At 42.7% G+C, this 57,671-nt stretch carries 42 protein-coding genes, 2 tRNA genes, 3 rRNA genes and 2 pseudogenes (1 of these 49 cut by a window edge); 27 read left to right on the top strand and 22 right to left on the bottom strand.

The window, feature by feature from the left end; all coding sequences use genetic code 11:
* The first annotated feature begins 224 nt into the window (after nt 1–224).
* From CJF29_RS14790 to CJF29_RS14725, 14 genes are all read left to right on the top strand, one after another.
* Nucleotides 225–1,749: ribosomal RNA gene (locus tag CJF29_RS14790) — 16S ribosomal RNA — on the top strand.
* A gap of 184 nt (nt 1,750–1,933) precedes the next feature.
* A tRNA-Ile gene (locus tag CJF29_RS14785) sits at nt 1,934–2,010 on the top strand.
* Between the two features lie 58 nt (nt 2,011–2,068).
* Nucleotides 2,069–2,145: transfer RNA gene (locus CJF29_RS14780), tRNA-Ala, on the top strand.
* Between the two features lie 156 nt (nt 2,146–2,301).
* A 23S ribosomal RNA gene (locus tag CJF29_RS14775) occupies nt 2,302–5,181 on the top strand.
* Nucleotides 5,182–5,258: 77 nt separating this feature from the next.
* Nucleotides 5,259–5,369 (top strand): 5S ribosomal RNA (gene rrf, locus CJF29_RS14770).
* The 16S, 23S and 5S rRNA genes sit together here with 2 tRNA genes alongside, the layout of an rRNA operon.
* A gap of 452 nt (nt 5,370–5,821) precedes the next feature.
* Nucleotides 5,822–6,412 (top strand): V-type ATP synthase subunit E family protein, encoded by a 591-nt coding sequence (locus tag CJF29_RS14765; protein ID WP_008999644.1) that lies wholly within the window; start codon nt 5,822–5,824, stop codon nt 6,410–6,412.
* Nucleotides 6,413–6,423: 11 nt separating this feature from the next.
* Nucleotides 6,424–7,266 (top strand): DUF2764 domain-containing protein, encoded by an 843-nt coding sequence (locus tag CJF29_RS14760; protein ID WP_004297637.1) that lies wholly within the window; start codon nt 6,424–6,426, stop codon nt 7,264–7,266.
* Between the two features lie 17 nt (nt 7,267–7,283).
* Nucleotides 7,284–9,044 carry a V-type ATP synthase subunit A gene (locus CJF29_RS14755; RefSeq protein ID WP_004303858.1) on the top strand — a complete coding sequence of 587 codons (1,761 nt, stop codon included), beginning with the start codon at nt 7,284–7,286 and terminating at the stop codon, nt 9,042–9,044.
* A 29-nt stretch (nt 9,045–9,073) separates the two neighbouring features.
* The gene (locus CJF29_RS14750) at nt 9,074–10,402 is read left to right on the top strand and encodes a V-type ATP synthase subunit B (protein ID WP_099147241.1); all 1,329 of its coding nucleotides are present in this window, start codon (nt 9,074–9,076) and stop codon (nt 10,400–10,402) included.
* A gap of 107 nt (nt 10,403–10,509) precedes the next feature.
* Entirely contained in the window at nt 10,510–11,115 is a 606-nt protein-coding gene (locus CJF29_RS14745) for a V-type ATP synthase subunit D (RefSeq protein ID WP_099147242.1), read from the top strand.
* Nucleotides 11,112–12,929 (top strand): V-type ATP synthase subunit I, encoded by a 1,818-nt coding sequence (locus tag CJF29_RS14740; protein ID WP_099147243.1) that lies wholly within the window; start codon nt 11,112–11,114, stop codon nt 12,927–12,929. The genes CJF29_RS14745 and CJF29_RS14740 overlap by 4 nt, the downstream gene beginning before the upstream one ends.
* Before the next feature lie 74 nt (nt 12,930–13,003).
* Nucleotides 13,004–13,468 carry a V-type ATP synthase subunit K gene (locus CJF29_RS14735; RefSeq protein ID WP_004297644.1) on the top strand — a complete coding sequence of 155 codons (465 nt, stop codon included), beginning with the start codon at nt 13,004–13,006 and terminating at the stop codon, nt 13,466–13,468.
* 202 nt (nt 13,469–13,670) lie between these two features.
* Nucleotides 13,671–15,332 (top strand): glycogen/starch synthase, encoded by a 1,662-nt coding sequence (locus CJF29_RS14730; RefSeq protein WP_099147244.1) that lies wholly within the window; start codon nt 13,671–13,673, stop codon nt 15,330–15,332.
* A 37-nt stretch (nt 15,333–15,369) separates the two neighbouring features.
* Nucleotides 15,370–17,934: a glycosyltransferase family 1 protein gene (locus CJF29_RS14725; protein ID WP_074559276.1), complete on the top strand. Its 2,565-nt coding sequence runs from the start codon at nt 15,370–15,372 to the stop codon at nt 17,932–17,934.
* 210 nt (nt 17,935–18,144) lie between these two features.
* On the opposite strand, the gene CJF29_RS14720 is transcribed toward CJF29_RS14725, so the two are convergent.
* Nucleotides 18,145–19,245, bottom strand: coding sequence for a TlpA disulfide reductase family protein (locus tag CJF29_RS14720; RefSeq protein ID WP_074559277.1), 1,101 nt, complete (start codon nt 19,243–19,245; stop codon nt 18,145–18,147).
* 138 nt (nt 19,246–19,383) lie between these two features.
* Between CJF29_RS14720 and potA the strand changes: the two genes are divergently transcribed.
* Genes potA through CJF29_RS14700 form a run of 4 tightly spaced genes read left to right on the top strand, consistent with a single transcriptional unit; the run spans nt 19,384 to nt 23,739 of the window.
* Entirely contained in the window at nt 19,384–20,775 is a 1,392-nt protein-coding gene (gene potA / locus CJF29_RS14715; RefSeq protein WP_099147245.1) for a polyamine ABC transporter ATP-binding protein, read from the top strand.
* An 11-nt stretch (nt 20,776–20,786) separates the two neighbouring features.
* Entirely contained in the window at nt 20,787–21,587 is an 801-nt protein-coding gene (locus CJF29_RS14710; RefSeq protein ID WP_004308090.1) for an ABC transporter permease, read from the top strand.
* Nucleotides 21,581–22,375: an ABC transporter permease gene (locus CJF29_RS14705; protein WP_004297655.1), complete on the top strand. Its 795-nt coding sequence runs from the start codon at nt 21,581–21,583 to the stop codon at nt 22,373–22,375. Before CJF29_RS14710 ends, CJF29_RS14705 begins: the two co-directional genes overlap by 7 nt.
* Before the next feature lie 32 nt (nt 22,376–22,407).
* Nucleotides 22,408–23,739 (top strand): ABC transporter substrate-binding protein, encoded by a 1,332-nt coding sequence (locus CJF29_RS14700; protein ID WP_008776543.1) that lies wholly within the window; start codon nt 22,408–22,410, stop codon nt 23,737–23,739.
* Nucleotides 23,740–23,860: 121 nt separating this feature from the next.
* Here the strand turns inward: CJF29_RS14700 and CJF29_RS14695 are convergent, their stop codons facing one another.
* The 19 genes and pseudogenes from CJF29_RS14695 to CJF29_RS14605 form a co-directional block, all read right to left on the bottom strand.
* The gene (locus tag CJF29_RS14695; RefSeq protein ID WP_176553166.1) at nt 23,861–24,553 is read right to left on the bottom strand and encodes a DNA alkylation repair protein; all 693 of its coding nucleotides are present in this window, start codon (nt 24,551–24,553) and stop codon (nt 23,861–23,863) included.
* A 124-nt stretch (nt 24,554–24,677) separates the two neighbouring features.
* Nucleotides 24,678–25,337 (bottom strand): DUF4840 domain-containing protein, encoded by a 660-nt coding sequence (locus CJF29_RS14690; protein ID WP_074559278.1) that lies wholly within the window; start codon nt 25,335–25,337, stop codon nt 24,678–24,680.
* A gap of 174 nt (nt 25,338–25,511) precedes the next feature.
* Nucleotides 25,512–27,209, bottom strand: a pseudogene (locus CJF29_RS14685) (helix-turn-helix domain-containing protein).
* Between the two features lie 685 nt (nt 27,210–27,894).
* Nucleotides 27,895–29,448 carry a BT_3987 domain-containing protein gene (locus CJF29_RS14680; protein ID WP_255299412.1) on the bottom strand — a complete coding sequence of 518 codons (1,554 nt, stop codon included), beginning with the start codon at nt 29,446–29,448 and terminating at the stop codon, nt 27,895–27,897.
* A gap of 27 nt (nt 29,449–29,475) precedes the next feature.
* Complete coding sequence (locus tag CJF29_RS14675) at nt 29,476–30,711, bottom strand: DUF1735 and LamG domain-containing protein (RefSeq protein ID WP_099147249.1); 1,236 nt, start codon at nt 30,709–30,711, stop codon at nt 29,476–29,478.
* 14 nt (nt 30,712–30,725) lie between these two features.
* A complete protein-coding gene (locus CJF29_RS14670) occupies nt 30,726–31,760 on the bottom strand; it encodes a glycoside hydrolase family 18 (RefSeq protein WP_032852978.1) in 1,035 nt (344 codons plus the stop codon).
* A gap of 24 nt (nt 31,761–31,784) precedes the next feature.
* A complete protein-coding gene (locus CJF29_RS14665; RefSeq protein ID WP_032846870.1) occupies nt 31,785–33,368 on the bottom strand; it encodes a RagB/SusD family nutrient uptake outer membrane protein in 1,584 nt (527 codons plus the stop codon).
* 16 nt (nt 33,369–33,384) lie between these two features.
* A complete protein-coding gene (locus CJF29_RS14660; RefSeq protein ID WP_074559280.1) occupies nt 33,385–36,669 on the bottom strand; it encodes a TonB-dependent receptor in 3,285 nt (1,094 codons plus the stop codon).
* Nucleotides 36,670–36,859: 190 nt separating this feature from the next.
* Entirely contained in the window at nt 36,860–37,846 is a 987-nt protein-coding gene (locus CJF29_RS14655) for a FecR family protein (RefSeq protein WP_074559281.1), read from the bottom strand.
* A gap of 56 nt (nt 37,847–37,902) precedes the next feature.
* Nucleotides 37,903–38,454, bottom strand: a complete 552-nt coding sequence (locus CJF29_RS14650) for an RNA polymerase sigma-70 factor (RefSeq protein WP_074559282.1) — start codon at nt 38,452–38,454, stop codon at nt 37,903–37,905.
* 242 nt (nt 38,455–38,696) lie between these two features.
* Nucleotides 38,697–40,007 (bottom strand): L-fucose:H+ symporter permease, encoded by a 1,311-nt coding sequence (gene fucP, locus CJF29_RS14645; protein WP_074559283.1) that lies wholly within the window; start codon nt 40,005–40,007, stop codon nt 38,697–38,699.
* 19 nt (nt 40,008–40,026) lie between these two features.
* Nucleotides 40,027–40,419 (bottom strand): L-rhamnose mutarotase, encoded by a 393-nt coding sequence (locus CJF29_RS14640; protein WP_074559284.1) that lies wholly within the window; start codon nt 40,417–40,419, stop codon nt 40,027–40,029.
* A gap of 6 nt (nt 40,420–40,425) precedes the next feature.
* The gene (locus CJF29_RS14635) at nt 40,426–41,856 is read right to left on the bottom strand and encodes a rhamnulokinase (protein WP_074559285.1); all 1,431 of its coding nucleotides are present in this window, start codon (nt 41,854–41,856) and stop codon (nt 40,426–40,428) included.
* 17 nt (nt 41,857–41,873) lie between these two features.
* Nucleotides 41,874–42,512, bottom strand: coding sequence for a class II aldolase/adducin family protein (locus CJF29_RS14630; RefSeq protein WP_004308079.1), 639 nt, complete (start codon nt 42,510–42,512; stop codon nt 41,874–41,876).
* A gap of 130 nt (nt 42,513–42,642) precedes the next feature.
* A complete protein-coding gene (gene fucI, locus CJF29_RS14625; protein ID WP_074638203.1) occupies nt 42,643–44,418 on the bottom strand; it encodes an L-fucose isomerase in 1,776 nt (591 codons plus the stop codon).
* A gap of 67 nt (nt 44,419–44,485) precedes the next feature.
* Nucleotides 44,486–45,481, bottom strand: a complete 996-nt coding sequence (locus CJF29_RS14620) for a GntR family transcriptional regulator (protein WP_099147248.1) — start codon at nt 45,479–45,481, stop codon at nt 44,486–44,488.
* Nucleotides 45,482–45,657: 176 nt separating this feature from the next.
* Nucleotides 45,658–46,188, bottom strand: coding sequence for a 30S ribosomal protein S16 (locus tag CJF29_RS14615; RefSeq protein ID WP_074638201.1), 531 nt, complete (start codon nt 46,186–46,188; stop codon nt 45,658–45,660).
* 106 nt (nt 46,189–46,294) lie between these two features.
* Nucleotides 46,295–47,596, bottom strand: a complete 1,302-nt coding sequence (locus CJF29_RS14610; RefSeq protein ID WP_074638200.1) for a Na+/H+ antiporter NhaC family protein — start codon at nt 47,594–47,596, stop codon at nt 46,295–46,297.
* Nucleotides 47,597–47,815: 219 nt separating this feature from the next.
* Nucleotides 47,816–49,447, bottom strand: coding sequence for a sensor histidine kinase (locus tag CJF29_RS14605; RefSeq protein ID WP_074638198.1), 1,632 nt, complete (start codon nt 49,445–49,447; stop codon nt 47,816–47,818).
* Nucleotides 49,448–49,948: 501 nt separating this feature from the next.
* On the opposite strand from CJF29_RS14605, the gene CJF29_RS14600 reads away from it, so the two are divergent.
* Together CJF29_RS14600 and CJF29_RS14595 are read left to right on the top strand one after the other, a co-directional pair.
* A complete protein-coding gene (locus CJF29_RS14600) occupies nt 49,949–50,851 on the top strand; it encodes a tyrosine-type recombinase/integrase (RefSeq protein WP_413544495.1) in 903 nt (300 codons plus the stop codon).
* The gene (locus CJF29_RS14595; protein ID WP_413544494.1) at nt 50,848–51,996 is read left to right on the top strand and encodes an IS91 family transposase; all 1,149 of its coding nucleotides are present in this window, start codon (nt 50,848–50,850) and stop codon (nt 51,994–51,996) included. The genes CJF29_RS14600 and CJF29_RS14595 overlap by 4 nt, the downstream gene beginning before the upstream one ends.
* A gap of 368 nt (nt 51,997–52,364) precedes the next feature.
* On the opposite strand, the gene CJF29_RS14590 is transcribed toward CJF29_RS14595, so the two are convergent.
* Entirely contained in the window at nt 52,365–52,892 is a 528-nt protein-coding gene (locus CJF29_RS14590) for a DJ-1/PfpI family protein (RefSeq protein ID WP_074638490.1), read from the bottom strand.
* Nucleotides 52,893–53,058: 166 nt separating this feature from the next.
* Here CJF29_RS14590 and CJF29_RS14585 point away from each other — a divergent pair, with 166 nt between their 5' ends.
* On the top strand, nt 53,059–53,409 hold the full coding sequence (locus CJF29_RS14585; RefSeq protein WP_074638469.1) for a winged helix-turn-helix transcriptional regulator: 351 nt from the start codon (nt 53,059–53,061) through the stop codon (nt 53,407–53,409).
* 59 nt (nt 53,410–53,468) lie between these two features.
* The gene (locus tag CJF29_RS14580; protein ID WP_074638471.1) at nt 53,469–53,912 is read left to right on the top strand and encodes a GNAT family N-acetyltransferase; all 444 of its coding nucleotides are present in this window, start codon (nt 53,469–53,471) and stop codon (nt 53,910–53,912) included.
* A 454-nt stretch (nt 53,913–54,366) separates the two neighbouring features.
* Here the strand turns inward: CJF29_RS14580 and CJF29_RS14575 are convergent.
* Nucleotides 54,367–54,645: pseudogene (locus CJF29_RS14575) on the bottom strand (inner membrane CreD family protein); the annotation flags it as partial.
* 76 nt (nt 54,646–54,721) lie between these two features.
* Here CJF29_RS14575 and CJF29_RS14570 point away from each other — a divergent pair.
* The 5 genes from CJF29_RS14570 to ltrA all read left to right on the top strand — a co-directional run.
* Entirely contained in the window at nt 54,722–55,090 is a 369-nt protein-coding gene (locus CJF29_RS14570) for a hypothetical protein (protein WP_176817105.1), read from the top strand.
* Nucleotide 55,091: 1 nt separating this feature from the next.
* Nucleotides 55,092–55,436, top strand: coding sequence for an IS66 family insertion sequence element accessory protein TnpB (gene tnpB, locus CJF29_RS14565; protein WP_004297053.1), 345 nt, complete (start codon nt 55,092–55,094; stop codon nt 55,434–55,436).
* An 87-nt stretch (nt 55,437–55,523) separates the two neighbouring features.
* Nucleotides 55,524–56,150, top strand: a complete 627-nt coding sequence (locus CJF29_RS14560) for a hypothetical protein (RefSeq protein WP_413544493.1) — start codon at nt 55,524–55,526, stop codon at nt 56,148–56,150.
* Nucleotides 56,150–56,503, top strand: coding sequence for a hypothetical protein (locus CJF29_RS14555; RefSeq protein WP_141561043.1), 354 nt, complete (start codon nt 56,150–56,152; stop codon nt 56,501–56,503). The genes CJF29_RS14560 and CJF29_RS14555 overlap by 1 nt, the downstream gene beginning before the upstream one ends.
* A 10-nt stretch (nt 56,504–56,513) precedes the next feature.
* A protein-coding gene (gene ltrA, locus CJF29_RS14550; protein ID WP_099147667.1) for a group II intron reverse transcriptase/maturase crosses the window boundary here: on the top strand, nt 56,514–57,671 show its 5' portion. It continues 108 nt past the right edge of the window; only the first 1,158 of its 1,266 coding nucleotides appear in the window; its start codon is at nt 56,514–56,516; its stop codon lies beyond the right edge, outside the window.

The raw sequence follows: 57,671 nt of genomic DNA, 5'->3' as shown, positions 1-57,671 counted from the left end.
ACCCGCTTTCGCAAAGAAAGCAGAAGCGGCGGAAGCCACGTTAGTTCTTTGAAATATTGATAAACAATACAAGTAGTACAAGTAAAAAAAATAGAACCGTCAATACTTGTCTTATGCAGTAGTGATACACTTAAGACTGATAGGTATTTGAATAAGGTCAATAAATTTACGGCGTCCTGAACAGAGCAAAAAAGTCATCTTAACCGATGATAAAAAATACTTTTACAATGAAGAGTTTGATCCTGGCTCAGGATGAACGCTAGCTACAGGCTTAACACATGCAAGTCGAGGGGCAGCATTTTTCTAGCAATAGAAGAGATGGCGACCGGCGCACGGGTGAGTAACACGTATCCAACCTGCCGATAACTCCGGGATAGCCTTTCGAAAGAAAGATTAATACCGGATAGTATACGAATATCGCATGATATTTTTATTAAAGAATTTCGGTTATCGATGGGGATGCGTTCCATTAGTTTGTTGGCGGGGTAACGGCCCACCAAGACTACGATGGATAGGGGTTCTGAGAGGAAGGTCCCCCACATTGGAACTGAGACACGGTCCAAACTCCTACGGGAGGCAGCAGTGAGGAATATTGGTCAATGGGCGAGAGCCTGAACCAGCCAAGTAGCGTGAAGGATGAAGGCTCTATGGGTCGTAAACTTCTTTTATATGGGAATAAAGTTTTCCACGTGTGGAATTTTGTATGTACCATATGAATAAGGATCGGCTAACTCCGTGCCAGCAGCCGCGGTAATACGGAGGATCCGAGCGTTATCCGGATTTATTGGGTTTAAAGGGAGCGTAGGTGGATTGTTAAGTCAGTTGTGAAAGTTTGCGGCTCAACCGTAAAATTGCAGTTGAAACTGGCAGTCTTGAGTACAGTAGAGGTGGGCGGAATTCGTGGTGTAGCGGTGAAATGCTTAGATATCACGAAGAACTCCGATTGCGAAGGCAGCTCACTAGACTGTCACTGACACTGATGCTCGAAAGTGTGGGTATCAAACAGGATTAGATACCCTGGTAGTCCACACAGTAAACGATGAATACTCGCTGTTTGCGATATACAGTAAGCGGCCAAGCGAAAGCATTAAGTATTCCACCTGGGGAGTACGCCGGCAACGGTGAAACTCAAAGGAATTGACGGGGGCCCGCACAAGCGGAGGAACATGTGGTTTAATTCGATGATACGCGAGGAACCTTACCCGGGCTTAAATTGCAAATGAATATTTTGGAAACAGAATAGCCGCAAGGCATTTGTGAAGGTGCTGCATGGTTGTCGTCAGCTCGTGCCGTGAGGTGTCGGCTTAAGTGCCATAACGAGCGCAACCCTTATCTTTAGTTACTAACAGGTGATGCTGAGGACTCTAGAGAGACTGCCGTCGTAAGATGTGAGGAAGGTGGGGATGACGTCAAATCAGCACGGCCCTTACGTCCGGGGCTACACACGTGTTACAATGGGGGGTACAGAAGGCAGCTACACGGCGACGTGATGCTAATCCCAAAAACCTCTCTCAGTTCGGATCGAAGTCTGCAACCCGACTTCGTGAAGCTGGATTCGCTAGTAATCGCGCATCAGCCATGGCGCGGTGAATACGTTCCCGGGCCTTGTACACACCGCCCGTCAAGCCATGAAAGCCGGGGGTACCTGAAGTACGTAACCGCAAGGAGCGTCCTAGGGTAAAACTGGTAATTGGGGCTAAGTCGTAACAAGGTAGCCGTACCGGAAGGTGCGGCTGGAACACCTCCTTTCTGGAGCGATGTCGTAACTGTCACAAACGTGACAGCCACTTATAGACTTTAAAGGTTCTGTTTTTTGTACTACTGGTACTTGTTTATTTATAACATATAGATCAACCATCTATAGAAGTATAGATAGAGATAAACAAGAGAAAAAAGAAGCCGAGTCTAACATACAGGTAGACAAGGTTGAACTAGTCCTATAGCTCAGTTGGTTAGAGCGCTACACTGATAATGTAGAGGTCGGCAGTTCAACTCTGCCTGGGACTACCAAGCTCAAGAACGAAGGAATGACGCGTCAGCGGAATGAAGCAATTCTTGATAACCTCTTGGGGGATTAGCTCAGCTGGCTAGAGCATCTGCCTTGCACGCAGAGGGTCAACGGTTCGAATCCGTTATTCTCCACCATCTCTGAAAAGAGAAACGATCTTTGACATGATGTACAAAAAGTAAAATTTTAGTAAGAGCTAAAAGTATATATCAAACCGTACGTGTTCGAGTATGCAATATTGATAAAAGGAAGCAATTCCCATACCAATACCAGTATAAGAATAAAACGTTTGAAAGAAAGTAAGCAAGGGCGCATGGCGGATGCCTTGGCTCTCGGAGGCGATGAAGGACGTGATAAGCTGCGATAAGCTTCGGGAAGGTGCAAATAACCTTTGATCCGAAGATTTCCGAATGGGACAACCCGTCATTCTGAAGGAATGACATCTTGCATAGCAAGAGGCTAACACAGGGAACTGAAACATCTTAGTACCTGTAGGAAAAGAAAATAATAATGATTCCCCTAGTAGTGGCGAGCGAACGGGGATTAGCCCAAACCAATGTTGTTACGGCAATATTGGGGTTGTAGGACCACGATATCGCAAGAACTTTAGTGAGAAGAACCCTTTGGAAAATGGGACCATAGACGGTGATAGTCCGGTATTCGAAGCTAAACGAAGCGTAGTGGTATCCTGAGTAGCGCGGGACACGAGGAATCTTGCGTGAATCTGCCGGGACCATCCGGTAAGGCTAAATACTCCCGAGAGACCGATAGCGAACCAGTACTGTGAAGGAAAGGTGAAAAGCACTTCGAATAGAAGAGTGAAATAGTCCCTGAAACCGTGCGCCTACAAGCGGTCGGAGCAACTTCGGTTGTGACGGCGTGCCTTTTGCATAATGAACCTACGAGTTACTTTTTCCGGCAAGGTTAAGTGTCTCAAGACATGAAGCCGAAGCGAAAGCGAGTCTGAACAGGGCGATTAGTCGGAAGGAGTAGACGCGAAACCAAGTGATCTACCCTTGGTCAGGTTGAAGGTTAGGTAACACTAACTGGAGGACCGAACCGATAAGCGTTGAAAAGCTTCCGGATGAACTGAGGGTGGGGGTGAAAGGCTAATCAAACTTGGAGATAGCTCGTACTCCCCGAAATGCATTTAGGTGCAGCCTTGGGAATTACTACTGTGAGGTAGAGCGACTGATAAGATGCGAGGGCTTCACCGCCTATCAAGTCTTGATAAACTCCGAATGCGCAGTAGTTCGATCCCAGGAGTGAGGGCATGGGTGCTAAGGTCCATGTCCTAAAGGAGAAGAATCCAGACCATCAGCTAAGGTCCCGAAATAATTGCTAAGTTGAACTAACGAAGTCAGATTGCTAAGACAGCTAGGATGTTGGCTTGGAAGCAGCCATTCATTTAAAGAGTGCGTAACAGCTCACTAGTCGAGGAGTTTGGCGTGGATAATAATCGGGCATCAAGCAATTTACCGAAGCTATGGGATCCGTAAGGATCGGTAGGGGAGCATTCCACTCTGCGTCGAAGGTGAAGCGTGAGCTTTGCTGGAGCGTGTGGAAAAGCAAATGTAGGTATAAGTAACGATAAAGGGGGTGAGAAACCCCCTCGCCGAAAGACTAAGGTTTCCTGATCAACGCTAATCGGATCAGGGTTAGTCGGGTCCTAAGGCTCAGCCGAACGGTGAGGCCGATGGCAGAACAGGTTAATATTCCTGTACTACCTTAAAGAGTGACGTGGAGACGGAGGAGTGACAGCGCCGCGGACTGACGGAATAGTCCGTTGAAGGGTGTAGATGTTGATTATCCCAGGCAAATCCAGGATAAGAGTCGAACCTGATAGTATACCAAATTCTTCGGAATAAGGTAATAGTGCGTGTAAGCATACTCCCAAGAAAATCCGCTAAACTTAATCTTTAAGGTACCCGTACCGCAAACGGACACACGTAGTCGGGTTGAATATACTAAGGCGCTTGAGTGATTCACGGTTAAGGAACTAGGCAAATTGACCCTGTAACTTCGGGATAAAGGGTCCCAACGAGAGTTGGGCGCAGAGAATAGGTCCAGGCAACTGTTTAACAAAAACACAGGGCTGTGCCAAATTGAAAGATTACGTATACAGCCTGACACCTGCCCGGTGCTGGAAGGTTAAGAGGAGATGTCATCGCAAGAGAAGCATTGAATTGAAGCCCCAGTAAACGGCGGCCGTAACTATAACGGTCCTAAGGTAGCGAAATTCCTTGTCGGGTAAGTTCCGACCTGCACGAATGGTGTAATGATCTGGACACTGTCTCAACCGTGAGCTCAGTGAAATTGTAGTATCGGTGAAGATGCCGATTACCCGCGATGGGACGAAAAGACCCCGTGAACCTTTACTATAGCTTAACATTGAATTTGGGTAATTGATGTGTAGGATAGGCCGGAGACTTTGAATCAGGTACGCCAGTATTTGTGGAGTCGCTGTTGAAATACGGCCCTTTGATTATTTGAGTTCTAACTCGTAGATACGAGGACACTGTTTGGTGGGTAGTTTGACTGGGGTGGTCGCCTCCAAAAGTGTAACGGAGGCTTCTAAAGGTGCCCTCAGGACGATTGGTAACCGTCCGTAGAGTGTAATGGCATAAGGGCGCTTGACTGGGAGACAGACAAGTCGATCAGGTAGGAAACTAGAGCATAGTGATCCGGTGTTTCCGTATGGAAGGGACATCGCTCAAAGGATAAAAGGTACTCCGGGGATAACAGGCTGATCCCTCCCAAGAGCTCATATCGACGGAGGGGTTTGGCACCTCGATGTCGGCTCGTCACATCCTGGGGCTGGAGAAGGTCCCAAGGGTTGGGCTGTTCGCCCATTAAAGTGGCACGCGAGCTGGGTTCAGAACGTCGTGAGACAGTTCGGTCTCTATCTATCGTGGGCGTATGAAATTTGCGTGGCTCTGACACTAGTACGAGAGGACCGTGTTGGACTGACCGCTGGTTTACCAGTTGTGCCGCCAGGTGCATTGCTGGGTATCTAAGTCGGGATTGGATAAGTGCTGAAAGCATCTAAGTACGAAGCCAGCCACAAGATTAGATTTCTTAGGGTCGTCAAAGACGATGACGTTGATAGGATGCAGGTGTAAAGGTGGTAACATCAAAGCCGAGCATTACTAATTGCCCGTTCACTTTCTTTCGGACATGTACCGGTTGGGTATATACGTTTAGCTTTCTAGACACTAGGATTTTACTTTTCATCATGTCATAACCTTATTCAGGTGGTTATAGCACGAGGGTTCCACCTCTTCCCATTCCGAACAGAGAAGTTAAGCCTCGTCACGCCGATGGTACTGCGTAACAGTGGGAGAGTAGGTAGCCGCCGTTTTTAAGAAGCCCCTTGATTCATTTTGAGTCAAGGGGCTTCTGTTATTTGGTACTTTGCGAAAATTATCAATCTTCAGTCTTCCGGTAAGTCATTGTCGAATAGATCTCCCCGAAGTTTTAGTTTTCTATGAATTTGGTGAAATACCGATAGCTTTTGTTATTTAATCTTGTATTAGTATCCTGTTTGTCGTTTTAAGTATATACATATTTCCAAATGTCTTTTAGATTCCTTATATTTGTTTACCGGCTTGAAAGATTCGGTAAATGTGTCATTTAGTAATAAAAAAGGGGAAAAAGCGGAATAAAATAGGTGTAGGACTGTGATTTTTTTGCAAACAAATCTTTTTCTTTTCTTCTTTCTCTTTTTTATCAAATTGATTTTTGTAAATTTGGCGAGAATCTGACAAAGGACACATAGTTAATATAGTAATAATACTAAATACTCCTGTTAATATGGAAAACAAAATTCAAGAGTTGACCGATAAGATTTATCGTGAAGGCGTGGAAAAAGGAAACGAAGAAGCGCAGAGACTTATCGCGAATGCTCAGGAAGAAGCTAAGAAAATCATTGAGGATGCCCGCAAGGAGGCAGAATCAATTGTAAACTCCTCTCGTAAATCTGCTGATGAGTTGGCAGAGAATACTAAATCAGAGTTAAAACTATTTGCCGGTCAGGCTGTGAATGCACTCAAATCTGAGGTGGCTACAATGGTAACTGACAAGTTGATAACCGCTTCCGTGAAAGATTTCGCCCAGGATAAAGATTATCTGAATGCGTTTATCGTAGCATTGGCATCCAAATGGAGTGTAGACGAACCTATCGTTATCTCAACAGCCGATGCGGAATCACTGAAAAAGTATTTTGCAGCTCATGCAAAAGCCTTATTAGACAAGGGAGTGACTATCCAGCAAGTAAATGGTATCAAAACTCTGTTCACTGTTTCTCCGGCGGACGGTTCGTATAAGGTGAACTTCGGAGAAGAAGAATTCATGAATTACTTCAAAGCGTTCTTGCGTCCTCAATTAGTAGAAATGCTATTTTAAAAGAAGCGACTATGAGTAGTAAGTACTATTACTTGGTAGCAGGTTTGCCGGAACTTTCGCTGGAAGACAGCAAACTGAGCTATACAGTAGCCGATTTTAAAACTGAAATCTACGATGGATTGTCTGCTTCAGACCAGAAGTTGATTGACTTGTTTTATCTGAAGTTTGATAATGCAAATGTGCTGAAACTTCTCAAAGATAAAGAAGCGGAAATCGACAAACGGGGAAACTACTCTGCTGACGAACTCTCTGAATATATTTCTATTCTGAGAGAAGGCGGAGAAATCAGTCCTAAAGAATTTCCGGTCTATCTATCCACTTTTATTACTGATTATCTGAATACTCCGGCTGAAAGTACGGTTTTACACGAGGATCATCTGGCTGCTCTATATTATGAGTATGCGATGAACTGTGGGAATAAGTTCGTTTCTGCCTGGTTTGAATTCAACCTGAACATCAATAATATTCTTGTTGCATTTACTAGCCGTAAATTCAAATGGGATATTGCTTCCAACGTTGTGGGAAATACGGAAGTATGCGAAGCATTGCGTACATCGAGTGCCCGCGATTTCGGATTGTCCGGTGAGGTGGATGTGTTTGAATCGTTAGTGAAAATCAGTGAGATTACAGAACTGGTGGAGCGTGAGAAGAAGTTGGATGCTTTGCGGTGGAATTGGATGGAGGATGCTATTTTCTTCGACTATTTCACTATCGAACGTATTTTCGCTTTCCTGCTGAAGCTGGAAATGATTGAACGGTGGATTTCACTGGATAAGGAAAGAGGTAATCAGTTGTTCAGAAGCATTATCGAATCGCTGAAGAACGAAGTGCAGATTCCTGCAGAATTCAGATAATAAAATAAAAAAAATATATGGCAACAAAAGGAACTGTTAGTGGCGTTATTGCCAACATGGTGACCCTCGTCGTTGACGGACCGGTAGCTCAGAATGAGATTTGTTATATCTCGACCGGTGGTGATAAGTTGATGGCGGAGGTGATTAAGGTTGTAGGTTCACATGTATATGTCCAGGTGTTTGAAAGCACACGTGGACTGAAAGTGGGCGCCGAAGCCGAATTTACAGGACACATGCTTGAGGTGACATTAGGCCCGGGTATGCTATCGAAAAACTATGATGGTCTGCAAAATGACCTCGACAAGATGGATGGAGTTTTCTTGAAAAGAGGACAATATACATATCCGTTGGATAAAGAACGTGTATGGCACTTCGTACCCTTAGCGAATGTAGGTGACAAAGTGCAGGCTTCTGCATGGTTGGGACAGGTGGATGAAAACTTCCAGCCGCTGAAAATTATGGCCCCGTTCACTATGAAAGGAACGGCTACCGTAAAAACAATCATGCCGGAAGGTGATTATAAGATAGAAGATACAATTGCCATCCTGACAGACGAAGAAGGAAATGATATTCCTGTGACTATGATTCAGAGATGGCCCGTGAAACGTGCGATGACGAATTATAAGGAGAAACCGCGTCCTTTCAAATTATTGGAGACTGGTGTACGTGTGATTGATACGCTGAATCCGATTGTAGAAGGTGGTACGGGATTTATCCCCGGTCCGTTCGGTACTGGTAAAACAGTGCTTCAGCACGCTATCTCTAAACAGGCGGAAGCGGATATCGTTATCATTGCGGCTTGTGGTGAACGTGCCAATGAGGTGGTGGAAATCTTTACCGAGTTCCCCGAACTGGTAGACCCGCATACGGGACGTAAATTGATGGAACGTACTATCATCATTGCGAATACTTCCAACATGCCGGTAGCTGCCCGTGAAGCATCTGTATATACAGCAATGACACTGGCGGAATATTACCGTTCCATGGGATTGAAAGTCTTGTTGATGGCAGATTCTACTTCCCGTTGGGCACAGGCTTTGCGTGAGATGTCCAACCGTATGGAAGAATTGCCTGGGCCGGATGCTTTCCCGATGGATATTTCGGCTATTATCTCCAACTTCTACGGTCGTGCGGGATATGTAAAACTAAGTAATGACGAAACGGGTTCTATTACGTTTATCGGTACGGTATCTCCTGCGGGTGGTAACTTGAAGGAGCCGGTGACTGAAAATACGAAGAAAGTAGCCCGTTGTTTTTATGCTTTGGAACAGGATCGTGCGGATAAGAAACGTTATCCGGCAGTGAATCCGATTGATTCTTATTCAAAATATATCGAATACCCGGAATTTGAGGAGTATATCAAAGGTCATATCAATGATGAATGGATTGGAAAGGTAAACGAACTGAAAACCCGTTTACAGCGCGGTAAGGAAATTGCCGAACAGATCAATATCCTCGGTGATGATGGTGTACCGGTAGAATATCATGTGATTTTCTGGAAATCAGAATTGATTGACTTTGTTATTCTGCAACAGGATGCTTTTGATGAAATTGATGCGGTAACTCCGATGGAACGTCAGGAAGATATTCTGAACATGATAATCGACATCTGTCATACGGAATTTGACTTTGATAACTTCAACGAAGTAATGGATTACTTCAAGAAGATGATTAATGTCTGTAAGCAGATGAACTACTCGAAGTTCAAATCGGAACAGTATGAAGGATTCCAGAAACAACTGAAGGAATTGATTGCCGAAAGAAGTGTCAATTCATAATCTTTAATTTATAATTTTAATTATCAAAGATGGCAACAAAAGCTTTTCAAAAGATATATACCAAGATTACTCAGATTACCAAGGCTACTTGTTCGCTGAAAGCGACAGGAGTAGGGTATGACGAGCTTGCCACTGTGGACGGTAAACTGGCACAGGTGGTTAAGATTGCCGGTGACGATGTCACTTTGCAGGTATTTGAAGGTACGGAGGGTATTCCGACCAATGCCGAAGTAGTATTCCTCGGCAAATCGCCTACATTGAAAGTGAGTGAGCAGCTGGCCGGACGTTTCTTCAACGCTTTCGGTGATCCGATTGATGGAGGTCCGGACATTGAAGGACAGGAAGTGGAAATTGGCGGTCCGTCTGTGAACCCGGTTCGACGTAAACAGCCGTCGGAACTGATTGCAACGGGTATTGCCGGTATCGACTTGAACAATACACTGGTATCGGGTCAGAAGATTCCGTTCTTTGCCGACCCCGACCAGCCTTTTAATCAGGTAATGGCAAATGTAGCCTTACGTGCTGAAACGGATAAGATTATCCTCGGAGGTATGGGTATGACGAATGACGACTACCTGTACTTTAAGAATGTGTTCTCTAATGCAGGTGCGCTGGACCGTATCGTGAGTTTCATGAATACGACCGAAAATCCTCCGGTAGAACGTTTGTTGATTCCGGACATGGCATTGACTGCTGCAGAGTATTTTGCAGTAAATAATAATGAGAAAGTGCTGGTGCTATTGACGGATATGACGAGCTATGCGGATGCGTTGGCAATTGTATCTAACCGTATGGACCAGATTCCTTCGAAAGACTCTATGCCGGGATCGCTTTACTCGGATTTGGCAAAGATTTACGAAAAGGCGGTGCAGTTCCCTTCCGGTGGTTCAATCACTATTATTGCGGTGACTACTTTGTCTGGTGGAGATATTACGCATGCTGTACCTGATAATACGGGTTACATCACTGAAGGTCAGTTGTTCCTGCGTCGTGATAGTGATATCGGTAAGGTAATTGTTGACCCGTTCCGTTCATTGTCTCGTTTGAAACAGCTGGTAACCGGTAAGAAGACACGTAAGGACCATCCGCAAGTGATGAATGCCGCTGTACGTCTGTATGCCGATGCCGCTAACGCTAAGACGAAGATGGAAAATGGTTTCGACCTGACCAACTACGACGAACGTACGTTGGCTTTTGCGAAGGACTATTCCAATCAGTTATTGGCTATTGATGTCAATCTTGATACTACTGAAATGCTGGACGTTGCCTGGAGCTTGTTCGGTAAATATTTCCGTCCGGAAGAAGTGAATATCAAGAAAGACTTGGTGGATCAATACTGGCCGAAACAAAATAATTAGACAATTAGACGATTTGCTATTAGGATGATAGTGGACGGATTATATATGTTTATAAGAAGTAATTTCAATCGTCTGATCGTAAATTGTTAAATTAGTAAATCAACGAGATGGCTATAAAGTTTCAATATAACAAAACCTCTCTTCAGCAGCTCGAAAAGCAACTGAAAGTGCGGGTGCGTACGCTTCCTATTATTAAGAATAAGGAAAGCGCCCTCCGCATGGAAGTGAAACGCTGTAAAACGGAAGCTGCCGATCTGGAGGATAGGCTCGAACAACAAATTCAAGCCTATGAAGCCATGTTCGCCCTTTGGAATGAGTTTGACACTTCATTAATAAAGGTGAATGATGTTCATCTTGGCGTGAAAAAGATTGCAGGTGTGCGCGTACCGTTGCTCGAAAATGTAGAATTCGAGATACGTCCGTACAGTATGTTTAATGCTCCCAAATGGTATGCCGACGGTATCCATCTATTGGAAGAGCTGGCTCATACGGCAATTGAACGTGAATTTATGCTCGCCAAGCTGAACTTGTTAGAACATGCAAGGAAAAAGACCACTCAAAAGGTGAACCTTTTTGAGAAGGTGCAGATACCGGGTTATCAGGATGCATTGCGAAAGATCAAACGATTCATGGAAGATGAAGAAAACTTGTCGAAATCTTCGCAAAAGATCATGAAGTCCCATCAAGAAAAAAGGAAGGAGGTAGAGGCATGATTACAAAAATGAAGAAACTCACATTCCTGGTTTATCACAAAGAGTATGAAGAATTCCTGAACAGTCTGCGTGAACTTGGGGTAGTCCATATTGTGGAGAAACAACAGGGGGCTGCTGATAACACGGAGTTGCAGGAGAATATTCGTCTTTCCAATCGCTTGGCGGCTACCTTGAAGTTGCTTCAGAATCAGAAGCATGAAAAGAATGCTGTAATTGCTACGGAAGGTGGAACGGCTGCCCGTGGTATGCAAGTGCTGGACGAAGTGGATGCCCTGCAAACAGAGCATGGAAAGCTGTCGCAGCAGTTGCAAAGCTATGCCAAAGAGAAAGAAGCGCTGGAAGCCTGGGGTAACTTTGAATCGGATAATGTTCAGAAGCTGAAAAATGCCGGTTATGTAATCGGTTTTTATAGCTGTTCGGAAGGAAATTACAAGGAAGAGTGGGAAACGGAATACAATGCAATGATTGTGAACCGTATCTCTTCTAAAGTATTCTTCGTGACTCTGACGAAAGGCGGGCAGGAAGTGGATTTGGATGTAGAACAGGCGAAATTACCTGCATACTCTTTGGCACACCTTGAAACGCTTTACAATACGACCGAACAGGCCGTTGAAGAGAATGAAAAGAAGCTGGTTACGTTTTCCGAAACAGAAATTCCTTCCTTGAAGGCTGCTCTGAAAGAGTTGCAAAGCCAGATTGAGTTCTCTAAGGTGGTGTTAAGTTCCGAACAGACTGCCGGTGACAAACTGATGTTAATTGAAGGATGGGCACCTGCATTCAGTCAAGTGGAAATAGAGGCTTACTTGAATGACGCACATGTATATTATGAGATTACCGATCCGATGCCGGGCGATAATGTTCCTATTCGATTGAATAATAAGGGATTCTTTGCCTGGTTCGAACCGATCTGTAAGTTGTATATGCTTCCGAAGTATAATGAATTGGACTTGACTCCGTTCTTTGCCCCGTTCTTTATGGTCTTTTTCGGACTTTGTCTGGGAGATTCCGGATATGGGGTGTTCCTGTTCCTGGGAGCTACGGCCTATCGGTTGATGGCGAAGAAAGTGACTCCGTCAATGAAGTCGATCATTTCATTGATACAGGTATTGGCTGCTTCAACATTCTTTTGCGGTTTGCTGACAGGTACGTTCTTCGGAGCGAATATCTACGATTTGAACTGGCCGATTGTTCAACGTCTGAAACATGCCGTCTTGATGGATAACAATGATATGTTCCAATTATCGTTGATATTGGGAGCTATTCAGATACTATTCGGTATGGTGTTGAAGGCGGTGAATCAGACCATTCAGTTTGGCTTCAAATATGCAGTGGCAACTATCGGATGGATCATCCTGCTGGTTTCCATGGCAGTTTCGGCTTTGTTGCCGGAGGTAATGCCGATGGGAAGTACAGTGCATTTGGTTATTCTGGGTGTTTCGGCTGCTATGATCTTCCTTTATAACAGTCCGGGAAAGAATGTTTTCCTGAATATCGGACTGGGATTGTGGGATTCATATAATATGGTCACCGGTTTGCTTGGCGATGTATTGTCTTACGTTCGTCTGTTTGCCCTCGGACTTTCCGGAGGTATTTTGGCGGGAGTATTCAACAGCCTGGCAGTAGGTATGAGTCCGGATAATGTAATAGCAGGCCCGATTGTTATGGTACTGATTTTCGTTATCGGTCATGCCATCAATATCTTTATGAATGTGCTGGGTGCAATGGTTCACCCGATGCGTCTGACGTTCGTTGAGTTCTTCAAGAACTCCGGATATGAAGGAGGCGGTAAAGAGTACAAACCGTTCAGAAATTGAAAATTTGAAGATTAAGAATTAGAAATTGAGAATTAATATTTTAAGAATTAAACAATAAAAAATAGAATAAGATTATGGAAATGAATTTGTTTATCGCCTACATTGGCATCGCGATTATGGTTGGTTTGTCGGGCATCGGTAGTGCTTACGGAGTAACTATTGCAGGTAATGCTGCTATCGGAGCATTGAAGAAGAATGATAGTGCATTCGGTAACTTCCTGGTATTGACAGCTCTTCCGGGTACACAGGGTCTTTATGGTTTTGCAGGTTATTTCATGTTTCAGACAATCTTCGGTATTTTGACTCCTGAAATTACACCTATCCAGGCATCAGCAGTGCTTGGTGCAGGTATTGCTCTGGGATTGGTTGCTTTATTCTCCGCTATCCGTCAGGGACAAGTTTGTGCAAATGGTATCGCAGCAATCGGACAGGGACACAATGTATTTAGCAATACGTTGATTCTTGCCGTATTCCCCGAACTCTATGCAATCGTTGCTTTGGCTGCAACCTTCTTGATTGGTAGCGCACTTGTTGCATAATTTTTAGCAAGAATATTTCCTATAAAGGACTTTCAATCCCCTTGTACATGCTGCTTTGCATGTGCAAGGGGATATTCTTTTTTCATTATAGGGCAACGTTTCTTTCCTCTTCTTAACTCATATTTTTCGCATAAAGTATTATTTTTCAAAGAATAATGTGTACTTTTGCACTCGCATACTAAAAAGAGTTTTAATATATTATATGGTAAAAGATTTATTAACCCCCGATTATATCTTCGAGTCCAGCTGGGAAGTATGTAATAAAGTGGGAGGTATATATACCGTCTTGTCGACACGGGCAAATACATTACAGGAAAAATTCCGCGACAGAATTTTTTTCATAGGTCCTGATGTGTGGCAAGGAAAAGAAAACCCTCTATTCATCGAGTCGGATAACCTATGTGCTGCCTGGAAAGAGCATGCGCTTGAGAAAGACGAACTTTCTGTCCGTGTGGGACGATGGAATATCCCCGGTGAACCCATAGTCATTCTTGTTGATTTCCAACCTTTTTTTGAAAAGAAAGACGATATATACACAGAAATGTGGAATCGTTATCAAGTAGATTCGTTGCACGCCTATGGCGATTACGACGAGGCTTCTATGTTTTCCTATGCCGCAGGAAGAGTGGTGGAGAGTTTCTATCGCTACAACCTGACGGAAACGGATAAGGTGGTATATCAGGCACATGAATGGATGACTGGAATGGGAGCACTTTATGTACAGGAAGCTGTGCCGGAGGTTGCTACTATTTTTACGACCCATGCTACGTCTATCGGTCGTTCCATTGCCGGCAATAATAAGCCGTTGTATGATTATCTGTTTGCTTACAATGGCGACCAGATGGCGCAGGAACTGAACATGCAATCGAAACACTCGATTGAGAAACAGACTGCACACTATGTAGATTGTTTTACTACGGTGAGTGAAATAACCAATAATGAATGCAAGGAATTACTGGATAAACCGGCAGATGTTGTTCTGATGAACGGTTTTGAAGATGATTTTGTGTCGAAAGGAAGCACATTTGCCGGCAAGCGTAAACGTGCACGTGCCTTGATGCTGAATGTAGCCAATAAGTTATTGGGAACAAATCTGGGTGATGATACGTTAATTGTCGGAACCAGTGGACGATACGAGTTCAAGAATAAAGGTATTGATGTTTTTCTGGAATCATTAAACCGTTTGAACAGGGATAAGAAACTGCATAAGAATGTGTTGGCATTCATCAATGTACCCGGTTGGGTGGGAGAGCCTCGCGAGGATTTGCAGGCACGTTTGAAGAGCAAAGATAAGTTCGACACTCCCCTCGAAGTACCGTTTATCACTCATTGGCTGCATAATATGACTCATGACCAGGTGTTGGACATGTTGAAATATCTGGGAATGGGCAATCGTCCGGAAGATAAGGTAAAGGTGATTTTTGTTCCTTGTTATCTGGATGGTCGTGATGGTATCATGAATAAAGAATATTATGATATATTGCTGGGGCAGGATTTGAGTGTCTATGCTTCTTATTACGAACCGTGGGGATATACTCCGCTGGAAAGTGTAGCTTTCCATGTGCCGACAATCACTACGGATCTGGCTGGGTTCGGACTTTGGGTAAACAGCCTGAAGAACCAGCATGGCATTAATGATGGAGTGGAAGTGTTGCATCGTTCGGACTATAATTATTCGGAAGTGGCGGATGGTATCAAAGATACGATTACGTTATTTGCGGATAAGACAGAGAAAGAAGTGAAGGAAATCCGTAAGCGTGCTGCTGAAGTTGCAGAGCAGGCTTTATGGAAGCACTTTATACAATATTATTATGAAGCTTATGATATCGCTTTGCGTAAGGCAAGGATACGTCAGTTGAGTTAAGAAAGAAATTATTTATCAATAAGTAAACGAAAACATTATGAAAATCAAAGTTAGTAATGTGAATACTCCCAACTGGAAAGAGGTTACTGTGAAATCACGTATACCGGAAGAGTTGGAGAAGTTGTCTGAAATCGCACGCAACATTTGGTGGGCATGGAATTTTGAAGCGACTGAACTGTTTAGAGATCTAGATCCGGAACTATGGAAAGAATGTGGACAGAATCCAGTACTGTTGTTGGAACGTATGAGCTATGAGAAGCTGGAAGCGCTGGCAAAAGACAAGGTGATTCTAAGAAGAATGAATGAAGTTTATACGAAATTCAGAGATTACATGGATGTGAAGCCGGATGAGCAACGCCCATCTATAGCTTATTTCAGCATGGAATATGGCTTGAGCAGCGTCCTGAAAATATATTCCGGTGGTCTGGGCGTATTGGCTGGTGACTATCTGAAAGAGGCTTCCGACAGCAATGTTGATTTGTGTGCGGTAGGTTTCTTGTATCGTTACGGCTACTTTACTCAAACGTTGTCTATGGATGGACAGCAGATTGCCAACTACGAGGCACAAAACTTCGGTCAACTTCCTATTGAACGCGTAATGGATGCCCACGGTCAGCCGTTGGTGGTAGATGTTCCTTATCTTGATTATTATGTTCATGCAAACGTGTGGCGTGTGAATGTTGGACGTATTTCTTTGTATCTGCTTGACACAGACAATGAAATGAACAGCGAATTCGACCGTCCTATCACTCACCAGCTTTATGGTGGCGACTGGGAAAACCGTTTGAAACAGGAAATCTTGTTGGGTATCGGTGGTATCCTGACTCTGAAAGCTCTGGGTATCAAGAAAGATGTTTATCACTGTAATGAAGGACATGCTGCATTGATTAATGTTCAGCGTATCTGCGACTATGTAGCTACTGGATTGACTTTCGACCAGGCTATTGAGTTGGTTCGCGCTTCTTCTCTTTATACTGTTCATACTCCGGTGCCTGCAGGTCACGACTATTTTGACGAAGGTTTGTTCGGCAAATATATGGGTGGTTATCCTTCCAGAATGGGTATCTCATGGGATGACTTGATGGATCTAGGACGTAACAATCCGGGCGACAAGGGCGAACGTTTCTGTATGTCTGTTTTTGCTTGTAACACTTCACAGGAAGTGAACGGTGTAAGCTGGCTGCACGGAAAAGTTTCTCAAGAAATGTTCTCTTCTATCTGGAAAGGTTATTTCCCGGAAGAAAGCCACGTAGGATATGTAACGAATGGTGTTCACTTCCCAACTTGGAGTGCAACAGAATGGAAAGAATTATACTTTAAATATTTCAACGAAAACTTCTGGTTCGATCAGTCTAATCCTAAGATTTGGGAAGCTATCTACAATGTGCCCGATGAAGAGATTTGGAAGACTCGTATGACTATGAAGAATAAGTTGGTTGACTATATCCGTAAGTCATTCCGCGATACATGGTTGAAGAACCAGGGAGATCCTTCTCGTATCGTTTCACTGATGGATAAGATCAATCCGAACGCATTGCTGATTGGTTTCGGCCGTCGTTTTGCTACTTACAAACGTGCACACTTGCTGTTCACCGACTTGGATCGTCTTTCTAAGATCGTGAACAATCCTGATTATCCGGTACAATTCCTGTTTACAGGTAAAGCTCACCCGCACGATGGAGCAGGCCAGGGCTTGATTAAGCGTATCATTGAAATCTCTCGTCGTCCGGAATTCCTGGGTAAGATTATCTTCCTCGAGAATTACGATATGCAACTGGCTCGTCGTCTGGTTTCCGGCGTTGATATCTGGTTGAATACTCCGACTCGTCCGTTGGAAGCATCCGGTACATCTGGTGAAAAAGCTTTGATGAACGGTGTTGTCAATTTCTCCGTATTAGACGGATGGTGGCTGGAAGGTTACCGTGAAGGTGCAGGTTGGGCGTTGACTGAAAAACGTACTTACCAGAATCAGGAACATCAGGATCAGCTGGATGCTGCTACTATTTACAGTATTCTTGAAACTGAAATCCTTCCGTTGTATTATGCACGTAATAAGAAGGGATATTCTGAAGGCTGGATCAAAGTGGTGAAGAATTCTATCGCACAGATTGCTCCTCATTATACCATGAAGCGTCAGTTGGATGATTACTATAGCAAGTTCTATTGCAAACTGGCAAAACGTTTCCAGACTTTGGCTGCTAACGATAATGCAAAAGCAAAAGAAATCGCAGCTTGGAAAGAAGATGTGGTTGCTAAATGGGATTCTATTGAAATCGTATCTTGTGACAAGGTAGAAGAGCTGAAGAATGGTGATATCGAAAGCGGAAAAGAATATACTATTACTTACGTTATCGATGAAAAAGGCTTGAATGATGCAGTGGGACTTGAATTGGTTACTACTTACACAACTGCAGACGGAAAACAACATGTTTATTCTGTAGAACCGTTCAGTGTAGTCAAGAAAGAAGGCGACTTGTATACATTCCAGGTTAAACACAGCTTGTCAAATGCAGGTAGTTTCAAGGTGTCTTACCGTATGTTCCCGAAGAATCCGGAACTTCCACACCGTCAGGACTTCTGCTACGTACGTTGGTTTATCTAATTGCTTGAGTAAAAGTAGGGGAGTATATCTCCCTCACTTTCATACATACATTCAGCCCCTGTATTCTTTGAGAATGACAGGGGCTGAATTTTTTATCTGTTTGGAGAGTGGGGCGTAAAGTCTCGCAAATAAAAAAGACTGTCTCATTTTCTATTTGAGACAGTCTTGTATAAATTTCAAGGCCTTTGGAAAAGCCTTTCTTTGGATCTGTTATTTAACAGCTTCTGCAATTTTAGCTTGAAGTTCTTCTCCGTGCAGACCGCGAGCAATAATCTTACCGCTACCATCGATCAATACAGTGTGAGGAATGCTGTTTACAGCATAAAGCTGTGCACCTTCACTTTGCCAGAATTTCAGGTCGGACATTTGCGGCCAAGTCATGTCTAGTTTCTTGATTGCTTCTTTCCATGCAGCACCATCCTGATCGAGAGATACACCTACGATTTCGAAGTTTTTGCCTTTGTACTTAGCGTATGTTTCTACCAGGTTAGGCATTTCGCGACGGCAAGGACCGCACCAGCTAGCCCAGAAGTCAACCAATACCACTTTTCCTTTGCCTACATAATCAGACAATTTCACTGTCTTTCCTTCCGGAGTCTGCATTTCGAAATCAACAAATTGAGTACCTACAGCAGTCTTTTTCTGCTTGTCAGTCATCTCTTTGATTCTTACGATTGTTTCGTCATTCTGGAAATTCGCAGGAATTTGTTGCAACAAAGCTTCATTTTCGTCCGTAGAGTTATTGTAGAAAGTTTGTTTAAACAAGAATACTCCAACCGGGTTGGTGATATTCTTTTGTACGCCTTCTTTGATTGCTTTGTCATATTGTTCTTCCAGCTGAGCACCTTCTTTTTGTTTGGCCTCTTTCTGCTCATCACTTAAAGATGTATTACCCATTGCCTCATAAATGGCATTCATTTTTTTGCTGATGTCATTGATTTGAGCTCTGATTTCCTGGTATGCATCGTTGTTGGGAGTACCGGTAACAGCGTCATTATCCTTGGTCAGGGCAACGTTGATTTTTCCGTTTTCCAGGAAGAAGTCGATCATCAACGGTTCTCCGTTCACTTCACAAGTGACATAACGGCTAACCACAGAGTCTTGTGTGCCTTCAAAGGTAAAAGTACCTTTGGTGATAACGGCTGTATCTAGTTTGGTCAGATTTCTACCATTGGCTTCCTGAAGATAAACGGTGTCACCATCGCTTGCACCTTCTACTGTGCCTGTAATAGTGTATCCGGCTTTTCCGCCAGTACAAGCTACCATGCTTAACGCTGCCGTTGCAATAACTAAATAAGTAAACTTTTTCATGCTTTTGTAAAATTGGTGAATAAATATTTATGCAAAGATAGATTTTTTTTCTGTCGGGCATCGAAAAACACTGTTATATTAGATTAACACGTAGGTGGAAACCGCAGAAATGTGTACCTTTGCAGCCCAAACTTTAGTATGAATATGCAAGAAGATAAATCCATCATTGAGGTGAGCCATGTATCGAAGTACTTTGGCGATAAAACAGCATTGGATGATGTGACTCTGAACGTGAAAAAGGGCGAGTTTGTGACTATCCTTGGTCCTTCCGGTTGCGGTAAAACCACGTTGTTGCGTCTCATTGCTGGTTTTCAGACAGCTTCGGAAGGCGAAATCCGAATTTCGGGGATGGAAATAACACAAACTCCTCCCCATAAGCGTCCGGTGAATACGGTATTTCAGAAATATGCCTTGTTCCCGCACTTGAATGTGTATGATAACATCGCTTTCGGCCTGAAACTGAAAAAAACACCGAAACAGACCATTGAGAAGAAGGTGAAAGCTGCTTTGAAAATGGTAGGCATGACGGATTATGAATACCGCGATGTGGATTCTCTTTCCGGTGGTCAGCAACAACGTGTAGCTATTGCCCGCGCCATCGTGAATGAGCCGGAAGTGTTGTTGTTGGATGAACCGCTGGCAGCGCTCGATCTGAAAATGCGTAAGGATATGCAAATGGAGCTCAAAGAAATGCATAAATCTTTGGGAATTACGTTTGTTTATGTCACTCACGACCAGGAAGAGGCACTTACGCTAAGTGATACGATTGTCGTGATGAGTGAGGGAAAGATTCAGCAGATCGGTACGCCGATTGATATTTATAATGAACCTATCAATGCTTTTGTAGCAGACTTTATCGGAGAAAGTAATATCCTCAACGGTACCATGATTCATGATAAACTCGTACGTTTCTGCGGTACGGAGTTTGAATGTGTGGATGAAGGATTTGGCGAGAATGTTCCCGTAGACGTAGTCATCCGTCCGGAGGATCTTTATATTTTCCCTGTTTCGGAAATGGCACAGTTGGTAGGAGTGGTGGAGACTTCTATTTTTAAAGGGGTGCATTATGAAATGACGGTGATGTGCGGTGGATATGAATTTCTGGTGCAGGATTACCACCATTTTGAAGTAGGGGCGGAAGTCGGTCTGTTAGTAAAGCCTTTCGATATCCATATCATGAAGAAAGAGCGTGTTTGCAATACGTTCGAAGGAAAATTGCTGGATGCTACTCATGTGGAATTCCTGGGCTGTAACTTTGAATGTGTTCCGGTGGAAGGAATCGCTTTCGATACGAATGTCAAAGTGGAAGTAGACTTTGAAAAAGTGATTCTTCAGGATAATGAAGAAGACGGAACGCTGACGGGCGAGGTGAAATTCATCCTTTACAAGGGTGACCATTATCATCTGACTGTATTGTCAGATTGGGACGAGAATGTATTTGTAGATACGAACGATGTATGGGATGACGGTGACCGTGTAGGTATTACCATCCCTCCAGATGCTATTCGTATAGTTAAAATAACCGATTAACAGGAAAGGAAGTGAATAAGAGGTTTATAGTCTTTTTGTCATCACGTAAGAGTTGGACTCTCCCTTACATTATTTTTTCGGCGATCTTTGTGATTATACCGTTGTTCTTAATTGTCGTATATGCCTTTACCGATGATAGCGGCCATTTGACACTCGCCAATTTTCAGAAGTTCTTCGAACATCCCGAAGCAATCAATACCTTTGTCTATTCGATTGGTATTGCCATTATTACCACCCTTGTTTGTATTTTATTGGGTTATCCTGCTGCCTGGATATTGAGTAACAGCAAGCTGAACCGTTCCAAGACGATGGTCGTACTGTTTATTTTGCCGATGTGGGTAAATATTCTGGTGCGTACCCTTGCCACTGTTGCCTTATTCGACTTTTTCAGTGTGCCGTTGGGCGAGGGAGCGTTGATATTCGGTATGGTATACAACTTTATCCCTTTCATGATTTATCCTATCTACAATACTTTGCAGAAGATGGATCATAGCTATATCGAGGCGGCGCAAGACTTGGGAGCCAATCCTGTGCAAGTCTTTCTGAAAGCAGTCCTTCCGCTTTCCATGCCGGGGGTGATGAGTGGTATCATGATGGTGTTCATGCCGACCATATCAACATTTGCCATTGCCGAGTTGCTGACGATGAATAACATCAAACTCTTTGGTACGACGATTCAGGAAAATATCAATAACAGTATGTGGAACTATGGAGCGGCACTTTCGCTCATTATGTTGCTATTGATAGCTGCTACTTCCCTGTTCAGCACCGATGATAAGGAAAACTCAAATGAAGGAGGCGGGCTATGGTAAAGAAGATATTTGCACAGACTTATTTGTGGATATTGCTGCTCTTGCTTTATTCTCCGATCGTGATTATTGTGATCTACTCATTTACAGAGGCGAAAGTGTTGGGTAACTGGACGGGATTTTCTACCAAACTTTATTCTTCGTTATTCACTACCGGTGCTCATCATTCTTTGATGAATGCATTGATTAATACAATCACTATCGCTCTATTGGCTGCAACAGCATCTACGTTATTAGGAAGCATCGCTGCTATCGGTATATTCAATCTGAAAGCCCGTTCACGCAAAGCGATCGGATTTGTGAACAGCATTCCTATTCTGAATGGTGATATTATCACCGGTATATCCTTGTTCCTTTTGTTTGTATCTCTGGGGATCACACAAGGCTACACAACCGTAGTGCTTGCTCATATTACTTTTTGTACCCCGTACGTTGTTTTAAGTGTATTGCCCCGTTTGAAGCAGATGAATCCGAATATTTATGAAGCTGCCCTCGATTTAGGAGCTACTCCTATGCAGGCCTTGTGGAAAGTCATAATTCCGGAGATTCGTCCGGGAATGATTAGCGGCTTTATGCTTGCACTGACACTATCCATTGATGATTTTGCCGTAACTGTATTCACTATCGGTAATCAAGGTTTGGAAACGCTTTCTACTTATATCTACGCCGATGCCCGCAAGGGAGGTTTGACCCCGGAACTTCGCCCGCTTTCGGCTATCATTTTTGTCGTGGTACTGGCGTTATTGGTTGTAATCAATTACCGGGCAGGAAAAACGAAGAAAAAAGATTAATAGACTATCAAATGTGCTACTACGTAAATAATATGAAAAGAATAATTCCTGCTATCCTGCTCTTATTGGCTTTGACCGGGTGTTATAATTCCGGTGAACCTCGTGAGCGGGTTCTTAAAATCTACAACTGGGCGGATTACATCGGCGAAGGTGTACTTGAGGATTTCCAGGCATATTATAAAGAACAGACCGGTGAGAATATCCGTATCGTTTACCAGACATTCGATATCAACGAAATCATGTTGACGAAAATTGAAAAGGGGCATGAAGATTTTGATGTTGTTTGTCCTTCGGAATACATCATCGAGCGTATGCTGAAGAAGCATTTGTTGCTACCTATCGACACGAATTTCGCACATTCTCCCAATTACATGAATAATGTGGCTCCATTTATTCGTAAGCAGATTAATAAATTGAGTCAGCCGGGTGAAAAAGCCAGCCGCTATGCTGTATGTTATATGTGGGGGACGGCAGGTATTCTGTATAACCGGGCTTATGTGCCCGATTCGGTAGCCCTGTCCTGGGATTGCCTTTGGAATAAAAAGTATGCCGGAAAGATCCTGATGAAGGATAGTTATCGTGATGCTTATGGAACAGCCGTGATTTATGCGCATGCAAAGGAACTGAAGGAGGGAACGGTAACAGTGGAAGAGTTGATGAACGACTATTCTCCACGTGCGATGGAGTTGGCTGAAAAATACTTAAAAGCCTTGAAACCGAACATTGCTGGCTGGGAAGCGGACTTTGGCAAGGAAATGATGACGAAAAATAAAGCTTGGCTGAATATGACTTGGAGCGGTGATGCAATCTGGGCGATTGAAGAGGCCAATGCGGTAGGAGTGGATTTGGATTATGAAGTTCCCGAAGAAGGAAGTAATATCTGGTATGACGGTTGGGTGATCCCGAAATATGCCAGGAATCCGGAAGCGGCTAGTTATTTTATCAACTTTATGTGTCGTCCGGATATAGCCTTGCGGAATATGGATTTCTGCGGATATGTAAGTTCCATAGCTACTCCCGAAATACTGGAAGAGAAGATAGACACCACTCTTCATTATTATTCCGATTTAAGTTACTTTTTCGGACCGGGTGCAGACAGCGTGCAGATTGATAAAATACAATATCCGGATCGTAAGGTGGTGGAACGATGTGCCATGATTCGTGATTTTGGCGATAAGACAAAAGAAGTTCTTGATATTTGGTCGCGTATTAAAGGAGATAATTTGGGAGTGGGTATCACTATTCTTATTTTCGTCGTTGTTGCATTGATGAGTGGTTGGATGATTTATAAGAAGTGGCAGCGTTATAATCGTCAGAAACAACAAAGACGTAGAAGCAGAAGGAAAAAGGTCAGGAGGAATTAGTGTTTCTCCGGATTGCAAACAAAAAATAAATTAGGTGGAAAATAAAAGCGGTATCTACGGTAAGAAATAAGAAGCACGGTGAACAGAATGCTGATGGCAGGATGTTCGCCGTGCTTGGTATTTATCGTCTTTTCATTTCTCGGAGAATGTCCTTGGTGTCCTTATCTACCCGGAATGACTCAATTGTTTTTTGCAGTGCCTTGTTGTAAGTCCAGTTATCCAGTGTGCTATGTTTCAGATACTCCATTGTCTTTTGGGGAAATTTGATAAAACACAATGATATCATCCATGCCATAGCCATGCGTGCATAATATGCATCATGATTGAATGAGTCGGCATATTTCAGTAACGAATCGATATGCGCGTCATCTACATAATGGAAAAGCATCACAATTCCGAAACGTATTTCAAATTCTTTAGAGGATTTCAGATAGGGTTGGATAAATTGCCATACGTTTTCTTTTCCTTTTTTCACAGAAGTTTTCAGTTCACTGCAGAATATGTCGCATACAGCCCAATTATCTATACGGGGAATGAACATCGTTACGTATTTCATTTGTTCTTCAAGTTCCATTTTTGCCAGTCCGATAATCATTCCCTGAAGCATTGTTTCTTCATAATAAATCGTATCGGTTGATTTGACAAATGTACGCCAGTCTTCTTTCTTAATAATTTCTTTGGCCATTGTCCGCAGTTGGGGGATGCGTACGCCGAGAATGTTGTTTGCTCCCGGGAGGAGGGAAGAATGAAATTCCTGATATTTGGAATCTGCTAATGCTTGTAATTCTTTCCGGATGTTTTCAGTTGTAGTCATTTTCATATCGCACGTTATTTCGCAAAGGTATAAAAAAAGAGTATGCGCGCTGTGTGCAGGCATACTCTTTTTCGAGGTAATTCCCATCATAATGAAAATACGTTGGGAAAGTTTATCCGATCAGTTACTTTTTGACCATGTCGAAACTGAATGTGGTAACCGAAAAGTTTTCAAGCGGCTCTCCTTCTACTTCCACTTGGGTGGCTTTGATTACAAAGGTGAGTTTTTTATCTTTATATGTATATTGACCCTTTTCTTCCGCTTCTATGGTTACTTTTACAGTAATTTGAGGAGCTTCCTCTCCCTCTGTTTGTACTTGGGTAGGGATCGTGTATTTTATTTCCAAAGGTTCAGGTTTTAATTGAAGTAGAATGGAGCCTTTGCTATCATCATTAAAGGCTGCAGTATAAGGAATGTTGTAATTGATATCACCCAAAGTCTCAATGATAATTTCGCCTATTTCTTCACCGACAATACTTTTAATCAGATCATCTACCGGAAGTTTTTTTATCATAATCTGATTGTCCTTAACTTCAGCGGTAACTGTGGCTCCTTGCGGCTGTTCTTCTTTGGAGGAATAGTTTTGTGGATTGACGGATGGAGCAGTTTCTGTTAGCATATTACCGGAATAATTACCTTCCACATCTTTAAGTGAATATACGGGAATATCAGAATCGTCATCACTACTACATGCTGTAAAAGTGGCTATCAGGCCTAATGACATTACTAAGAAAGCAAAACGATTAAAACAACAAGCTTTTTTTATTTCAGTTATAATTTTCATACTGTTTTTAATTAGATTATTAATTTTCAAAATTAAGGTGTACGTACATAAAGTAAATGCCGGTACTTGTGAAATACTGCATAAGGAAATAAAAATAGAATATTTTTTTTATATGAGTATTGCCATGAAGATCCCTGTTCATGGGATCTTCAATTATAAAAGATTCTTTTTATTTTATAGCTTTTTCGTAATGGACTTGCTTGGAGTTATCCCGAAATACTCTTTGTATTTATGGCGGAAATTCTTAAGATTTTTCAATCCAATCATTTCAGGAATAACCTGGACAGAGTATTTTCCACTCTCCAATAACTCACGTGCTTTTTCCATACGAATACGATAAATAAAATACTTCGGTGCTTCTCCCGTCAGTGCTTTCCATTTATTAAAGAAAGCAGTTCTGCTCATATACAGTTCAGAGGCAATTTCATCTATCGTCAGATTTTCCTTATCTATATTTTTTAGAATAAATTCTTTTACTTGATTGATGAATGTGTAATTACTATCATCTAAAACTTTCTCTTCTTCCTTTTCCAAGAACTGCTTTCCGAAAACTGTCTGCAAGAATGATCTTCTTAGAGAACGGTTGTTTTTGATAAGTACATTCATTTCTATCTTTAAATCTTCGATGTGGAAAGGCACATATAAAAAGATGTCGGCCAGGGAACTTTCTCTTTTGTTGCGTTGTCCTATATCTATACGTGAACCGTAAAGGATGATAGGAATAACGGATGTTTCTCCTGATGTCTTTAGTCTTGATGACAGTTCATAGCCATACATTCCATGCAGCATAAGGTCGCAAATCACTAAATCAGGATATTTCTCTTTTATACATTCTAAAGCTTCAGAGCCATTCCCGAAACTTTTCACATCAAAATCCTTTGATAAACATTCTTCCAAATAAGACTTGAATTCTTCATTACTGTCAGCGAGAACAACAGTAGGCTTGATTGAACTTTTTTTATGAGCAATCTTACCCAATGAAGTATCAGTCTTTCTTTCTTCCGACTTTTTTGCGGAGTGTATGATATTATATCCGGATACCTTTCTTTCTGAATTTGTTGTAGGAAATCTTAGTGAGACAGTGTGGGTTGAATGATTGATAAGAATATTCCCATCACATAGTTTCATTAATTTTTTGCAGAGTACACTTTTGGCAAATGCATATTTGAACCCTGATTTATGTTTAGGTTTAATCAAGTGATACTTTTGGTGCCTATAACATGTTAGCAATTTGCCCTTGTTGGTATCGAACGTTTTAAGTTCCCAGTGTTCGGAATTAGAAGAAATTGAAAAGATAATCCTTTTATCTTCAGGTTTCGAATGTTCTATTGCGTTTTTTATGAATTTATCAATGATGGGAGAGATTTTACTTTGATCGAACCAAACGCTGGCATAATTAAACTCTGTTTTTATTTCTAACTTAATCCGCTTGTCCGTAGCGAAATTTTTCAATGAATGGACTCTGTTATTAATGAAGTTTCCCAGTTCATATTCGGCAATATCCATCTGTTTGGAGTAGATAAGCAGATGTCGCAGATTCATTAATTTGGTTAGGTGTTCATCAAGACAGTCTATATTACGAATGACTAGTGATAACATTTTCTTTATGTCTTCGGGGCAACTATCATCACAAGCAGCTCTTAGAGGGGTATGAACGAGTGTGATAGGGTTGCGAATGCTTTGAAAAGAATCCATGAAATATTGGTGCTCTTCTTTTAAGATTTTGATTTCCTTATGGAGGGTAAGAAAATGAGATAAGAGCCAATATAATGAAATTCCTCCGGCTGTAAGTAGTAAGAAGAAGTGAGACTAGTGAAAGATATTTGCATCTATAATAGAGACAAATAGTGACGTTATCATTAAGTATTTCATATTTATTTTTTGTTGAAGTCACTTGGACTGTATACCTCTGTTCCTTTTTAGTTGAGGGGGGATGAGAAAATGCACAACGAGTGTGATTTAGGGCATTACTAAACTCAAACAGTCTAATCTCAAAATTATTTGTTCTTTGAAGGTCAATATTAAGAAAGCGAGTTCCGTATGCAGATTTAAATCCTTACGTCTTGAATCATTCTTTAAGGAATATCTATTTCCTCCAAGTGACAATAATTAATAGATCATTTTTTCTGAATATATAATACTAAATAGAGATTCTTTGACGGTGGTGGGCGTATCTTGTATTTGATACTGTAATCTTTTGGGGCTATCAGTATCACAATATGCTTTTTCATATGTAATTCCTAAGGTAAAGTAAACATATTTTCTTTATTGAAATATAGTTTGTTTTTGCGGAGTAAAAGTAATGATTTGGTATAATAAATAAATGATGAGTTATTGGCAAATGGTGTATTGTTATTGTTTGGTGTTGTTTTGTAGGTGATAAGTGTTGTGTTTTTGTATTATTTTAATTGATGATATTTGGTGGAAATAGTGAAACCGGAACTTTAACCAAATAGATGGTTAAAATTCCGGTTATATTATTTTACTGATAATAGGCGCATAAGCTCCTGTTAGTAAGGAAAGGATTTGTTTTTCCTCCCCTGTTTAATTGATAATTCTACATCTCGTAATAGTTTTTATCCCCTTTCATATCCTTGTATTTACCATTATGCAAATAGTTGATGTCCGGTTCATATTTATGGCCTCCTTCCACTCTATAAAAGGCTGCTGCCCCTGCATTTATGTTAGCATGATATGGTGTTGCTTCCAGTGCGTCCGACCAGAAAGGGATATTACGCATTATGTAAAGTTTGCCAAGACCTTTGTCATATAACTTTTCTCGTAACGTTTCCGGATACGATTCGTCATTTTCATAATCGAACGTATATTCGTCGGTGCTGAAACCGCCATATTGAGATTTGTCCAGTCCTGCTATTGGTTTTTCAATCGAGCTATCCTCCCATGGATTCATAATTTTGGTATTTACCCATGTCCAGGCATAATCAATATATTCACCTGCTCTGATACCCGCAGCCTCGGAGGCTAGTGAACCGGCCGGATCACCCGTTATGGTAACTGTAATCAGTTTGGTCTTGCCTAAAGATTCCCGTAGTGCTTTGATGAGCTTCGGATACGAGGTCGCATTGGCAGCCGGATGTCCGTTTATACCATATTCGGCACCTTCGTCCATGAGATTAATGCCATCTACACGGTAGTTGGCGAGCTTCTTGACTTCCGCTACAAAGGCTGTAATCTGCTCATCTGTCAGGTTGCAGAATCCCAAGCCGGTCCCTTCTGCTTTAAGGGTGACGCAACGCTTTATACCATAGCTGGAGAGTGACGACATATTGCTTAATTGCTTTTTGAAATTGGCTGATTGGTTCAGAGTCACTTTTCCATTCGCATATCCCAGTGTTGCGGCATTCACATTAATGATGTCATATAAATAGGCATACCACGACGTTTCCCATAACTCATAATGTCCGGGACCGAATGTTTCATTATCATATAATACCATGATAAATTCTTTGGCAATGGAGGCGTTGACTTTTTCGCCATCAATAAACCCTACCATCTTGTACTTTTTCATATCAGCCTTCATCGGGCTCAACCACGGATAAGTAGAGCGTTTATAATAAATCTTGTAATAGATTTCATTACTATCCCGTGACGGACGAATTCCGCTTTCTTCCGGTAGTTCTACGGTAATAGGGAGCAAAGAATAATCATGCAATGTGCCTAGCGGATTCAGGCGTACCATGATAGTATCCGACATTGTATCTCCTGCCTTAATAGTCATTGCACCATTGTTACTGATGCCCTCAATGCTGATAGTAGACATTTTCCGGTATTCCGTACCGTGTTCTTCATTGTATTTGTCTACTAAGTCGAGGTCGATTTTCATTGTGATTCGGGTGTCCTGTGCCACCGGCTTCACCGTTTGGTAGAAGAATGCAAAATCGGGAGTCTTGGTATTGGTCATGGTGATTTCCAGGTCACTGGTTGTCATATCACATTTTAGCATGCCAAAGTTATTGTCTAAAGCCGTCTCGTTAGGTAATTTACCTACGGGAGTGGCAATGGAATTATCTTCGCAGCCTCCTAGCATGCCGGTTACTAATGTAATGGCAGCCATGCAGAGAACATTTTTGAAGTTTATATTTCTTTTCATGTCCATGGTTATCTTTAAAGTGAATGATTACTTGTTGATTTGTGGAATTTCGATTCCCGTCGGCCACACAAGAGGTTCGGCAGATACTGCATCGAATCCGTGTTTCGAATGGTCCTTGACAATGTTTCCCTCACCTTCATTAAATTTCCAGTAAGCAAGCAGGCTTTCTTCGTTTTCAGGATCTTCCACTTTATACATATTCGTCCAGATTTCCTCTTTCGTACGGCAAGTGTTCCAGATACGTATCTCTGCGATGTTACCGTTGAGTTGCCGTAGCTCATCTTCATAAGAGCGTCCTATCTGGAATTCGCAATCCGGCGTTCCACAGATATCCACAGTAGCTCCTTTTCCATAAGAGATATCCTGACTTTGCAGTTGTCCGTTCACATAATAGGCAATAAAATGTTCCTTGGCGTTGTACACCAGCGCTATATGATACCATGTCATTGCATTCAGTGACTTAGCCCTGTCGGCGGCGGGGAATTTGACTCCGTCCGGTCCCTGCATCTGCAACTGTTGGCGTGGGAAACTTGTATCACCTATACGCATTAAGAAATGCTGTTCTACTCCCATGATCGTACTGATATCCGATGCACCAGCCGTATTGCTTGGTCCGCTGTATGTAAAGTCCTCTACATATACCAGTGCTTCCATGGTAATCTGACCTAATTCTTTCAGACAGGCATTTTTCTCTTCGTTGAGGAAAGTAGGCACTTCCAGATAATTGTCTTTCAGGTTGGCGGCTACCGTGATAGCGCTTGAACGGCGCACCAGATAGAACAATGTTTTCGAACCGTTCAATAGATGAACGCCACCCGACGTTTCAGAGATGGTGAGCGGAACCAGATAAGTTTTATCAATCTCCAGATCTAACAGGTTATTAAAATAGATCGTATCAATCAATGATTCACTCTTTTCGGCTTTGATAATCAGTTCGCTGTTCGACAGGTTATAATATTTACTATCCAGCATTCCATAATCAGTCCCGTGCCGGGCATTGAATTCGTTTATCAGTCCGGGATCCGCTTTCAGCTTCACTACGATGTCTTTTCCTGCCGGGTAAGTCAACTTGGCGCTGAAGGCACGTTTCTGTTCATTCAGCGTATTTCGGAAAGTCACTCTTTCTGAATTGCTGTTACTGGCTTCCTTGATATAGACCATGTTGTCGAATGGTGCTTTATTGCTGTAATCCGTATTGTCACAGGCAATCATCAGTCCGCAGATGATTGCAGCCAGAGAGATGATTATTTTATATCGTTTCATAGTTCCTCCTTTCATTAATTAATCGGTGATGGGTTCAGTTTTTGGATAGCATCACGTATACGGCGGTAGTTAGTCACCCCATCGGTGGCGAGATAATCTTCATTGGCATTGTAGATAGAAACTCCTGCCAGCGGACCATTGTTACCCAGTCCTGTGATGAAATGATTGATGATGTAGGCCATCCCTTCCGAGGTTTGTATAACATCCAAATCTTCCCGGCTGATGATACCGGTTTTACCGTCATCGGTCGGAGGAGTGGCTGTCGTTATCACTTTCTCTTTGGGCATTTTCCCATAGAAACCTACAGGTTGGCTCATATTCAGTTTTATTTCGAGTGAGCTTTCAAGCAACACAATTTGCCCATCCACGAAATAGTCTACCAAATCGATGAACGGCTCTTCGTATCTTCCGCTATAATCCACTGTAAATGTGACGATGCCATCAAAGAAAACCAACTTTCCATTATTAGCTTTCGGACCGCCGATAGCGGCAAGTTTTTCCCGGATAGCCGTCGTTACCTCATTGAAGAAATCGACATGCATCATACTTCCGGCACGACCAAACTGCACATAATAACCGTCAAATTCATCACTCTCCCCGTTTTTCAATGCCGCATTCATTTTCGTTTTGAATTCTTCCAGGTTTTCTGTCTCTTCGCATTGGTCGTAGAATTCGGATAAATTCTTGTAATAGAGAAATTTGGTGCCGGTCCGTTTGAGTTTGGATATGTCTTCCTTATCATAAACGGACAGATTATCAGCGTTGGTCAGCACCACAAAATCTACGCTATCGGGCAAGGAACGCAAGAAATCCTGTTCGCCCAATGTCGTACCCGGATTGTTGGCAAAACGTATTAACATTAACGTATGCTTCCGGTTTTTGTATTCTTTCAGACTTTGCTCGTATTTTTCATGCAAGCTGGGGTCTTGTTCGTCGGGAAATATAGGGTTGTAATCAACCGGTGTCGGTTCCGTCCAGTCGCTACAGGCAACGAACATCAGTGAGCAGGCTACGGTCAATATGACACTTATGAATGAATTCTGTTTCATTGTATCTTGGGTTTAAGTTCCACATTATTTTACATTCGGATTGCAGTCCCACCATAAGCGGGTAGCGCCGTTATCTTCTCCATTGAGCTTTCGCAGGGCACCGAGCATATTTTCCGCATTCAGCTGATATTCTTCGGCAGGATAGGAGAGACGTCGTATTCCCAGTGTCAGGTTAGTGATTCCCACTCCCTTGTTGTCCATTATCGGAAGGAATTTAGGATACCCTGTGCGGCGATGTTCGCACCAGGCTTCAATGCCCAGAGGAAACATGGCAATCCATTTTTGAGTAATGATACGTTCCAGGTTTTCTTCGAAACGGGTATTCTCCTTGTCCTCGTTCCAGGCAATGGTGATGCTGCTCGGAGATTGGGCGCTGTATGTACCTCTCGGGTCTTTGTAAGCCCCCGGCACCAATGCTTTATTCTGGGAGTATCCGCTTGCTCCGCTTGCGCCCCATTGCTCAAAGGAAAGGGTGATCGCTTTCTCATATAGCTGTTGGGCATCTCCGCTCATTGCCCATCCCCGCAGGGCACCTTCGGCGCGAAGGAACGTGACCTCGGCGGCAGTCATCCACATATACGTATCATTGGCAGTCATCAAACGGTTGGAATAGGTTTGTATCAACTCGTCGTCCGTCACTTTGGAGGGAAGAATACCAATGCGTAGCCCATAGTAATCGGTATCATCCTGATACTTTCCCTGGGTGAAGTATTTTTCCAAACGCGGATCGTTATATCCCTGCATATAGGAAACGATTTCCGCAGCTATCCGGTAATCCTTCCAATCATTGAAACAGAGAGCCGAACGATTCTCCTCCACATGCAGTTGCGCGTTGTCCTCATTGTTCTCTATCACACCTGCGGCTACGGCTTTCTCGGCTATTTCCCTGGCCAGTTCCGGTTTCACATAAACGATACGCATGGCCATGCGAAGCTGTAACGAGTGAAGGTATTTATACCATTTCCGCACATCTCCATAATAAAGATTATCCAGTTTCTTAAATCCTTCCGCACTTAGACCGAGATTCTCCTTCAGAGCTTCATCTGCTTCTTCCAATTCCTTGAACATAGCCACATAAACCTCCTCTTGAGAATCATAAGGAGCACTAAGGCCGTCACCTTCCGTTTTATCTCCCAATACTTTGGTATAGGGAATCGGTCCGAACATATCCGTAGACCGGTGCATGATAGCGACTCGCAGAATCTTGGCGAATGCCAGTGCGACGGGGTCATTAGTACGGTTGATAATATCCCGGTAGGAAGGATACATTTCCGAGATAGGATCGGAGAACGAAGCCTTCAGCCAGTCCGACTTGGGATTATAAGTCGAGTATTTTTCAGTCCAACCCACACGCGTCTCTCCAAAATAACGCCCGTAGGCTCCTCCGCACATCGCTTCCACAAATTGATAAAGATGTTCTTGCGTGGGGACCACCAATGCTTCCATGCTCTTTAGAGACGAACCGATGATATGGTTTTCGCGCATCAGTTCATCCTGCGTTGTCTCGTAAGGATTACGATTGATATCCATATCGATACAACTTCCCGTCCATAGCATCAGCGTTAGCAGGTATGCCAGTCGGAGGGTTGCTTTTCTGTATTCTTTCATTTGAGTATTCATAGTTTTAGAAGTTAATCTTTACATTAAAACCAAAATTGCGTGTACTGGGCATCATGAAGTAGTCGATTCCCTGATAGAAATTGCTTGTTGTGGCAATCGCTTCCGGGTCGAAAGGTGCTTTGCAATAAATCATCCACAGGTTACGTCCCACTACAGAGACGTTGATGTCGCAGATATTACCCAACCATTTGCGGGGGATGGTGTATCCGATGTGCGCTTCCTGCAAACGCAGATTTGTGGCACTATATGTATAATATTGCGGCAGCCCGCTTGAGGTAGCTACAATCTCGTAATACTGCTGTGCGTTCACCCAGCTACGTCCGTTGACGAGTACTCCGCCACGGTCACGGGCGGCAGCAGATGCTTCGGATACGCCATATTGGTCGAGAGCAGCCTGTGTGGCTGAATAAACAATACCTCCCAGGCGGGCGCTTAATTGGAATCCCGCATAAATACCTTTGTAAGAAAAGCTGTTGTTCCATGCCAGGTTTGCTTTAGGAAATACGCTGCCTAATTTGATGTCAGGTAGATTATCCGTTTTGGCGACATCCCCATTTTTGTCTATCTGGATATAGCCTTTATCGTCACGTATGAAGTCGGCATTCGTGTACAGGTCTCCCAGTGTGCCTCCTTCTTTCAGGATAAATTTGGTATATCCCAGTCCTTTTAGTTCAAGGCGGTCTTTGTTGACGATTTCTCCGGTTTCGGGATGCACATAGTCCTTAACCAACTCCACAATTTTGTTTTTATTCCAGGAGAAAGTGAAGTTACTGTTCCATCCGAAGTCGCGCCATGTATGTCCGTAAGAGAGTAGCCCCTCGACACCGAGATTGCGTACATAACCGGTTTGCACATAAAGAGTCGAATAGCCGGAAGATACGGTGATTTTCGGGTCGAATGTCTGGTTATAGGTATTGGCATAGTAGAATGAACCACTGACTTTGAAATCCTTGAAGAAAGTTCCGTCCACACCTATTTCCCAGGAGTCGGTACGTTCCGGTTTCAGTTTGCCGATAGGATAATGGGTTTTGGCGTTCCAGTCCTGTTTGGTAGGGTCATAGCTGTAAGTCGGTTGTACCAGAAAACGCGGGTAGGGGGTACCCACAGAACTGAATGACCCACGTACTTTCAGGTAATCAATCGCTTTGGGTAATGTCACCATTTCGCTGATTACTGCCGAAAGACCTACCGATGGATAGAAGAAAGAAGTAGGATTCGAGCCTTTCAACTGGGAAGCCCAGTCGTTACGTCCGGTCAACGTCAGGTACAGCATGCTTTTCCATCCTATTTCCGCACTGGCAAAAATAGACTGCGTCATTTCTTCCCAACCCTCCTGTGTTGCCCGTTTCTTGGCATTGTCCAAATCAAATACATTGAATACGTTGGGCACTCCCGTGTCGCGAATCGGACCACCGTAACCCAGTAAATCACTGGAGTTGTCGCTCAATGAAGTACCGGCATTGACTACTACCGTGAAGTCGTCAATGCGTTTATTGATATTTACCATGAAGTCGGCATACGTCTGTGTCTCGTTCACCTTTTGGATGGTGTAATGTTCCTGGGTACTACCTTCGGTCAGTGTAGAGATCGTACTTGCGTATAGCTTTTGCTGATAAGTATTGTCGGTGTTATCCACGCGGATACGTGCCGATACATTCAGCCAGTCCAAAATGTCGTATGTCAGTCCGGCATTCAGCATATAACGCTTTTTCTCATTCGTGCGGACGTTCCGGTAAGCAATCCAGTAAGGATTCTGCATACGCAAATCCCCTTCACCTTGCGGCCAGTAAGCCACATTGATTTTACGTGCTTCGTCATAACGTTCGAAGGCTTTTACTAGAGAAAAGTCATCGCCGCGTGGAAACAGGTAAGCCGAAACCAATGGATTGGAATAAACTCCCTGATTGGTCATGTTGCGGTCATTTTGTATGATATAACTGGCTCCTACATCCAATTTCATCTTGTCATTCAGGAAATGAGTCGTGTTGCGAAATGTGAAATTATATCGGTTGTACCTATTGTTCGGAATCATCCCTTCTGAATTGACTGCTGCGGCAGAAAAGAACGTTTGGTTCTTGTCCGTACCTGTCGAGAGGGTGATGGAGTTGCTGTAAGCCGCTCCCGTATCAAAGAAGTCGGTGGGTTCATATCCTGTTTGGTTGGCCGGATTCTGTTTAGGCCCCCAACTTAATATGGGAGAACCTTCCGCATCGCCCCGTGTACCGGTTCCATACCGATTCTGAAACTTGGGCAATACAAATGGGTTCATAAATTCCATGCTGCTTGAGAAAGTAGCCGACAGTTTTCCTATCTGTCCCCGCTTGGTAGTCACTACAATAGCGCCGTTGGCAGCGTTGCTGCCATACATTGCGGCGGCTGCCGCACCTGTCAGGAAAGAGATGCTTTCAATATCGTCGGGATTAATATCCGCAATGGCTTCCGTAGCACCTTTGGAGTCAAATTCAGTACCGCCTCCACCGCCGAAGTTATACATCGGAATACCGTCAATGACGTATAGCGCATTACTGCTTTGCTCGATAGACTTTGTACCACGCATCACCACTTTACTGGCACCTCCCACACCGGAAGAAGAAGCATTAATGACAACGCCGGCAGCCTTTCCGCTCAAACTGTTGATAAAGTTGGCGTCTTTTATTTCCGGCATCTTGTCTGCTCCGATTTGCTGGACGTTGTAGCTCAATGCTTTTTGCTCGCGTTTGATGCCGAGAGCAGTTACTACAACTTCCGATAGCTGTTGCGTATCGGCTGTCAGTTGAATGCGGTAATTATTCTGGTTGGTGACTTTAATGCTTCCTGAAGTATAACCGATATAAGTAAATGTCAGTGTATTTCCGGTGGAAGCTTCGATCAGGAAGTTCCCGTCGATGTCTGTGATAGATCCGGCGGCAGTACCTTCCACTTTGATGTTCACTCCGATCAAGGGATCGTTGTTTTCATCAACTACCTTACCGGTGATCTTTTTGGTCGGGTTGCTTTCTTTCTTTTGTTCCGGAATAATCATGATATATTTCTCTTTCAGTTGATAGGTGAAACCTGTACCTTTGAGAATTTGAGCGAGCGCATTTTCCAACGAAGCCGCCTCTATATTGAGGGTGATGGCCGGTTTGTTTTTCAGTTGGGAATCGTTGTAGCCTACGGACATACCGGATTGTTTTTCAACTTCTTTCAGTGCTTCAATCACAGATATACTATTCTTTTTAATAGTGATTTTAGCACCATTTTGTGCAAGGGAAACTGTTGTGGCGAGCATCAAACAGAAAAAAAGCATAAAACTTCTTCCCTTTGTCTTCTTGTCTACTATAAATTTATAGCATTTTCTTAGTATTAGGTTATTGACTAAATTATTTCGAGGTAATTTGTAGAGTAAACTCTAATATTGGGAATTCAGATTTCATATCCGGGACGGAGTGAGGCCTCTGTTCCGGGTATTTTTTTGCATGGCATATAAGGTTAAAAAGTTATATTCTTGTCAGATAGCACTTGTCTTCTACTATTCTATAGTCCATTTGTCCGACCACGTTCACGATGATTTCCATCACTTCTTCGAGTGGTGCGTTGTCCTTGAAACGAAAACTGAACCTGTCGTTTTTGAGGTTCTTGATACTATATACAAAGGTATAAGGATATTTTCGCTCCAATACGTTGATGATGTCCGTCAGCGTCATCTTTTGCAGAACCAGTTCTCCGCGTTGCCAGGCTGTCACATCGTCCATATCCGGGTTGGAGAGATCATATTTCTTATTGTTTCTGTTATAGGCAAACTGTTCGTTGGGATGGAGAATGACACTTGTTGTCAGATTGTTATAATCTACACGGATACTGCCTGAAATGAGAGTGGTTGCTATTTCCTGGCTTTCAGGGTAGGCAGATACATTAAATTCCGTACCTAACGCAGTAATCTGTAAATCATTGGATTTCACGATAAACGGACGTTTCTTGTCCGGCTTAACCTTGAAGTTGGCTTCGCCTAACAGGAATACACTACGACTATCTCCGGTAAACTCGTGCGGATATAAAAGTGTACTTTTCGAGTTGAGTTGCACTTTTGTTCCGTCGGGCAGCGTCAAACTTCTCATTTCTGCTATCGGAATATATTGCTGTAACAAGTCGGTTTCCGCTTTTGTGCCTACAGTCGATAGATAGACCGAAGAGGCAAGCAGGAGGAATAAGATAGCGGCTGCGGATTGCCATATATGTATTGGGCGAATTCTTCTCTCTTTGGGTACGGTTGGAATACCTTCCTGTTTTTTCAGGCGCTCGTAAGACTTCTGCATTCCTTTCACGTTTTTTTGCCGTTGCGCTTTGTTCCATAGCTCTCTCAAAGCATCTTCTTTCTGGGATGCATGATCCTCATCTACAAGCCATTGATAGAATTCATTTTGGGTAGCTTCCGGATAGTTATTGCCGGTAAATAATATCAGTATTTTCTGAAAAAAGTTCCTCATTTGCGCTGTTCTTTTTAGTGGTTACACTATTAGCACAATCGAAAATGGGGGATTACTTAAAAGAAACACAAGAAAAATGCAATAAAAATAGTTTTTTTTATTTCGAGCAGGGTCAGATAGATTTGGTGTTCCACAGTTCGTACGGAAATATTGAGTGTTTGTGCTATCTCCATATTACTCATATTGTTGATGCGGCTCATTTCAAAAACTTTTCTGCGGCGTTCGGGAAGGCGGTCGAGAATTAGGCGGATGATTAATAGTGCTTCTTTATAATAGATAGGGTCGAGAGTATCTTCGGATTTTAGTAAGTCTTCGATTAGATATTTCTGCGATAATTGTTCCTGATAGGATTGTTCCACTCTTTTGCGTTTGATGAAATTGAAAGTTGTGTTTTTAGTCATGGCGTAGATATACTGGCCTATGTCTTTGTTTTTCAGCCAGACCTCCGGTTGTGTCCATAATTTAGCGAACACATCCTGAATGATATCTTCTGCGTCCTCTTCAGATTTGAGCAAGTTTATAGAGAAATATTTAACAGCGGAATAGTGCGTGGTAAATATAATTTCGAATTGGCGGGCTAGATGAATAGGGTCTTGGTTTTGGCTCATAGGTTTATCAGGTCTGTTGGTATGAGACAAATGTATGTAAATAATTCAACAATACTAAGAAGCCAAGATTAGTATGCGAAAAAGGAAACTAAAAAAACGACTTCAAGTTCTGTGTTTTTATGAACTCTTAACTGTGAAAAGGAAAAAAATAGTGACGCTATCCAGTAGGGATGGCGTCACTATTCGAGTGAGATGGTGACGGTATACCAATGTGATACCGTCACTATTTTTAGATATGTATTTTACCAGTTTCTTTTCACTGTGCGGTAACCGTAGCCGATAATTACAAGAAAACAGATGAACGGAAGAATAAATGAAACATTGACAGCCGGTAACCACGCTATTTGTTCCAAATCAATGATGCTTGCCTGTAGCGGTGGAAGAACAGAACCTCCCAGGATAGCCATAATAAGGCCGGCAGCTCCGAACTTCGCATCATCTCCCATACCTTTCAAGGCGATACCGTAGATGGTAGGGAACATTAGTGACATACAGGCCGATATGGCTACCAGACAATACATGCCGTAGATGTCCTGAAGGAAGATAGTTCCTAATGTGAAAATACCTCCGAAGATAGCGAGAATCATCAATAATTTGCCTGCATTAAGATAGCGCAGAATGAATGTACAGATGAAACGGCTGATACAGAATATCACCATTGCCACAATATTATATTGCTGTGATAACACTTCCGCACTTTTCTCGTCCATACCTTGCGACATGAACAAACGGGTTCCATACTGAATGATAAATGTCCAGCACATAATTTGTGCACCTACATAGAAGAATTGGGCAATCACACCTTCACGATAACGTGTTTGGGTGAAAATACGTTTCAGTGTAGGGAAAAAGTCTATTTTATGGTTCTGATCTCCATTTTTGGGCATCTTGACGAACCGTATCAGAAGCAACATCGCTACGATAACCAGTCCGATGATAAGATAAGGAGCAATCAGGACGCTAAGGTCGCTTTCTTTGATTGCTTGAAATTCGCTGTCGTTAAGCAATGCGCGGTCTTCGGTACACATCGGATGCAATTTCGCTTGAATGAACTGCATGGCTACATACATTCCGAGAAGTGACCCCATCGGGTTGAAAGACTGTGCAAGGTTCAATCGCCGGGTAGCTGTTTCTTCCGTTCCCATGGAAAGAATATACGGATTACAGCTTGTTTCGAGGAAAGATAATCCGCAGGTCAGAATAAAATAAGCAATCAGAAACGGATAGTACTCACCCGTCATTTTGGCGGGGAAGAATAAGAAGGCTCCGAAAGCATACATACCCAGTCCTAACAAAACACCTGCTTTGTAGGAATATTTGCGGATGAAGATGGCAGCCGGGAAAGCCATTGCAAAGTAGCCTCCATAGAAGGCAACCTGTACCAATGCCCCGTCGGTGGCACTCATCCGGAAGATTTTAGAGAATGCCTTTACCATCGGATTGGTAATATCATTGGCAAATCCCCATAACGCAAAACAGGAGGTAATGAGAATAAAAGGTATAAGATAACTGATGCCATCTTTCGAAATGATGGACTGCTTGGTGTGTTTCATGGTTGTTTCTGGTATTTTTTTAAGTATTATACAAATGGAACATTCTTTCCATCGGTTTCCATTTCTCTGCGGAACTCATTCCGGGTGCGGCTTGTTGGAAGATAGCCATATATTCTTCCCACTCCTGTTGGCGGGGAAGGGTGTTCAGGCGTTCCATTGCCGTGTCCCAGTCAAAATCAAGGGGAGTTTCGACAATCATAAACAGTCGGGTTCCCAGGATATAAATTTCCATTTCCAGGATGCCAATTTCCCGGATACCGGCAAGAATTTCCGGCCATGCTTCCGCCTGGCTATGTCTTTTCCGATATTCGGCGATTAGTTCCGGAGAATCGCGTAAATCAAGGGTTTGGCAATATCGTTTGACGGGAACGTCATAAGATTGAACCTGATAACCGGTTTTAGATGTTTCCATATACTTTTATTTTTTAGGATAATATACTTGTGGTGTAACGCTGCGAGTGACAATTTCCCGCAATTCACGAAGATTGGCAATTTCTCCTTTAGCCATTGCCTGCGTTAGAATGTTTCCCATTGCAGTGGCTTCCACCGGACCTGCATAAACAGGAATACCGAGTTCGTCAGCTGTCAGTTGGTTGAGCAACTTATTTTGTGATCCTCCTCCGATGATATTTAACTGACGGATTGGAGCGGGGAGGCAACGGTTGAGCTGTTCCACAGCCAGCCGATATCTGAAAGCTAATGACTGGAGCACACATCGTACAGTCTCTGCCTTGTTTTGGGGAATTTGCAAAGCATGATTCCGGCAATAATGAATAAGCGCGTTCTCCATATTTTCCGGATTCATGAATATGGTGTCGTCTACAGGGATGATTGTATCAATCTCGGCTTCGGCTGCTTGCGGGATGATTATATCATAATCTTGTTTCTCGCCACACGCTTTCCACTCGCTCATCAAGCGTTGCAGAATCCATAATCCTGTTATATTCTGGAGGAAACGGATTTTGCCGTCTACACCTCCTTCATTGGTGAATTGAGCTTTTCTTGCTTCTTCCGTCAATATGGGTTCGTCCACTTCAACTCCCAGTAGCGACCAAGTGCCGGAACTAAGGAAAGCGATAGGACTTTCTGCAGCAGGAACAGCAGCTACGGCACTGGCTGTATCATGTGAACCTACGGCAATAACGTCTACGGCACCCAGTCCGGTTTCGCGTGCAATATCCTCTTTCAGAGTGCCTCTGATTGTTCCGGGAAGAATGATTTTCCCGAACAGATGTTCGGGAAGACCTAAGCTATGTATGGTATCGAATGACCAGTTGCGTGATTTGGCGTTGAGTAATTCAGAGGTGGAGGCGATGCAATATTCATTATTGGCTACCCCTGTCAGGAAATAACTGAAGAGATCGGGCATGAATAAAAGTTGCCGGGCAACTTCCAACTGTGCATCTTGATTTTGCTTCATGCTGTAAAGTTGAAACAGCGTATTGATAGGCATCACCTGAATACCGGTTTCGGCATAATGTCGACGTTCATCCATACACTTGAATACTTCTGCCGGCATTCCCTCCGTTCTTGCATCCCGGTAACAGACAGGATTTCCTAACAGGTTCCCATGTTTGTCAATCAGTCCGAAATCCACTCCCCAAGTGTCAATACCAATACCTTTTACGGCATATCCTTTTTGTGCAGCCAGTTTTAGTCCGGTTTTCATATCTTCGAACAGAGCCGGGAAGTCCCAGTAAATATGATTGCCTAGTTTGACCTGCCGGTTGGAGAAGCGGTATATCTCTTCCAATTCCAGCCTGCCGTTGAGAAGAAAGCCGGCGATGATTCGCCCGCTGCCGCCTCCGAAGTCTGCTGCTAAATAAGTGTGTTTGATGGTATCTTTCATGGTAATATGCCTGGATATTAGTTGGTTTTCTTTCCTAATACGTAGATTTCCAGGTCTTCAATTTCTGCCGGTGTGAGCACTGAATAATCACCGCCGGATTGAACAATGATGCGGCAAGCCATTTCGAAAAAAGTAGCCCGTTCATATACTTGGTCGAAGTCTTTTCCGCACACCACTTGTCCGTGGTTGGTCAGTAAAACCGAGTTATGCTTTTGCATGGCTTCTACCACGGCTTTCGCCAGTTCCGGTGAGCCGGGACGATAATACGGAATCACAGGTATTTCCGAACCTACATGGCAAGGAATTTCTGCTGTTACGTTGAAATTTGCCGGCTTGTTCTTCATGCAGGAGACAGCAGTGGCATATTCCGATTGGAAATGGAGAACGACATTGACGTCCGGACGTTCACGGAGAATCCCCAAATGGAATGTACTTTCCATAGAGGGTTTTACACCATTGGCAGGAATGCCGCTGGCAATATGGCAGATTGAAACCTTTTCTTTGCCAAGTGTGGGAACCCAGGAACCCGTACCGGAAATCAATGCTTCTTCGCCGATTCTCCAGGAAAGGTTACCGCTGCTGCAAAGCATTAACTTTGCATCCCCGTAACGATGTGCTTGTGCAATGAACTGTTCAATATGTTCGTTAGTAATCATAGTGTTACTTATTTAAGTCGCTGTAGGGGGGCGGGGCTATCCCGACATTTGTTATGTGTCGGGTGGGGGACCCCGTCCCTACGAACGGCAAAGTTAAAATATTTATTTATACAGGACGAAAAAAACTTGTTTATTTATAAATAGGACCATAAGTTGCACAAGCTCTGTAATCTGATCCTTCTTTGTCCATGCCGAAAGCATTCCAGGCAGCCGGGCGGAACATCTGATCTTCTTCTACATTGTGCATGCATACCGGGATGCGGAGCATGGAAGCAAGAGTGATTAAGTCCTGGCCGATGTGTCCATAGCTGATGGCGCCATGATTGGCTCCCCAGTTATTCATGACTGAATATACATCTTTGAAAGCCGGTTTATCACACAAGCGCGGTACAAACCAGGTGGTAGGCCATGTCGGGTCTGTACGCATATTGAGTTTCTGATGGATTTCCGGATCGATTTCCACTGTCCATCCTTCTGCAATTTGCAGGACAGGGCCTAAGCCTTTAATCAGGTTCAGACGCATCATGGTTACAGGCATTCCACCTTTTGACAGGAAGTTGGACGAGAAGCCGCCACCACGGAAGTAGTCACGATCTGCCGGATACCAGGTTGTTGCTTGTAGACAGTTCTCTACATCAGCATCCGTCAGATTCCAAGGTTCTTTCATAACCGGATTACCTTTTGCATCTAATGATTGGCCGGAACCGTCGAGAGTCGTTGCACCGGAATTGATAAGGTGGATGATACCGTTGGCTGCCGCACCGCTCAACTCTTTGCCGGTTACACGTTTTACAGCTTCAGGGCTCCAGTATGTACGTACGTCGGAGAATATTTGTGCGCGGTTGGTCAATAGATGTCCGAACAGCATGGCTACACCGTTGCAGGCATCATTTTCGGTAGCTACCACAAATGCTTCACGGATGCCGTTCCAGTCGAAAGAAGTATTGAGTAAAGCTTCCGGATAGTCACCGTTAGGATAAAAGTCCGTCCATTGACGTTGTCCCTGGAAACCGGCTGCGATAGCATTGTGTCCCAAAGCTTCTTCCTTGAATCCCATTTCTTTCAGTTTGGGGTTTCCGGTCATCAGGTCGCGCATGATAATTGTCATCTTTACAATGAATTCCCAGTCTGCATCTTTCTGCTCACGGGTTTTACGCTTTTCAGGACGGTTCTTAAAGTCTTCACCTTCGTTGGTCTTGCAATGTTTTTCAGTCCATGCCATTGCCTTGGCGTATTCTTCGTGGTCATAGATGCCTTCATCCATCCGACGGATGATTTCTGTGAGGTCTATTGATTCATTACGCATCCCCAGATATTCCTGGAAGAAATCAGGATTGACGATAGAACCGGCGATACCCATGGATACACTACCCATTGACAGGTAAGATTTGCCTCTCATGGTAGCTACTGCCTGTGCAGCGCGTGCAAAACGAAGAATCTTTTCCGATACATCTTCAGGGATTGTATTATCGTCCAGATCCTGAACATCACGTCCGTAGATACCGAATGCAGGAAGACCTTTTTGTGCATGTCCTGCCAATACCGCTGCCAAATATACAGCCCCCGGACGTTCTGTACCGTTAAATCCCCAAACAGCTTTCGGATAATGAGGATTCATATCCATTGTTTCTGCGCCGTAGCACCAGCAGGAAGTAACGGTAATAGTAGAACCTACTCCTTCTCTTTCAAACTTTTCCGCACAGGCGGCACTTTCGGCTACGCGTCCGATAGTACTATCGGCAATGACACATTCTACCGGGCTGCCATCACCATTTTTCAGGTTACTGCTGATTAACTCGGCTACTGCTTTAGCCAGATTCATTGTTTTTTCTTCAAGGCTTTCGCGAACGCCACCCTGGCGACCATCGATTGTGGGACGAATCCCGATTTTCGGATACTTTTTCATGGTTTCTATCTATTAAAGGATTAATTAATATCTGTGCTGAACTGTGCTGACGGTGTTGCAAAAAAAATTAAAGCGACTTTCGAAGCCTTACTTCCGTTGGCAAGAATTTTTGTACCGGTACATTATTGAGAACGAAATTGGCTGCTTCGTTTCCCATCATTTCCCAATCAATACTCAATGAGGTTATTCCTTCGTCAATCACTTCGTAAGAAGGAATATCATTGTATGCCAACAGACCGAAATCCTTTCCGCATTTCAGTCCTTCCAATCTGCCTTGCTTCACTACTTTTACTACATCTTGTTGCTTGATAGCTATGTAGGCAACTCCCTTGCGTATTGTCAGGTTCTCGATGTCCTCCTGAACCTCACAGAGAAATCCCTGTTCTTGACAGAAACGGGTGAAATATTCCTTGCTGCTTTGAGGGTGTTTCAGGCTTTTCGGAAACAGAAAAACAAGTTGGTGATAGTTTTTCAGTCTTTCCCTAAGCAAATGCAATGCCTGATAGAAAGATTCATCGAAATCCTGGCAGATATATGAATACTTCTCTTTTTCGAATTTGCCGAAATCAAGAAGTAGCAATTTAGTGGGATTAATTTTAGTGAGAACTGTGCTGAATTTCTCGTTATCGAAATTCATCACGATGTATTTGTTGTATTTTCCTATGGATTCCCGGAGGATGGTGTTGAATAGCCGTTCGTTGTATTGATGAAACAATAAGTCTACCTTATAATTAATAGGCAGGTGTCTGACGAAACTGTTGTATAAAGCTTCTTTGAAAGGAGTGTATTGGTCGAGCAGCAATAAAACATTGGTCACCTGGTTCGTCACGTAATATCCTTTTCCGGGAGTGGAATCGATCAGCCCTCGTTCGCGTAAATCAAGGAAAGCCTTGAAAACGGTGTCGCGTGATACTCCGTATTGAGCACTCAACTGATTGATGGAAGGCAAAGAATCTCCTTCAAGAAATTCTTTCCTGGAGATTGCCTGGCTAAGTGCGTCCGCTAGTTGCGTAACCTTGCTCGACTGTTGTCCGAATGTTGCCTTTTTATCAGTTCGTTTCATGCTGTAAAATGAGTAATACTGTGCTGAACTATGCTGATGCAAAGAAAGACATTTTATTCTGAAAGAGAATAATTATTTGCTATGTTTTATAGCATAAAGTAATAAAAAAATCCCCTCCGGCGAACCGGAGAGGATTATAGCTTTCTCCTAATTTCTTATTCGGAATCTGCTGAAATTTATTCAGCAGCAGCTTCTGTTGCAGGAGCTTCTTCAGCCGGAGCTGCAACTTCCTCTGCAGGTGCTTCAGTAGCAGCTTTCTTTTCAGCGAGTGCTTTTGCTTTCACTTCGTTGATCTTCTTTTCTGCTTCCAGACGTGCTTTCGCTTCAGCTTTCTTAGCTTCGTCTTGTTTAGCTTTCAAAGTAGCCAAACCTGACTGTTTGTTGTTTTTCCAAGCTTCGAATTTAGCTTCTGCTTCTGCTTCTCCGAATGCGCCTTTTGCTACACCGCCCAGAAGATGTTTCTTCATGTAAACTCCTTCACGAGAAAGGATGTTACGTACAGTGTCACTTGGTTGTGCACCTTTCAGTACCCATGCCAATGCAGCGTCGAAATTCAAATCTACTGTAGCAGGATCGGTATTTGGGTTGTAAGTACCAATCTTCTCAATAAATTTACCATCACGTGGTGCTCTGCTGTCTGCAATAACAATTGAATAGAACGCGTAACTTTTACGTCCGTGTCTCTGCAATCTGATTCTAGTTGCCATTTTTAATAATTGTTTTTAATGATTGATTTGAATTATGCTATTATCTCGTAATAGCGGGCACAAAGATACGGCTTTTCTTTTGATTGACAAACATTTCGCATCTTTTTTACGAATACCGTTTCGGATAGCGGAACAATATAGCGAGCAGGGCGCATGCTCCCATTGCAAACGGATAATAGAGATTGCTGATGATACTGATAGGGGAGATGCCGGCAAGTCCTGCTGCAATCAGCATCTGTGCTCCATAAGGAATAATTCCTTGTATCAGACAGGAAAAAGTATCGAGGATACTGGCTGTTTTCCTCCGGTCGAGATGGAATTTTATGGCAATATCTTTGGCAATCGGTCCGGTTGTGATAATGGCAATCGTGTTGTTGGCAGTACATAAATTGGCGATGCTTACCAGGGCGGCAATGCTTAGTTCGGCACCTCTCTTGCCATTGACGTGGCGGGTAAGTTTCCGGATGATGAAATCGATACCGCCGTTATAACGGATCGTTTCGAGCATACCTCCGGCCAGTAGAGTGATGATAATCAATTCTCCCATGCCTGTAATTCCCGTTCCCATGGCACCGAACCAGTCGAATATGCCGAAGCTGCCGGTAGCGATGCCGATGATGCCGGTTGTCAATATACCTATTATAAGTACGAGCATTACATTCATGCCGGCAACGGCTGTTCCTAATACTATTATATAAGGTATCACTTTAATCCATTCGATGGTTTGTGTTTGGGCGGGAGCAGTAATGGATAGTCCCTGGAATATATAAATACCCAGTACGATGATGGCTGCCGGAATCACTATCATGGAGTTTACCCGGAATTTATCACGCATTACACATTCTTGGGTTTTTGTCGAGGCAATGGTGGTATCGGAGATAAAAGACAGGTTATCTCCGAAAAAGGAGCCGCCTACTACAATAGCTACCATAAAAGGGAGTGCTATTTCCGTCTTTTCTGCCAATCCTACGGCAACAGGAGTAAGGGCGACAATGGTTCCCACGCTGGTTCCGATGGATAAAGAGATGAAACAGGCGGCAATAAAGATGCCGGCCAGCAAGAGATTATCCGGAAGGATATGCAGTGTCAGATTGACGGTGGCATCGATTGCGCCCATTTGCTTGGCGCTTTGCGCAAAAGCTCCGGCAAGAATGAATATCCATATCATCAGGAGGATGTTCTTATTGGCAGCTCCTACCGAGAATTGGTAGATACGCTGGTCTAGTTTCAAGCCGCGTGTAATGGCGATGGCATAGCAGGAAGAGACGAGAAAGGCCACAGTGATAGGCACCTTATAAAAGTCGTTGACGAGGATGGAAGTCACCAGATAGAGGCAGAGGAATACGAGTAGCGGACTCAATGCCCACCAGTTTCCGGGACGGTCTTTATGTATTTTTTCTTCAGTCATAAATGGACGTTGGGGTATTTATTTTATTCTAAAATTAAAATAGCGGTGCAAAAGTAATGTTTTTTGCAGGAAGTGGCAAAAATGAAGCAGCCTTACTCATAATTTATAGGTCGCAACATAATAATCCCCTTGTTTTTAACCTTAATCTATTACAATATAAGGAAGAACAAGGGGAGACTTGAAAAGGTTTCAATCGATCAGATTTTCAACTTTTATTTTCTATTTTGAAACGATCTCTTTTGTTTTTTCTCTTTGATTTAAGTGGAGGGGATGTGTGAACCAAAAACGGCTACCGGTTCCCATTTCGGATTCGACGCCGATAGTGCCGCCGAGATGTTCAATGATACTTCTGCAAATAGACAGGCCTAAACCTGTACCTTTTGAGAAAGAGTTCAGTTTTACAAACCGATCGAATACCTGATTTACTTTATCGGGGGCAATTCCCATACCTGTATCCGTAACGGCAAACTCTATTTCATTACTCTCTTTTTTGTAGTGGTATTCTAATGTAATCTGTCCTTCATTGGTGAATTTGAGAGCATTGTTTATGAAATTGGTGATTACCTGCATTAGCCGCTTTTTATCGGTATAAATATAATATTGAGGTAAGTCCGGAGTCAGCAAAACGGGGACGGGCTTATCTTCTTTTATATCATAATTGCGCATTATATCTTCACAGAAGCTCTTGATGTCCAGATGATCCATGGTGAAGTCGAGTGTTCCGGCCTCTATTTTTGATAAATCGAGAATATCGGATATCAGTTGCAAAAGAAGTTCAGTGTTTTCCTGCATGATATCGACATAATCCTGGCGTTCTTTTTTGTCGTCCGATTCGACCAGCAAACTGGCAAAGCCGACAATTGCATTTAGCGGAGTACGGATTTCATGACTCATATTGGCAAGGAAAGCCGATTTTAAACGATCCAGGTTTTCCGCTTTTTCTTTGGCTATTATTAGTTCTTCCTCAATGATTTTCTGATGGTCAATATCTACGCTGGTGATAACGTGTGCAATCTGTCCGTCGATCCAGGCAAATGCTGCACTGAATACCCGGAACCAACATTTGTCGAACGGGCGTTGGTAATCCCAGGAGTAGACTTTGGTCGGTTGACCGTTTTCGTCAATCAAATGTTTTTTAGGGCAAAACTCACATTCTCCGGTTTTATCTTTATATAGAGCCTGCCAGCATTTTTTTCCTTCAAAATGTTCGATGCCTCCATAAGGGGCAGCCATGGATTCATTGGCATATAGCATATCATGAGAATCGAAAGAGTTTACATAGATGTCAACCCCCATGTTATTCATGATGCTGCTTAAAGTCTTGCCTGCCCGCACTTCTCTTTCCTTATATTCACGCACTGCTATTTCCTTGGAGAGTGATCCCAAAATGAGATGAATCATTTGCAGTTCCTCATCGATGAAAGATATTGCATGCTCCCTGTCTGCAAATCCGATGAATCCGATGATTTTTCCTTCGGAGTCTTGAATTTGCCGGATCAGTAAAGAATCGACTCTATAAAAATCAATGATGTCCACATCATCCCAGGAAGCATTTTGGGTTCTGCAAGCATAAAAAGGTTTGCTTTTGCCATTTGCGTGGGCAATATGTTGATTGCTCATTTCACTGATTTCAAAACGCTGGCGTAGGATATTGTCGTTATTGCCAATTGTTTCCTTTAAATAAAAGTAGCGAAATCCATCCGTTTGATAAATGAATGCTCTTTTAAAACCATAGTATTCGCAAATATCCGTAAGTGATTCTGTGATTTTTTTCTCAATAGAGTCACAGCTATTCAGTCTTTCTAAAAAATGAAGTAAAAATGCATGGTAATTCTCTCTCTCTCTAATCATATTGTTTTAGGCATCTTGTTTGGTTATTTAAACTCGAAAGGAGTATGCTGTTTATCTCTTTCAAATCTTCAAGCTGCTAATATACGGACTTTTAAAAAATGATGAACGCTGTTTCGGATTTTTGTAATGTTCCATTTTTCTTTTTCTTGGTACGAAAAGAGAATGTAAAATATGATATTTCCGTTGGATTTTAGTTAACTAACAACGGCCTTTTGAGAAATAAAGAAGTGGACTTGTACGGATTTATTGAATTAAATACTGTTTGGGGACGTTAGTCGGTCTTAGAATTTTTCGAATCTGTAAGTAGTTGATTATTAATACGTAATAAATGCGCATTTTTCCTTTAAAAGAAACGGGTGGTTCCTTTAAAAGGGACCACCCGTTGTACTAAATCCCGCATACGTAATAGCTAAAGTTTGCTATCTGTATGCGGGATTCCTTTTTTTTTTGCTGATTTTAGTGGTGATATTTCCAATGTTCAACCAATAAACATTCTCCACTATGGCAAATTTTATTCAGCGTGCCAGTGACTCCATCTCGGGGTTTGGTCAAAGTTACGAAAAATTTTCCAAACAACTTCTTATTGAGCAGTATTCTCCTGGTAGTATAAAAAGTTATGGCCATAAGTTGGCTGCTATCAGCTTTCACTTCAAAAAACTTCCTGAACACTTAAGCGAAGATGATTGCCGCGATTATTTCAGCATGTTGCTCTCTCGCACTCCTTCACCGGGTTTGAGCTATTTCAAGCACACGGTTTACAGTCTCCGCTGTTATCGTAAGACGATGCATCTTAGCGAACTTAATTTTTCTCTCCCCCGTATCCGTAGCACGAAGAAGCTTCCGGTTGTTCTTTCCCAGTCCGAAGTGATCAGCCTTTTGCGGCACTGCGGGAATATCCGCAGCCAATCCCTGCTGTCTCTGATTTATTCTTGCGGGCTGCGTTTACGTGAACTGGTCAATATGCAAATTTGTGATATTGACAGCAAGCGCATGCAGGTTTTCATCCGCCAGGGCAAAGGTAGAAAAGACAGGTACGTCCCCCTTTCCGGCAACCTGTTGCTTCTTCTCAGGGAGTATTTCATCCAGTACAGACCCGCGGTATATCTTTTCAACAATTGTTTCGGCGGACAAATCGAAGATTCCGAGATCCGCTATCTTTTTAAACAAGCGGTTCATTCGTCCTGCATCCTTAAACCCTGCACGCTTCATACCCTTCGTCACAGTTACGCCACGCACCTGCTGGAGATGGGCGAAAATATACTTCGCATCCGTGACCTTCTGGGACATGCCGATATAAAGACAACCCTGGTTTATCTTCACCTTGTCAATCTTCCTGCCGGAGGTTACGCCTTCAGTCCACTGGACCGTCTTGAGGGAGTGGGATATAACAATACGCAGCCATGAGGACGGAGTTTGAGGTCGGTCAGATTATTTCCCGCTTCAAATCATCCTTTATCAGCCAACATCATCCCTGCGGCAGGGTTCTCCAGGTCCTCTCACGCCTGGAACAGTGCCGTACCTCCGCTTTGGAAGGGCATGTGGATGCCTGTCCCCAGTGTGGAGTCGTACGTGTTAGTTACAACAGCTGCCGGGACCGGCATTGTCCCAAATGCCAGGGAGCCGAACGTGAGGTATGGATACAGGCACGCAAAGAGGATATGTTGCCCGTGAAATACTTCCATGTGGTATTTACCTTGCCGGCCGACTTGCATTCACTGGCACTGGGTAATATGAGACACACCTATTCATGCCTGTTTGCCGCTGCCTGGAAGACACTCGCAGCCTTCGCTGCCAATAAAGGCGCCCAGGCGGGAATGGTAGCCATCCTGCATACATGGGGAAGTAACCTGCACTACCACCCCCACCTGCACTGTGTAGTGCCCGAAGGAGGGATAGATGACAAGGGGGAATGGAGGAAGATCTCAGGGGCAAATCAGGACAGTCCTTTTCTATTCCCGGTCAGGGCCATGGGCAGGGTGTTCAGAGCCAAGTTCATGCAAGAGTGGAGCAAACATGTGAAAGTACCCCAGGCAACAAGAAAGAAGCTGTTTGAAAAAGAATGGGTGGTATATAGCAAAGCACCGTTCAAAGGCGTGGAAAGGGTCATAGAATACTTAGGGCGTTACTCACACAGGGCAGCCATCAGTAATGCCAGGATTAAGGGAATTACAGATACAGCCGTCATGTTTGACTATAAGGATTACAGGGATGGGGGAAAACATAAGATGATGACACTCACGGGAGAAGAGTTCGTACACAGGTTCAGTAGGCATATATTGCCGGCAGGATTTGTACGTATCAGGCATTACGGATTCCTGGCAGCATGCAACAGAAGGAAGTTGACAAGCATACAGATAAGGATGAAAGTACCACCGGCACCACTTAAAAGGAAAAGAGCCAAGTGGAAAGAACTCTGCCAAGACAAATGGAGGGAGTATAACTTATGCAAGCATTGCGGAGGGGCGCAGATGATTACAATTGAAGTTTTCAGACCAGCCAGGTCGCCACCCGGAAGAGGAAGTTCCAAACCGCTGAACGGTACTTTTTGAAGAAGAAAATATATTCACAGGAAGAATGAAGTCCTGGGAGAGAGGCTCTGTGGATATACATAACGGAAAACACGGTAAAAACACCGGATAGAAAGAAAAAGGAGGAAAAAAGGGAGATTGGAATCAAGAAAGGCTGAAAAAACAAGTATAAAAGCAAGCACAGGACATTAGGAAACTGCTGAAAAAAATACAGATACAGAAGTAACCCCCATAAAAAATAGAAAACGTACAACAAAGGCTCCATATGCCCTAAGGGGCACACGAAGCCCTATTTCGTTCCTTTTAAAGGAACGTACTTTTCTATCTTCGGATACGTGAATTAAAATAATAATGTTTATATTTATTATTTTATATCTGCGCTGCCGGCATTATTTTAATGCTTCGATAACTTGCGACATCATTGTCCAAATGGTATTTTCATCTTGAGCAGTGAAAAAGTTACCATCTATCTCTGATTTCTCATCAGTAGCTGTTCCGTTTTGAATGGCTGGTTTGGCTAATGGGTGAACTGCTACTTTCTTGTCTTTGGTAATTCCTGTAAAGTCAAACATCATTGCGCCGGCACAATGTCCGATCATCATTTTTCCCTTATCTCCGAAAGTTTTAATGACTTGCATTAAATCTACATTGTAGGGCTTATTAGCATTCTGCTGAAATACAGGCACTGCATCGCCACATGAGAAAACGAGTGCGTCGAATTCATCTTCGTGTCCCTTCAAATTAGCGATCACGTCATCTACTGTCAGGCTGATTCCTGAATTTGTTTTAATATCCTTCGTATCCGATACGGCAAATACTTTATATGAAATGCCATTTTCGAAAAATGCTTCCAAATATTGGAATAGTCCACAACCATTTACCGGATTCACTGCTAAAACTGCAACTTTCTTTGCCATAATCATAATTATTTAAATGAAACAATAGTTATTATTAGTAAGTTTATTACTTTTGTGATGCAAATGTATCTTTCTTGTTTGAAAAATGCAAGAACGTACTTGAAAATAAGGAAGTTACATAAAGGTAACTATTGCTGAATTTCAATAAAATACAAAACGTTAAAGAATGAAAAACTTTCATCCGACAGGAAATTGTCCGATAAGAGATGTGTTAAGCCGCTTGGGAGACAAGTGGTCGATGCTGGTGCTTATTACGTTGAATGCCAATGGTACGATGCGTTTTAGTGATATTCATAAAACGATAGAAGATGTTTCTCAAAGAATGTTGACTGTTACGTTACGTACTTTAGAATCAGACGGATTGGTGGAGCGGAAAGTGTATGCCGAAGTACCTCCCCGTGTGGAGTATTGCCTGACAGATACGGGTGGCACTTTGATTCCTCATATTGAAGGACTGGTAGGATGGGCTTTGGAGAATATGGATACCGTTTTGGAACATAGGCAAATAAATCGGTAACAGTAATGCATGAATGTCAGTGGTAAAGATAAATAAGATAGAATTTAACATTTGAAAATATGGAGATAAAGTTAGTAACTTCGGGTAAAAAAGAATTTCTCGAATTATTACTTTTGGCTGATGAACAGGAAAGTATGATTGACCGGTATTTGGAGCGCGGCGATATGTTCGTTCTTTATGATAATGGATTGAAAGCTCTTTGTGTAGTGACTCGTGAGGGGGAAGGTATTTATGAAATCAAGAATATTGCTACCGTTCCTTTCTTTCAACGGCAGGGGTACGGAAAACGTTTAATCGAATTTTTATTTGAATATTATCAGGGAAAGTGTTTTGAAATGTTAGTGGGTACAGGCGATGTACCTTCTTCCAGATCTTTCTATGAGCACTGTGGTTTCACGGTTTCTCACCGGATAAAGAATTTCTTTACTGACAACTACGATCATCCGATGTATGAGGATGGTGTGCAGTTGGTGGATATGATATATTTGAAGAAAACTTTTTAGCGTGTAGTGGTGGAAATTCAATCATTTGGAAGAAATGAATAATTTTGTTCGTTTATGTTACTGTATGAGTGAACGGCTTATTTATATCCTTTTATTGTATGAAAGTGTATTTCTTTATTTTTACATTCGAAGAAGACATTCTTAATAAACGCGATTTTGGTTTATAATAAACTTTGAGGTAGTTTATTATAAACGGTATCAGAGTTTATTAAAAACTATTTTAGTCGTTTGGGGAGATCATAGAAAAAGAAATGTGTATAAATACAAACAAAATAGGGCAATGATCGCCAAAATCATTGCCCTATGATATATCTGTATTGATCCTAAATAAGATCAGTTTAAAAGCTTTTTATGTATCTATTTTTCTTGTTATAATCATGTCGTTTATAGATTTTGTTTTCTCAAAGATACAAAATAAAAAGCCGTTTGTCAAGGGTTTCAGAAGAAAAGTCGGTTATTCATTGAACCAGTCTATTTTCTTTGAGAAATACATCACTATTGCCAGTATAATAAACAGTCCTAAGCTGCCTGCCAATAATGCGAAAGTCTCTAGTTGGATAAGAACAAATATATAAATGTAGAGTATACCCAACAAGCCGGACATGATTAATGACGGTTTCTTTTTCCTGGTGATTCCGAACATATATCCGCCTACCAGTGTAATGGTCAGTGCCGAAGATAATAAATAGGCAGGGTTGAATCCGATGTGTTCGGAGAAGGAGAGGAGCAAAGTAACCATTCTATTTTCCGCCTTGACATAAGTTGTTAGCCGCCATATCTTTGCGCCGTAACCTTTAACAAAAATGATTATGGCAAAAGAAAAAGTAAACTATCAGGAGGTATATGACCTCTACCAGTTATGCAGCGAGACCAAGGATCTTCGGGAGTTCTGTGCTGATTATGGTGTAAATTACGACAAGTTCATGAACTGGCAGCGTCACCAGTTGTGGAGTGAGAAGTTAGGCAAGACAGTCCAGGTTGAGCAGCCCAAGGTTGCCAAAGTCCAGATAACCGGGAAACCATGCAATAGTCCAACTGTGAAGTTGGAAGTGAAACAGCCTGAAGGTGAACCACCAATAAAATGGATTAAGTTACAGTTGGTGTCTGGCGCAACACTGTTCCTGAGAAACACCACCGTTCTTGATTTGAGCCTGTTGCTTAATAAAATGATAGGATGATATGCTTGGTCTGAGTGCTAACCTGAACTATTACCTGTTTAACGGTAATGTTGATTTGCGGAAAGGCATTTTCCGTCTGTGTGAGAGTATAAGGGAAGAAATGTCACTTGACCCGAGCGATGCGTCCAATGTATATATGTTCATGTCCCGGAACCGAAAGGTCGTGAAGATACTTCATTACGAACGCGGTTTTTATGTGCTTTACGAAAAACGTCCTGTTATGGGCAAATTCAAGAAACCTGTATTTGATGAAGTCTCCAGATGCTACCGGATACAATGGTCGGACATGGCTTATCTTACGGAAAGCATTGTAGTTGACAAGATGTACGTTAGTCCGAAAGGTTAATATTAACATGTTGATTATCAATAGAATAGTATAAAAATAAACGATAAAAAGTTTGCGTAACTGCCTGATTTTTCGTACCTTTATATCATGATTGATGAAAGAGCATACGAGTTACTTTGCTGTCAGCTGGGTCTGGCGAATGAGGAAAAGGCAGGGCTTCGCAAACAGGTAAACGAACTGATTGCGAGGCTTAAAGCAATTGAAGAATCCAACAAGGAGAACTCCAAGGCTCTGATGGAGACAATCAATGAGTTATCCGCAACAGTCGAGAACTATCGAAAGGAAATGGAACTTATGAGAAAGCAGCTTGGGGCAAAAGACGAGGTGAACAGAATGCTGGCAAACGAGATTTCCAATCTCAAGCTACAGCTTGATGACAGCAGGAAACACCGTTTCGGCCGTACCTCCGAGCAAAGAAGGCTGCTGAACAACCGTAACCTTGACAAGTCTGCAATGGAGAAGTCCGAGTATGACGGTTATGACAAGAAGGATGATGATAATAATAAGGCCGGTGTGTCACGAGGGCATTATAACATGATGCTATTGGCTGGTATCATGGAAATTTTGTCTGCAACTATCAAAGAGATGAGGGTAGGTCCCTCGCAATCGGTTTACAGGAACAGGTTGCAAACCATCACAAGCTGCGTTTTGAGCAATCAAAAAGTGGTGAACGTTGTGTGTAATAAGTCAGAAGATATGGTAAGGTATGTATAATGGAGTTGAATGTAAATGAACCGTTGATGAAGCATCGTTATTGTTATCAGATTACATCAGAAATAGGGCTTCTGCTACGCTCTATGATAAGAAGGGAGGTTACCTGTTTACTGTCCCTTTGGTGTACGGTGTGTAGGCGGCAAGACCATTATATAGGCTCTTTGATGGAACGTGAGAAGCAGATTGAGAATGTCAAGAGAAAATGCCAAAGACGCATGACACGTAAGGCAGAAAGTATCAAAGTCTCAATTTGTGGCGGATTTCTCCGTAGTAGTGTTGAAGTTCTTGTAATGAGAAGGGAGCGAAGGGGGAAACGTATTCAGCGGACTGTATTGTGCAACTTGATAAACTAAGGAGGACACAATGCAAGAAGCAAAACCATTTCAAATAGACAAAAGAATAATCTTTGAATCCTTTAAGAAAGTAAAGTTTAATAGAGGTAGTTCAGGCATTGATGGTATAGAGATGACCACTTATGAGCAAAACCTAGGTTCCAACCTTTATCGTCTATGGAATCGCATGAGCTCCGGCAGTTATATGCCTAAAGCAGTAAAACTTGTAGAAATACCGAAATCAAATGGTGGTAAAAGACCTTTAGGGATTCCCACTATTGAAGACCGTATTGCACAAATGGCTGTTGTTAATGTAATTGAGCCTCTCATCGAACCCTGTTTTCATGAAGATTCATTTGGTTATCGTCCGCATCGCTCTGCTCATGATGCCATAGCCAAGGCAGAAAGACGGTGTTGGAAGTATGCATGGGTTTTAGATATAGATATATCCAAATTCTTTGATACAATCGACCATGGCTTATTAATGAAAGCGGTGGAGAAGCATATCAATATAAAATGGATACTTCTCTATATAAAACGTTGGTTGACTGTCCCTTATCAGAGAAGTGATGGAGAAATTGTAAAGAGGGACATGGGAGTACCGCAGGGTTCAGTCATAGGTCCAATTTTAGCAAACCTGTTCCTACACTATACCTTTGATAAATGGATGTCTTATAAATATCCTCACATACCTTTTGAGAGATATGCTGATGATTGTGTTTGTCATTGCAGTACATTGGCTCAAGCTGAATACATAAAGGAAAGGCTTGGAGAACGCTTTACTGAATGTAAATTGAAATTTAATGAGGAAAAGACAAAAATAGTATTCTGTAAAATGAGCAGTCGTTCATCAAAGCACTATCATTGTACTTCTTTTGATTATTTAGGCTTTACTTTTAGATCAAGAGCAGCAAAAGATAAACGCAACAACGTCTTATTCACAAGTTATTTGCCTGCTATAAGCAAGAAATCGGTAAGCAGAATACATGAAACAATAAAATCATGGAATCTCAAACGTCTCCATAATCGAAGTCTACGATTTGTGGCAGCATATATTAATGATGTCGTAAGAGGATGGATAAACTATTATGAGAAATTTGGTAAAACAGAATTTTGGAAAGTTATGTGCCATCTGAATCGCTCTATTGCTTATTGGGCAAAGACGAAATATAAAAGACTTCGTCGTCGA

Origin of the sequence: Bacteroides celer (assembly GCF_002632415.2) — a bacterium.
In the GTDB taxonomy this organism is placed as follows: Bacteria; Bacteroidota; Bacteroidia; order Bacteroidales; family Bacteroidaceae; genus Bacteroides.
The sequence above is the reverse complement of the archived record's forward strand: the minus strand, read 5'-3'. Positions and strand labels throughout refer to the sequence as shown.

What these genes read in the sequence shown, in the direction of transcription:
- CJF29_RS14765 (WP_008999644.1), top strand. Translation starts at nt 5,822, where the DNA reads ATGGAAAACAAAATTCAAGAGTTGACCGATAAGATTTATCGTGAAGGC.
- CJF29_RS14760 (WP_004297637.1), top strand. Translation starts at nt 6,424, where the DNA reads ATGAGTAGTAAGTACTATTACTTGGTAGCAGGTTTGCCGGAACTTTCG.
- CJF29_RS14755 (WP_004303858.1), top strand. Translation starts at nt 7,284, where the DNA reads ATGGCAACAAAAGGAACTGTTAGTGGCGTTATTGCCAACATGGTGACC.
- CJF29_RS14750 (WP_099147241.1), top strand. Translation starts at nt 9,074, where the DNA reads ATGGCAACAAAAGCTTTTCAAAAGATATATACCAAGATTACTCAGATT.
- CJF29_RS14745 (WP_099147242.1), top strand. Translation starts at nt 10,510, where the DNA reads ATGGCTATAAAGTTTCAATATAACAAAACCTCTCTTCAGCAGCTCGAA.
- CJF29_RS14740 (WP_099147243.1), top strand. Translation starts at nt 11,112, where the DNA reads ATGATTACAAAAATGAAGAAACTCACATTCCTGGTTTATCACAAAGAG.
- CJF29_RS14735 (WP_004297644.1), top strand. Translation starts at nt 13,004, where the DNA reads ATGGAAATGAATTTGTTTATCGCCTACATTGGCATCGCGATTATGGTT.
- CJF29_RS14730 (WP_099147244.1), top strand. Translation starts at nt 13,671, where the DNA reads ATGGTAAAAGATTTATTAACCCCCGATTATATCTTCGAGTCCAGCTGG.
- CJF29_RS14725 (WP_074559276.1), top strand. Translation starts at nt 15,370, where the DNA reads ATGAAAATCAAAGTTAGTAATGTGAATACTCCCAACTGGAAAGAGGTT.
- CJF29_RS14720 (WP_074559277.1), bottom strand. Translation starts at nt 19,245, where the DNA reads ATGAAAAAGTTTACTTATTTAGTTATTGCAACGGCAGCGTTAAGCATG.
- potA (WP_099147245.1), top strand. Translation starts at nt 19,384, where the DNA reads ATGAATATGCAAGAAGATAAATCCATCATTGAGGTGAGCCATGTATCG.
- CJF29_RS14705 (WP_004297655.1), top strand. Translation starts at nt 21,581, where the DNA reads ATGGTAAAGAAGATATTTGCACAGACTTATTTGTGGATATTGCTGCTC.
- CJF29_RS14700 (WP_008776543.1), top strand. Translation starts at nt 22,408, where the DNA reads ATGAAAAGAATAATTCCTGCTATCCTGCTCTTATTGGCTTTGACCGGG.
- CJF29_RS14695 (WP_176553166.1), bottom strand. Translation starts at nt 24,553, where the DNA reads ATGACTACAACTGAAAACATCCGGAAAGAATTACAAGCATTAGCAGAT.
- CJF29_RS14690 (WP_074559278.1), bottom strand. Translation starts at nt 25,337, where the DNA reads ATGAAAATTATAACTGAAATAAAAAAAGCTTGTTGTTTTAATCGTTTT.
- CJF29_RS14680 (WP_255299412.1), bottom strand. Translation starts at nt 29,448, where the DNA reads ATGAAAAGAAATATAAACTTCAAAAATGTTCTCTGCATGGCTGCCATT.
- CJF29_RS14675 (WP_099147249.1), bottom strand. Translation starts at nt 30,711, where the DNA reads ATGAAACGATATAAAATAATCATCTCTCTGGCTGCAATCATCTGCGGA.
- CJF29_RS14670 (WP_032852978.1), bottom strand. Translation starts at nt 31,760, where the DNA reads ATGAAACAGAATTCATTCATAAGTGTCATATTGACCGTAGCCTGCTCA.
- CJF29_RS14665 (WP_032846870.1), bottom strand. Translation starts at nt 33,368, where the DNA reads ATGAAAGAATACAGAAAAGCAACCCTCCGACTGGCATACCTGCTAACG.
- CJF29_RS14660 (WP_074559280.1), bottom strand. Translation starts at nt 36,669, where the DNA reads ATGCTTTTTTTCTGTTTGATGCTCGCCACAACAGTTTCCCTTGCACAA.
- CJF29_RS14655 (WP_074559281.1), bottom strand. Translation starts at nt 37,846, where the DNA reads ATGAGGAACTTTTTTCAGAAAATACTGATATTATTTACCGGCAATAAC.
- CJF29_RS14650 (WP_074559282.1), bottom strand. Translation starts at nt 38,454, where the DNA reads ATGAGCCAAAACCAAGACCCTATTCATCTAGCCCGCCAATTCGAAATT.
- fucP (WP_074559283.1), bottom strand. Translation starts at nt 40,007, where the DNA reads ATGAAACACACCAAGCAGTCCATCATTTCGAAAGATGGCATCAGTTAT.
- CJF29_RS14640 (WP_074559284.1), bottom strand. Translation starts at nt 40,419, where the DNA reads ATGGAAACATCTAAAACCGGTTATCAGGTTCAATCTTATGACGTTCCC.
- CJF29_RS14635 (WP_074559285.1), bottom strand. Translation starts at nt 41,856, where the DNA reads ATGAAAGATACCATCAAACACACTTATTTAGCAGCAGACTTCGGAGGC.
- CJF29_RS14630 (WP_004308079.1), bottom strand. Translation starts at nt 42,512, where the DNA reads ATGATTACTAACGAACATATTGAACAGTTCATTGCACAAGCACATCGT.
- fucI (WP_074638203.1), bottom strand. Translation starts at nt 44,418, where the DNA reads ATGAAAAAGTATCCGAAAATCGGGATTCGTCCCACAATCGATGGTCGC.
- CJF29_RS14620 (WP_099147248.1), bottom strand. Translation starts at nt 45,481, where the DNA reads ATGAAACGAACTGATAAAAAGGCAACATTCGGACAACAGTCGAGCAAG.
- CJF29_RS14615 (WP_074638201.1), bottom strand. Translation starts at nt 46,188, where the DNA reads ATGGCAACTAGAATCAGATTGCAGAGACACGGACGTAAAAGTTACGCG.
- CJF29_RS14610 (WP_074638200.1), bottom strand. Translation starts at nt 47,596, where the DNA reads ATGACTGAAGAAAAAATACATAAAGACCGTCCCGGAAACTGGTGGGCA.
- CJF29_RS14605 (WP_074638198.1), bottom strand. Translation starts at nt 49,447, where the DNA reads ATGATTAGAGAGAGAGAGAATTACCATGCATTTTTACTTCATTTTTTA.
- CJF29_RS14600 (WP_413544495.1), top strand. Translation starts at nt 49,949, where the DNA reads ATGGCAAATTTTATTCAGCGTGCCAGTGACTCCATCTCGGGGTTTGGT.
- CJF29_RS14595 (WP_413544494.1), top strand. Translation starts at nt 50,848, where the DNA reads ATGAGGACGGAGTTTGAGGTCGGTCAGATTATTTCCCGCTTCAAATCA.
- CJF29_RS14590 (WP_074638490.1), bottom strand. Translation starts at nt 52,892, where the DNA reads ATGGCAAAGAAAGTTGCAGTTTTAGCAGTGAATCCGGTAAATGGTTGT.
- CJF29_RS14585 (WP_074638469.1), top strand. Translation starts at nt 53,059, where the DNA reads ATGAAAAACTTTCATCCGACAGGAAATTGTCCGATAAGAGATGTGTTA.
- CJF29_RS14580 (WP_074638471.1), top strand. Translation starts at nt 53,469, where the DNA reads ATGGAGATAAAGTTAGTAACTTCGGGTAAAAAAGAATTTCTCGAATTA.
- CJF29_RS14570 (WP_176817105.1), top strand. Translation starts at nt 54,722, where the DNA reads ATGGCAAAAGAAAAAGTAAACTATCAGGAGGTATATGACCTCTACCAG.
- tnpB (WP_004297053.1), top strand. Translation starts at nt 55,092, where the DNA reads ATGCTTGGTCTGAGTGCTAACCTGAACTATTACCTGTTTAACGGTAAT.
- CJF29_RS14560 (WP_413544493.1), top strand. Translation starts at nt 55,524, where the DNA reads ATGATTGATGAAAGAGCATACGAGTTACTTTGCTGTCAGCTGGGTCTG.
- CJF29_RS14555 (WP_141561043.1), top strand. Translation starts at nt 56,150, where the DNA reads ATGGAGTTGAATGTAAATGAACCGTTGATGAAGCATCGTTATTGTTAT.